At 74.0% G+C, this 54,774-nt stretch carries 56 protein-coding genes, 4 tRNA genes and 3 pseudogenes (2 of these 63 cut by a window edge); 32 read left to right on the top strand and 31 right to left on the bottom strand.

The features are described from left to right. The 3 genes in view from HNR12_RS18130 to HNR12_RS18120 are tightly spaced (at most 2 nt apart) and all read left to right on the top strand, a layout consistent with a single transcriptional unit that may run on beyond the window. Positions 1–459, top strand: the 3' end of a protein-coding gene (locus HNR12_RS18130) for a replication initiator (RefSeq protein ID WP_179768734.1). Its footprint begins 1,236 nt before the window's first position; the window shows 459 of its 1,695 coding nt (coding positions 1,237–1,695); the start codon falls outside the window, past its left edge; it ends in the stop codon at positions 457–459. Positions 460–461: 2 nt separating this feature from the next. Next, positions 462–638: a helix-turn-helix domain-containing protein gene (locus HNR12_RS18125; protein WP_179768733.1), complete on the top strand. Its 177-nt coding sequence runs from the start codon at positions 462–464 to the stop codon at positions 636–638. After that, complete coding sequence (locus HNR12_RS18120) at positions 638–1,894, top strand: tyrosine-type recombinase/integrase (RefSeq protein WP_179768732.1); 1,257 nt, start codon at positions 638–640, stop codon at positions 1,892–1,894. Before HNR12_RS18125 ends, HNR12_RS18120 begins: the two co-directional genes overlap by 1 nt. Positions 1,895–1,983: 89 nt before the next feature. Here the strand turns inward: HNR12_RS18120 and HNR12_RS18115 are convergent. From HNR12_RS18115 to HNR12_RS18100, 4 genes are all read right to left on the bottom strand, one after another. Continuing rightward, a tRNA-Phe gene (locus HNR12_RS18115) sits at positions 1,984–2,057 on the bottom strand. Positions 2,058–2,082: 25 nt separating this feature from the next. After that, a tRNA-Asp gene (locus tag HNR12_RS18110) sits at positions 2,083–2,157 on the bottom strand. Positions 2,158–2,263: 106 nt separating this feature from the next. After that, positions 2,264–2,336, bottom strand: a tRNA-Glu gene (locus tag HNR12_RS18105). A gap of 289 nt (positions 2,337–2,625) precedes the next feature. Then, positions 2,626–4,281: a metallophosphoesterase family protein gene (locus tag HNR12_RS18100; protein WP_179768731.1), complete on the bottom strand. Its 1,656-nt coding sequence runs from the start codon at positions 4,279–4,281 to the stop codon at positions 2,626–2,628. A 134-nt stretch (positions 4,282–4,415) separates the two neighbouring features. On the opposite strand from HNR12_RS18100, the gene HNR12_RS18095 reads away from it, so the two are divergent. The 3 genes from HNR12_RS18095 (at position 4,416) to HNR12_RS18085 (ending at position 7,705) form a co-directional block, all read left to right on the top strand. After that, on the top strand, positions 4,416–4,760 hold the full coding sequence (locus tag HNR12_RS18095) for a metallopeptidase family protein (protein WP_179768730.1): 345 nt from the start codon (positions 4,416–4,418) through the stop codon (positions 4,758–4,760). Positions 4,761–5,358: 598 nt separating this feature from the next. Further along, the gene (locus HNR12_RS18090; RefSeq protein ID WP_179770694.1) at positions 5,359–6,561 is read left to right on the top strand and encodes an MFS transporter; all 1,203 of its coding nucleotides are present in this window, start codon (positions 5,359–5,361) and stop codon (positions 6,559–6,561) included. A 142-nt stretch (positions 6,562–6,703) separates the two neighbouring features. Continuing rightward, positions 6,704–7,705, top strand: a complete 1,002-nt coding sequence (locus HNR12_RS18085; protein ID WP_179768729.1) for a DUF418 domain-containing protein — start codon at positions 6,704–6,706, stop codon at positions 7,703–7,705. 109 nt (positions 7,706–7,814) lie between these two features. Here the strand turns inward: HNR12_RS18085 and HNR12_RS18080 are convergent, their stop codons facing one another. Together HNR12_RS18080 and HNR12_RS18075 are read right to left on the bottom strand one after the other, a co-directional pair. Continuing rightward, a complete protein-coding gene (locus HNR12_RS18080; RefSeq protein ID WP_179768728.1) occupies positions 7,815–8,072 on the bottom strand; it encodes a PspC domain-containing protein in 258 nt (85 codons plus the stop codon). A gap of 133 nt (positions 8,073–8,205) precedes the next feature. Further along, positions 8,206–8,631, bottom strand: a pseudogene (locus HNR12_RS18075) (LysR substrate-binding domain-containing protein); the annotation flags it as partial. Between the two features lie 40 nt (positions 8,632–8,671). Between HNR12_RS18075 and HNR12_RS18070 the strand changes: the two are divergent. Next, positions 8,672–9,454 (top strand): hypothetical protein, encoded by a 783-nt coding sequence (locus HNR12_RS18070; RefSeq protein WP_179768727.1) that lies wholly within the window; start codon positions 8,672–8,674, stop codon positions 9,452–9,454. 93 nt (positions 9,455–9,547) lie between these two features. Here the strand turns inward: HNR12_RS18070 and HNR12_RS18065 are convergent, their stop codons facing one another. Then, the gene (locus HNR12_RS18065) at positions 9,548–10,609 is read right to left on the bottom strand and encodes a glucose 1-dehydrogenase (RefSeq protein WP_179768726.1); all 1,062 of its coding nucleotides are present in this window, start codon (positions 10,607–10,609) and stop codon (positions 9,548–9,550) included. 113 nt (positions 10,610–10,722) lie between these two features. Next, positions 10,723–11,283, bottom strand: coding sequence for a GNAT family N-acetyltransferase (locus HNR12_RS18060; RefSeq protein ID WP_179768725.1), 561 nt, complete (start codon positions 11,281–11,283; stop codon positions 10,723–10,725). Positions 11,284–11,444: 161 nt separating this feature from the next. Here HNR12_RS18060 and HNR12_RS18055 point away from each other — a divergent pair. Continuing rightward, a tRNA-Lys gene (locus HNR12_RS18055) sits at positions 11,445–11,517 on the top strand. Positions 11,518–11,590: 73 nt separating this feature from the next. Here HNR12_RS18055 and HNR12_RS18050 read toward each other — a convergent pair. Continuing rightward, positions 11,591–11,773 (bottom strand): DUF397 domain-containing protein, encoded by a 183-nt coding sequence (locus tag HNR12_RS18050; RefSeq protein WP_179768724.1) that lies wholly within the window; start codon positions 11,771–11,773, stop codon positions 11,591–11,593. Further along, positions 11,770–12,558, bottom strand: coding sequence for a helix-turn-helix domain-containing protein (locus HNR12_RS18045; RefSeq protein WP_179768723.1), 789 nt, complete (start codon positions 12,556–12,558; stop codon positions 11,770–11,772). Before HNR12_RS18045 ends, HNR12_RS18050 begins: the two co-directional genes overlap by 4 nt. A 146-nt stretch (positions 12,559–12,704) precedes the next feature. On the opposite strand from HNR12_RS18045, the gene HNR12_RS18040 reads away from it, so the two are divergent. Continuing rightward, on the top strand, positions 12,705–13,001 hold the full coding sequence (locus HNR12_RS18040) for a hypothetical protein (protein ID WP_179768722.1): 297 nt from the start codon (positions 12,705–12,707) through the stop codon (positions 12,999–13,001). Between the two features lie 138 nt (positions 13,002–13,139). Here the strand turns inward: HNR12_RS18040 and HNR12_RS18035 are convergent, their stop codons facing one another. Further along, positions 13,140–13,730 carry a TetR family transcriptional regulator gene (locus HNR12_RS18035; RefSeq protein WP_179768721.1) on the bottom strand — a complete coding sequence of 197 codons (591 nt, stop codon included), beginning with the start codon at positions 13,728–13,730 and terminating at the stop codon, positions 13,140–13,142. A 200-nt stretch (positions 13,731–13,930) separates the two neighbouring features. On the opposite strand from HNR12_RS18035, the pseudogene HNR12_RS29785 reads away from it, so the two are divergent. From HNR12_RS29785 to HNR12_RS18030, 3 genes and pseudogenes are all read left to right on the top strand, one after another. Beyond that, a pseudogene (locus HNR12_RS29785) lies at positions 13,931–14,764 on the top strand (MBL fold metallo-hydrolase); the annotation flags it as partial. A 100-nt stretch (positions 14,765–14,864) separates the two neighbouring features. Further along, positions 14,865–14,993, top strand: coding sequence for a hypothetical protein (locus HNR12_RS29210; protein WP_276516385.1), 129 nt, complete (start codon positions 14,865–14,867; stop codon positions 14,991–14,993). 109 nt (positions 14,994–15,102) lie between these two features. Then, complete coding sequence (locus HNR12_RS18030) at positions 15,103–16,017, top strand: class D beta-lactamase (protein WP_179768720.1); 915 nt, start codon at positions 15,103–15,105, stop codon at positions 16,015–16,017. An 88-nt stretch (positions 16,018–16,105) separates the two neighbouring features. Here HNR12_RS18030 and HNR12_RS18025 read toward each other — a convergent pair whose 3' ends face one another. Next, entirely contained in the window at positions 16,106–16,966 is an 861-nt protein-coding gene (locus HNR12_RS18025; RefSeq protein WP_179768719.1) for a maleylpyruvate isomerase N-terminal domain-containing protein, read from the bottom strand. 67 nt (positions 16,967–17,033) lie between these two features. Continuing rightward, positions 17,034–17,735 (bottom strand): TetR/AcrR family transcriptional regulator, encoded by a 702-nt coding sequence (locus HNR12_RS18020; protein ID WP_179768718.1) that lies wholly within the window; start codon positions 17,733–17,735, stop codon positions 17,034–17,036. 90 nt (positions 17,736–17,825) lie between these two features. Between HNR12_RS18020 and HNR12_RS18015 the strand changes: the two genes are divergently transcribed. The 8 genes from HNR12_RS18015 to HNR12_RS17980 all read left to right on the top strand — a co-directional run bounded on the left by HNR12_RS18015 (position 17,826) and on the right by HNR12_RS17980 (position 25,366). Further along, positions 17,826–18,428 (top strand): nitroreductase/quinone reductase family protein, encoded by a 603-nt coding sequence (locus HNR12_RS18015; RefSeq protein WP_179768717.1) that lies wholly within the window; start codon positions 17,826–17,828, stop codon positions 18,426–18,428. Next, positions 18,425–19,051 carry a class I SAM-dependent methyltransferase gene (locus tag HNR12_RS18010; RefSeq protein WP_179768716.1) on the top strand — a complete coding sequence of 209 codons (627 nt, stop codon included), beginning with the start codon at positions 18,425–18,427 and terminating at the stop codon, positions 19,049–19,051. Before HNR12_RS18015 ends, HNR12_RS18010 begins: the two co-directional genes overlap by 4 nt. 273 nt (positions 19,052–19,324) lie before the next feature. Continuing rightward, positions 19,325–19,645, top strand: a complete 321-nt coding sequence (locus tag HNR12_RS18005; protein ID WP_179768715.1) for a twin-arginine translocase TatA/TatE family subunit — start codon at positions 19,325–19,327, stop codon at positions 19,643–19,645. A gap of 662 nt (positions 19,646–20,307) precedes the next feature. Beyond that, positions 20,308–21,846 carry an FAD-dependent tricarballylate dehydrogenase TcuA gene (tcuA, locus tag HNR12_RS18000; protein ID WP_179768714.1) on the top strand — a complete coding sequence of 513 codons (1,539 nt, stop codon included), beginning with the start codon at positions 20,308–20,310 and terminating at the stop codon, positions 21,844–21,846. 202 nt (positions 21,847–22,048) lie between these two features. Next, positions 22,049–22,330: a hypothetical protein gene (locus HNR12_RS17995; RefSeq protein WP_179768713.1), complete on the top strand. Its 282-nt coding sequence runs from the start codon at positions 22,049–22,051 to the stop codon at positions 22,328–22,330. A 2-nt stretch (positions 22,331–22,332) separates the two neighbouring features. Beyond that, positions 22,333–23,568, top strand: coding sequence for a zeta toxin family protein (locus HNR12_RS17990; protein WP_179768712.1), 1,236 nt, complete (start codon positions 22,333–22,335; stop codon positions 23,566–23,568). Between the two features lie 276 nt (positions 23,569–23,844). Then, on the top strand, positions 23,845–24,144 hold the full coding sequence (locus HNR12_RS17985; RefSeq protein WP_179768711.1) for a hypothetical protein: 300 nt from the start codon (positions 23,845–23,847) through the stop codon (positions 24,142–24,144). Further along, positions 24,134–25,366 carry a zeta toxin family protein gene (locus HNR12_RS17980; protein ID WP_179768710.1) on the top strand — a complete coding sequence of 411 codons (1,233 nt, stop codon included), beginning with the start codon at positions 24,134–24,136 and terminating at the stop codon, positions 25,364–25,366. The genes HNR12_RS17985 and HNR12_RS17980 overlap by 11 nt, the downstream gene beginning before the upstream one ends. Positions 25,367–25,383: 17 nt before the next feature. On the opposite strand, the pseudogene HNR12_RS17975 reads toward HNR12_RS17980, so the two are convergent. The 10 genes and pseudogenes from HNR12_RS17975 to HNR12_RS17930 form a co-directional block, all read right to left on the bottom strand. Then, positions 25,384–26,261 (bottom strand): annotated as a pseudogene (locus tag HNR12_RS17975) (IS5 family transposase). Between the two features lie 311 nt (positions 26,262–26,572). Beyond that, positions 26,573–27,352 carry a hypothetical protein gene (locus HNR12_RS17970; RefSeq protein WP_179768709.1) on the bottom strand — a complete coding sequence of 260 codons (780 nt, stop codon included), beginning with the start codon at positions 27,350–27,352 and terminating at the stop codon, positions 26,573–26,575. A 14-nt stretch (positions 27,353–27,366) separates the two neighbouring features. Further along, a complete protein-coding gene (locus tag HNR12_RS17965; RefSeq protein ID WP_338119788.1) occupies positions 27,367–27,843 on the bottom strand; it encodes a DUF4913 domain-containing protein in 477 nt (158 codons plus the stop codon). Further along, positions 27,840–29,576, bottom strand: coding sequence for a type IV secretory system conjugative DNA transfer family protein (locus tag HNR12_RS17960; RefSeq protein ID WP_338119787.1), 1,737 nt, complete (start codon positions 29,574–29,576; stop codon positions 27,840–27,842). The genes HNR12_RS17965 and HNR12_RS17960 overlap by 4 nt, the downstream gene beginning before the upstream one ends. Continuing rightward, complete coding sequence (locus HNR12_RS17955; RefSeq protein ID WP_246425118.1) at positions 29,534–31,075, bottom strand: ATP/GTP-binding protein; 1,542 nt, start codon at positions 31,073–31,075, stop codon at positions 29,534–29,536. The genes HNR12_RS17960 and HNR12_RS17955 overlap by 43 nt, the downstream gene beginning before the upstream one ends. Before the next feature lie 11 nt (positions 31,076–31,086). Continuing rightward, entirely contained in the window at positions 31,087–32,592 is a 1,506-nt protein-coding gene (locus tag HNR12_RS17950; RefSeq protein ID WP_179768708.1) for an SCO6880 family protein, read from the bottom strand. Beyond that, positions 32,579–34,135: a hypothetical protein gene (locus tag HNR12_RS17945; RefSeq protein ID WP_179768707.1), complete on the bottom strand. Its 1,557-nt coding sequence runs from the start codon at positions 34,133–34,135 to the stop codon at positions 32,579–32,581. The genes HNR12_RS17950 and HNR12_RS17945 overlap by 14 nt, the downstream gene beginning before the upstream one ends. Before the next feature lie 54 nt (positions 34,136–34,189). Next, positions 34,190–34,996 carry a hypothetical protein gene (locus tag HNR12_RS17940; protein WP_179768706.1) on the bottom strand — a complete coding sequence of 269 codons (807 nt, stop codon included), beginning with the start codon at positions 34,994–34,996 and terminating at the stop codon, positions 34,190–34,192. Positions 34,997–35,131: 135 nt separating this feature from the next. Further along, entirely contained in the window at positions 35,132–35,410 is a 279-nt protein-coding gene (locus tag HNR12_RS17935) for a hypothetical protein (RefSeq protein WP_179768705.1), read from the bottom strand. 20 nt (positions 35,411–35,430) lie between these two features. Further along, positions 35,431–35,853: a DUF6668 family protein gene (locus HNR12_RS17930; RefSeq protein ID WP_218901973.1), complete on the bottom strand. Its 423-nt coding sequence runs from the start codon at positions 35,851–35,853 to the stop codon at positions 35,431–35,433. A gap of 562 nt (positions 35,854–36,415) precedes the next feature. On the opposite strand from HNR12_RS17930, the gene HNR12_RS17925 reads away from it, so the two are divergent. Next, positions 36,416–37,363 (top strand): hypothetical protein, encoded by a 948-nt coding sequence (locus tag HNR12_RS17925; protein WP_179768704.1) that lies wholly within the window; start codon positions 36,416–36,418, stop codon positions 37,361–37,363. Positions 37,364–37,431: 68 nt separating this feature from the next. Here the strand turns inward: HNR12_RS17925 and HNR12_RS17920 are convergent, their stop codons facing one another. Beyond that, on the bottom strand, positions 37,432–38,058 hold the full coding sequence (locus HNR12_RS17920; protein WP_217781283.1) for a GntR family transcriptional regulator: 627 nt from the start codon (positions 38,056–38,058) through the stop codon (positions 37,432–37,434). 177 nt (positions 38,059–38,235) lie between these two features. Between HNR12_RS17920 and HNR12_RS17915 the strand changes: the two genes are divergently transcribed. The 3 genes from HNR12_RS17915 (at position 38,236) to HNR12_RS17905 (ending at position 40,394) form a co-directional block, all read left to right on the top strand. Continuing rightward, positions 38,236–39,378, top strand: a complete 1,143-nt coding sequence (locus tag HNR12_RS17915) for a winged helix DNA-binding domain-containing protein (RefSeq protein ID WP_179768702.1) — start codon at positions 38,236–38,238, stop codon at positions 39,376–39,378. 110 nt (positions 39,379–39,488) lie between these two features. Beyond that, positions 39,489–39,890 carry a DUF6098 family protein gene (locus HNR12_RS17910; RefSeq protein ID WP_179768701.1) on the top strand — a complete coding sequence of 134 codons (402 nt, stop codon included), beginning with the start codon at positions 39,489–39,491 and terminating at the stop codon, positions 39,888–39,890. A gap of 135 nt (positions 39,891–40,025) precedes the next feature. Further along, on the top strand, positions 40,026–40,394 hold the full coding sequence (locus HNR12_RS17905) for a DUF4180 domain-containing protein (protein ID WP_179768700.1): 369 nt from the start codon (positions 40,026–40,028) through the stop codon (positions 40,392–40,394). A 234-nt stretch (positions 40,395–40,628) separates the two neighbouring features. On the opposite strand, the gene HNR12_RS17900 is transcribed toward HNR12_RS17905, so the two are convergent. After that, a complete protein-coding gene (locus HNR12_RS17900) occupies positions 40,629–41,399 on the bottom strand; it encodes a phosphotransferase (protein ID WP_179768699.1) in 771 nt (256 codons plus the stop codon). A 103-nt stretch (positions 41,400–41,502) separates the two neighbouring features. On the opposite strand from HNR12_RS17900, the gene HNR12_RS28595 reads away from it, so the two are divergent. The 3 genes from HNR12_RS28595 (at position 41,503) to HNR12_RS17890 (ending at position 45,126) form a co-directional block, all read left to right on the top strand. Beyond that, on the top strand, positions 41,503–43,068 hold the full coding sequence (locus tag HNR12_RS28595; protein ID WP_338119786.1) for a phosphotransferase: 1,566 nt from the start codon (positions 41,503–41,505) through the stop codon (positions 43,066–43,068). Further along, positions 43,020–43,550, top strand: coding sequence for a TetR/AcrR family transcriptional regulator (locus tag HNR12_RS17895; RefSeq protein ID WP_338119785.1), 531 nt, complete (start codon positions 43,020–43,022; stop codon positions 43,548–43,550). The genes HNR12_RS28595 and HNR12_RS17895 overlap by 49 nt, the downstream gene beginning before the upstream one ends. Positions 43,551–43,701: 151 nt before the next feature. Next, positions 43,702–45,126 carry an MFS transporter gene (locus HNR12_RS17890; protein WP_179768697.1) on the top strand — a complete coding sequence of 475 codons (1,425 nt, stop codon included), beginning with the start codon at positions 43,702–43,704 and terminating at the stop codon, positions 45,124–45,126. Between the two features lie 73 nt (positions 45,127–45,199). On the opposite strand, the gene HNR12_RS17885 is transcribed toward HNR12_RS17890, so the two are convergent. Together HNR12_RS17885 and HNR12_RS17880 are read right to left on the bottom strand one after the other, a co-directional pair. Next, positions 45,200–46,588, bottom strand: a complete 1,389-nt coding sequence (locus HNR12_RS17885) for a sodium/glutamate symporter (protein ID WP_179768696.1) — start codon at positions 46,586–46,588, stop codon at positions 45,200–45,202. Between the two features lie 94 nt (positions 46,589–46,682). Beyond that, positions 46,683–47,828, bottom strand: coding sequence for an NAD(P)/FAD-dependent oxidoreductase (locus HNR12_RS17880; protein ID WP_179768695.1), 1,146 nt, complete (start codon positions 47,826–47,828; stop codon positions 46,683–46,685). A gap of 90 nt (positions 47,829–47,918) precedes the next feature. Here HNR12_RS17880 and HNR12_RS17875 point away from each other — a divergent pair, with 90 nt between their 5' ends. Beyond that, positions 47,919–48,902 carry a MurR/RpiR family transcriptional regulator gene (locus HNR12_RS17875; RefSeq protein WP_218901972.1) on the top strand — a complete coding sequence of 328 codons (984 nt, stop codon included), beginning with the start codon at positions 47,919–47,921 and terminating at the stop codon, positions 48,900–48,902. Positions 48,903–49,032: 130 nt separating this feature from the next. After that, positions 49,033–49,590 (top strand): GntR family transcriptional regulator, encoded by a 558-nt coding sequence (locus tag HNR12_RS17870; RefSeq protein WP_308118652.1) that lies wholly within the window; start codon positions 49,033–49,035, stop codon positions 49,588–49,590. Between the two features lie 175 nt (positions 49,591–49,765). Here HNR12_RS17870 and HNR12_RS17865 read toward each other — a convergent pair whose 3' ends face one another. From HNR12_RS17865 to HNR12_RS17850, 3 genes are all read right to left on the bottom strand, one after another. After that, positions 49,766–50,704, bottom strand: coding sequence for a S1 family peptidase (locus HNR12_RS17865; protein ID WP_218901971.1), 939 nt, complete (start codon positions 50,702–50,704; stop codon positions 49,766–49,768). Positions 50,705–51,260: 556 nt separating this feature from the next. Next, positions 51,261–52,442 carry a peptidoglycan-binding protein gene (locus tag HNR12_RS17855; RefSeq protein ID WP_179768693.1) on the bottom strand — a complete coding sequence of 394 codons (1,182 nt, stop codon included), beginning with the start codon at positions 52,440–52,442 and terminating at the stop codon, positions 51,261–51,263. Continuing rightward, the gene (locus HNR12_RS17850; RefSeq protein ID WP_179768692.1) at positions 52,442–52,711 is read right to left on the bottom strand and encodes a hypothetical protein; all 270 of its coding nucleotides are present in this window, start codon (positions 52,709–52,711) and stop codon (positions 52,442–52,444) included. The genes HNR12_RS17855 and HNR12_RS17850 overlap by 1 nt, the downstream gene beginning before the upstream one ends. A gap of 133 nt (positions 52,712–52,844) precedes the next feature. Between HNR12_RS17850 and HNR12_RS17845 the strand changes: the two genes are divergently transcribed. Both HNR12_RS17845 and HNR12_RS17840 read left to right on the top strand, forming a co-directional pair. Continuing rightward, positions 52,845–53,228 (top strand): hypothetical protein, encoded by a 384-nt coding sequence (locus tag HNR12_RS17845; protein ID WP_179768691.1) that lies wholly within the window; start codon positions 52,845–52,847, stop codon positions 53,226–53,228. Positions 53,229–53,271: 43 nt separating this feature from the next. Next, positions 53,272–54,003: a hypothetical protein gene (locus tag HNR12_RS17840; protein ID WP_179768690.1), complete on the top strand. Its 732-nt coding sequence runs from the start codon at positions 53,272–53,274 to the stop codon at positions 54,001–54,003. 30 nt (positions 54,004–54,033) lie between these two features. Here the strand turns inward: HNR12_RS17840 and HNR12_RS17835 are convergent, their stop codons facing one another. After that, positions 54,034–54,456, bottom strand: a complete 423-nt coding sequence (locus tag HNR12_RS17835) for a VOC family protein (RefSeq protein ID WP_246425116.1) — start codon at positions 54,454–54,456, stop codon at positions 54,034–54,036. Positions 54,457–54,516: 60 nt separating this feature from the next. Here HNR12_RS17835 and HNR12_RS17830 point away from each other — a divergent pair, with 60 nt between their 5' ends. Beyond that, a protein-coding gene (locus HNR12_RS17830) for a MarR family winged helix-turn-helix transcriptional regulator (protein ID WP_179768689.1) crosses the window boundary here: on the top strand, positions 54,517–54,774 show its 5' portion. It continues 204 nt past the right edge of the window; the window shows 258 of its 462 coding nt (coding positions 1–258); it begins with the start codon at positions 54,517–54,519; the stop codon falls past the right edge of the window.

Here is a 54,774-nt window from a genome sequence, read left to right as displayed (position 1 = left end):
CCCTGCTCTCCCCGCTGCGCCAACTGGCTGCGCTACGGCATCCAGCCCGACAGCGCCAAGCCGGGGATGGTGCCGGGCTACTGCCGCTCCAAAGCCCACCGCCGCGAACACCTCGGCTACGCCGGACGCCGCGTCCTGGTCTCGCGCAAATGGTCGGGCAAGACCATGGCCGACCACAAAGCCGACCGCCTCACCTGGGTTCTCAACGCGCTCGGCGTCTCCCCCGGCCAGACCGACAACGAGGGCCAGGACCACGCCGCCCAACAACCCCCGGCGCTCGCCTCGGTGTCCTCGGGCGATCACACCTGGGAGCTGGCACGGCCCACTGACCCCGACGTGCCTCCCCGCGAACACCGTCTCCTGCGCGCGGTCGGCGAAGCCCTCAAACGCCGCGCCCAACTCGACGCCGCGCGGCGAACCGGTCTTTCGGCAACTTCGGCAATGGAACAGGTGGCCTAGACATGAGTGATCTCGTCCTGACCGTCGATGAGGCAGCGGCGCGGCTCCGAGTGAGTCGGTGGACGCTGTACAACCTCATCCGCTCGGGGCAGCTCCGGACGGTCAAGATCGGGCGCCGGCGGCTGGTGCCCGTCGCGGCGCTGGCTGAGTGCATCGACGTCCTGGCAGAGGTGGCCTGATGGTCGGCAGCAGGAACGACGGCGGCAGCCGCCGCCGGAACGACCGCTCCAAGCGCGCCAACGGCGACGGGAGCATCTGGCAGCGCAAGGACGGCCGGTTCGCCTACGCGGCCTACGTGCTGAGCACGGACGGCACGTACAAGCGCGTACAGGGGTACGCCAAGGATCGCGACGACGCGCGCTCCAAGCTGAACAAGCTGCTCGCCGACTCCGACCGGGGGATTCCGGTCGCCTCGGAGAACTGGAGAGTGGACGAATACCTCTCCTACTGGCTGGAACACGTGGTCAAGGCGGAGCGTCGCCCCAAAACCGTGCAGGGCTACGAGGGGGTTGTCCGCCGCCACCTCATCCCCAACCTGGGGAAGAAGCGCCTCGGCAAGCTGACCGCTCGCGACGTCCGAACCTTCATCACGCGCATCCGGCAGGAATGCCAGTGCTGCAAGAACGGCACCGACGCCGGACGTGAGCGGCCTCGCTGCTGCGCCGCACCCGGCAAGGACTGCTGCCGTACCACGCTCTCCCCTCGCATGGTGCAGTCGATTCACGCGGTCCTGCGCAACGCCCTCGAATCGGCAACGCGGGAGGAGATCATCCCGCGCAACGTCGCCAAGCTCGTCAAGGTCTCGCCGCCCCGCTACGCCGTGAATCGCGGGCTCGACGTCCCGCAGGCGAAGCGGCTGCTCAAGCTCTCCCGCGACGACCGGTTCCACGCGCTGTACGTTCTCGCGCTCTGCCTCGGCCTGCGGCGCGGGGAACTGCTGGGGCTGCGCTGGCAGGACATCGACCTCGACGCCGGGCGTTTGGAAGTCGTCCACACGCTTCAGCGCGTCGGCGGGGCGCTGCGCCTGGTGCCGCCGAAGACCGACGACTCCTCTCGCACCGTCCCGCTGCCCGACCTCTGCGTGAAAGCGCTTCGGGAGCACCGCAAGCGCCAGTTCGCCGAGCGGTCCGACGCCGCGCCGGACTGGGAGGAGAAGGGGCTCGTCTTCCCCTCTCGGCGGGGGACGCCGCTGGAGCCGGACAACCTGCGCCGGAGCTGGGAGCCGCTGCGCCGCCGAGCCGGCCTTGACGGGGTGCGCTTCCACGACCTCCGCCACACCTGCGTGACCCTGCTGCTCAACCTCGACGTCCCGCCGCAGGTGGTCCGGGAGATCGTCGGGCACAGCGACATCGGCGTGACGATGACGATCTACGCGCATGCGTCGCTGGACGACAAGCGGCGGGCGCTCGGCCGGTTGGGCGACGCCCTGGGGTGAGTGCGCGGCCGTTGCCGTTGCTGTCACGGTTGCTGTCAAAAAAGCCCGGCGCCTATTCGGCTCCGGGCTTCTTCGCTGGTCAGACTGTGTGGCCAGGGGCGGGGTCGAACCGCCGACCTTCCGCTTTTCAGGCGGACGCTCGTACCAACTGAGCTACCTGGCCCCAGGCACACCGGTCGGTGTGTGAGCGGTCCTGACGGGATTTGAACCCGCGGCCTCCACCTTGACAGGGTGGCGAGCACTCCTAACTGCTCCACAGGACCTTGTTCTGTTGTACGCGTTGAGCTGGGCACCTGGTCCGGCTGGTGACTCGCTCCGCGCTCCGGGTCTTATTCTGCCAGACCTTCGGCAGTGGTTCGACCGGAGCCGTACCCCCAACCGGATTCGAACCGGCGTTACCGCCTTGAAAGGGCGGCGTCCTAGGCCACTAGACGATGGGGGCCTCGACGACGAAGGTCGTCACTTCCCACTTCGTCAGTCGTCGGGAACGGGTCAAGCATAGGGGAGATTTCACCCCAGTGGCAAAGCGGTTTGGCGGGCCCGCCGGGCGGTGGCGGCCGCCGGGGCAAGCGTCGGGGCAGGTCACTCCGCCCCGCCCGTCACGCCGCCCCCGCGCCCGCCCCGCGTGCCCCGGCCGCGGCCCCGCCGACCGCACTTCCCGCACCGCCCCTCCCGCCGCACCTCTCGCGGCCCCGCCGGCACGCCCCCGGCCGCCGCAGGGCGCACCGGTGCTACGACGGGGACGGCGGCGTCGGCGCGGTCGGCGAAGGCTCCGGGCGGCCGCCCGGGAGCGTGGGGGTCTGGCCCTCCTCCGCCGGGGCCGACGGGGTGGGGGTGCGGGTGGGGGCGTCCGTGGGAGGCGGCGGGGAGAGAGCGCGGTCGGGGTCCTCCTCGATGTGGCGTTCGATCTGGGCCGAGGTCAGGCCCAGCCCGCCCAGGGTGATGTCGTCCCACGCCTGCAGGCGGTCGGTGCCCGGGTCGATGTAGAGGACCGACGCCTCGTAGGGGGTGGGGTCGTCGTCGCCGCGGTCGAGGCCGCGCAGGCCCGCGCCGCCCGTCGAGCCCTGCGCGAAGAACCGGGTGCCGGTGGGCTCCACCTCCGTCCACCGGTTGTGCCCGTGGCCCGTCAGCACCAGCGGCACCCGCCCGCTGAACGCCTCCGCCTGCGCCCGGTCGTGCAGCACGGCGATGTCGACCTCGTCCTCGGCGGCGGCCGCCTCCTCGGCCTGCTCGGCGCCGATCGCGGCCAGTTCCTCGTCGCCGGGGTTGTCGCGGGTCTGGTCCGGCGAGAACCGGGGGTCGCCGGCCCCGTAGAAGGTGATCCCGCGGACCTCGGCCGTGTCCCCGTCGAGCACGACCGCGTTCTCCTGCGCTTCCACCGCGCGCTGGGTCCCCATGGAGTCGTGGGCGCCGCGCACCCACACGTAGGGCACGTCCAGCGAGCCGATGTCGTCGACGAACACGTCCTCGGCCGCGCTGCCCCGGTCGGTGATGTCGCCGGTGTCCACGACGACGTCGATCTGGAACTGCTCGGTCAGCGACCGGATGACGTTCCACGACGCCGGGTTGAGGTGGATGTCGGACACGTGCAGCACCCGGACGGTGTCGTCGTCGTTCTCGTAGACCGGCAGCGCCGAGGTGGCCTCGTAGAGCTGCGACACGTTGCCCACCAGGCCCGCCAGCTGCTCGCGGTACTGGGAGAACCGGTTGACGACGTTCTCCGCGCTGCCCACCACCTGGGGCGCGCCCGCCAGCAGGCCGGTGTAGCGGGGTTCGGCGATGGCGGCCGGGTTGAAGGTGGCGTAGGTCAGCCCGCCCGCGCCCGCGAGCACGGCCAGCGCCGTCAGCGCGCTGAACCCGGCCCGCCGCCAGTCGCGGAACACCGCCAGGGCCGTCAGCGCGGCGCCCAGCACCGCCGCCACCACGGCCTGGACGAACAGCCGGATGACACCGGTGCGCAGCTCGGAGCCGATGCTGGCCGCCATGCGGTCGATGGCCTCGGGGTCCTGGAACATCTCCTCGGCCGCCGAGAACCGGATCTCGGAGATGCCGGCCTCGAACCGCAGCGGGGCGGCGTGGGTGTCGAACTCCAGCTTGCCCAGCGGCGACACGTCCAGCACGGTCTCGCCGTTCCAGTCGGGGCTGACGCTCAGCTCGATGTCGGCGGGCCCGATGGGCGTGACGACCTGCCCGCCCAGCAGCAGGCCCAGCCAGCCGCCCAGCAGTCCGGCGGCGACCACGGCGGCGACGCGCCACGCCCGGCCCCGGCGGAGCCGGGCGAACCGGCCGGGCAGGGCACGCCCGGCCGCGGCCAGGCGGGGGCTGAGGCGCGACAACACCACTCCATCATGCCCATGCCCCCGCCGGACCAACGTGTCCCTCGCCATGGCGGGGCGCGGCGCCGGTCCGCGGCCGGCCGTGGCCCCTGCGCGCGCGGGCGCCCACGGGCCGTCCTGTCCCCGCGGAGCCCTGTGGCCCACCCCACTCGTGCGCCCGGCCGGGGTGGGGGAGACTGCTTGTCGTGGTCGAACTCACCCGTGGCCGGTTCGAGGAACTGGTGGCCGAGGCCCTGGACACCATTCCCGGCGAACTCACCCAATTGATGGACAACGTGGTAATAACCGTCAGCGAGTCCCCGCCCGAACCCGGCCTCCTCGGTCTCTACGAGGGCGTTCCGTTAACGGAACGGGGCGAGGGCTATTTCGGGTTCCTACCCGACCGCATCTCGATCTACTGGCGGGAGATCTGCGCCGTCTGCGCCACGCCCGAGGACGTCGTGGAGCAGGTCCGGATAACCGTCGTCCACGAGATCGCCCATCATTTCGGCATCGACGACGACCGCCTTCACGAACTCGGCTGGGGCTGAGGCCGCGCGCCGGCCCGTCGCCGCTCGTGGGAGCCCTGCCCCGCGGGGGCCGTCCGACCCCCGCCCGGGGCCGCCGTCGATTCGGCTACGGGCACGCCGCCGGCCATTGATACAACACCCAATGCAGAGGAATCGTGACATAGGGGCCTGTTTAGTGATTGGCACACATGGCGGCACACGACGGCATATGCAAAACGCCTACAACAAAACAGACACGAATTCCGGCAAACCGCTTGCGAACGCACCGCCCAATCAGGAACGGTAGGTGATCAGACAACAACTAAGTGTTATCCCGTTGAGCAAGGGAGTCCGGGTGGGTAATCCGCGCACGGGCAGCCACAAGGCCGATGTCCCCCCGCAGCCGGGCGGCGACACCCCTTCGCCGCGCCCGGAACCGGAGACCGGTCCCGCCGCCGAGGCCGCCGCACGCGCCGAGGCCGCCGGCACGCCCGACTCCCCCGACCCCGCCGGGTCCGGCGAGCCGCCCGACCCTCCCGGCACCGGCACCGGCGCCGCCCCCGCCGACCCCGCCGCCTCGCCCCCGCCCCAGCAGGAGCCCGCGCCCGCCCCCGACTGGCGGCGCAGCTACCGCCAGGTCATGGGCGTGCGCGAGTTCCAGGCCCTGTGGGTGGCCCAGGCGCTCTCCATGACCGGCAACTTCCTGCTCAGTGTCGCCGTCACGATCCTCGTCTACCAGCAGACCGCCTCGGCGCTGGCGGCCGGGGTCACCCTGGCCCTGACCTTCGTGCCGCAGATCATCGCCGGCCCGCTGCTGTCGGGCCTGGCCGACCTCTTCCCGCGCCGGCGGGTCATCGTCGTCTGCGACATCATCCGCGCCGCGCTGGTGGCCTCCATCGGCATCCCCGGCATGCCCATCTGGGGCATCTGGGTGCTGCTGTTCTGCTCGATCCTGCCGATGGTGCCCTTCGCCGCCGCGCGCGCCGCGCTCATGGCCGAGATCGTCCACGGCGACCGCTACGTCGCCGCCTCCGCCATCATCCAGCTCACCACCCAGGTCGGCACGCTGGTGGGTCTGGCCGCCGGCGGGTGGGTGGTCGCGCTCATCGGCCCCAACTCCGCGGTCATGTACAACGGCCTGACCTTCCTGGCCTCGGCCGCCATCATCCAGTTCGGGGTGCGGTTCCGCCCGGCCGCGCACGAGGACGCCGAGGAGCGCCCGTCGCTGTGGCGCGTCACCCGCGACGGCACCCGCCTGGTCTTCGGCGACTCCCGGCTGCGCACCCTGGGCCTGTTCGCCTGGCTCGCGGGGATCTACATGATGCCCTACGGCCTGGCCAACCCCATCGCCGACGAGGTCGGCGCGGGCCCCACCGCCGCCGGGTTCATCATGGCCGGCCACTCCATGGGCGCGGTCGTCGGCGGGTTCGTGCTGACCCGGCTGATCAACCCGGCCACCCGCATGCGGCTGATGGGCCCCATGGCGGTGGCGGCTTCGGCGCCGCTGCTCGCCTGGTTCCTGCACCCGCCGCTGTGGCTGATGGTGGTGCTGCTGGCGGTCTCGGGCATGGCCGCCTCCTACCAGTTCGTCGCCAACGCCGCGTTCGTGCTGTGCGTGCCGCCCGAGGGCCGCGGCCTGGCGTTCGGCCTGGTGGCGGCCGGTCTCCAGGCGGTCCAGGGCATCGGTATCGCGCTGGCCAGCCTGCTGGTCGAGGTCGCCAGCACGCATGTGGTCATCACCGGCGCCGGGATCGCCGGGGTGCTCGCCGCCGCCGCGCTGGCCCTGCCGTGGGCGCGGATCGCCCAGAGCGCCATCGACCGCATGAACACCGGGGCGGCCTGAGACCTCGGACGCCCCGCGCGGCCCGGGCGGGGCGCCACTCGGGGTGGAGCCGCCCCAGGTCAGCCGAAAGTACGGCCGCGCGGGCGCCGATCCGCCTTTCGGCTGATGTCCGCGCCGGAGCGGGGCCGCAGGATCGGGTCCCATGTCCACCGAAACGACTGCCGCGCGCGGTCACCCGCGTATCGCGGCCCTCGACGTGCTGCGCGGGTTCGCGCTGTGCGGGATTCTGCTCGTCAACGTCCGGATCATCACCTCCTCCGGCCCGCCGCCGGCCGCCGACCTCGACGACCCCCTGGTCTGGCTCGGCCTGGCGACCTCCCAGCGCTTCCTCCCGGTCTTCGCCCTGCTCTTCGGCATGGGGTTCGCGCTGCTGGCGGAGTCGGCCGCCCGGCGATCGCGGCGTCCGCGCCTGGTCCTCCTGCGGCGCCTCCTGGCGCTGCTCGCCATCGGCCTGCCGCACCTGCTGCTGTGGCCGGGCGAGATCCTGACCGCCTACGCCGTGCTCGGCCTGGCGGTGCTCCTCCCGTCGACCTGGCTGCCCCGGTGGGCCGTGGCCGTGCTCTCCGCGGCCTGCCTGGCCGTGGGGCTCGCGTTCGGGGGAGGCGGCCCCCTGCTGGTGGCCGGGCTCTTCCTGCTGGGTGCCGCGCTGGTGCGGTACGGCGCGGCCCGGCGGTTGGACGGACCGGCGCGCACCCCCGCCCTGCTGGGGCTGGCGTTCGCGGCGGGTGCGCTTCCCGCGCTGTGGTGGCAGGTCCGGGCGGCCGCCTCGGACTCCCCGGCGTTCGGCACCGCCCTGGGGCTGGCCGGACTGCTGATGGCCGGGGCGTATGTGTGCGCGGTGCTGGTCCTGCTCAGGACACCGCTGCGCCCCGTGCTGCGGGCCGCCTTCGAACCGCTGGGCCGGATGGCGCTGACCAACGACCTGACGGCCACGGTCCTGGTGCTGGCGGCGGGCCGGCTCCTCGGCCTGGAGTTCGACACCCTGGCGCAGGTGCTGCTCACCGCCGGCGCGGTCCTCGGCGCCCAGTGGATGTTCTCGGTCCTGTGGCTGCGCCGCTACCGCCAGGGTCCCGTCGAGTGGGTGTGGCGCTGGGCCACCTGGGCCGGGCTCCCCTCGCCGCGCGCCTCACCGTCAGCCGGCTGAGTGGCCCGCGGCCCCCGGCCCGGCCGCGCGCCCCCGGCGGCCCCCGGCCGCGCGTCGAAGGCGTGGGGGAGCCGGGAGACGAACCCTGACCTGGCGCGCAGCGACCACATCACAGCTCCGACTTCTTGCCCTGGAAGTTGCGGACGATGTGCTCCAGCACCGAGGACCGGCCGCCCTCCTCGGGCATGACCAGCCAGGCGATGATGTAGACGAAGATCCCGCCGCCCATCAGGGTGAGGACGGCGAAGACGAGGCGGACGATGTTGGGGTCGACGCCGAGGAACTCGCCGATGCCCCCGCACACGCCGGTGAGGAGCCGCTGGTCGCGGCTGCGCCGAAGGGTCTTCTTGCCGAAGTTCTCGTTCATGTCTCCAGCCTGCCCGTCCCGCGCCGGTTTTCCCATGGGGAAGCTCCCTGGCGGTCCCCTGATGCGACCCTGACCGCCCCGGGGCCGCCGGGGGACGCCCGGGCGCCGCCCTCGTGCGCCGGGGCGCGCGCCGCTACCCCTCGGGCGGGTGGGTCCGGGCGCAGGCGTCCAGGAGGGCGCGCAGCGCCGGGGACGGCGGGCCGGGCGGCACGGCGAGGTGCAGGTCGTGGAAGGCGGGGTTGCGCTCGCGCTCGGCCAGCCGCAGCGGCAGCCCGCCCAGGTGGGCGAGGGTGAGGTCGGGGTGCGCGGCGGCCGGGTGGTCGGCGGGCAGGGCCACGACGAGCCGCTCGTGCCACACCGGCAGCAGTTCGAGCCCCGGCGCGGAGCCGAGGACGCGGACCAGGGCGGTGTCCAGCTCACCCGAGCGGACCCCGGCGAGCCGGTCGGCCCGGCCCGCCTTCGACAGGCGCACGCGCAGTCCCGGCGCGTCGGCGGCCAGCCGGTCGAGCACGGGGGGCAGGTGCTCGCCCGGCGCGGGGCCGGTGGCCAGGCGCAGGACGCCGGCGCGGTCCCGGGCGAGGCCGGGGGCCTTCGGCGTGGTGACGGCGCTGGAGGTGGACCCGGTGCCGCGGGCGGAGGTCTACGGCGGCGGGCTGTTCTTCGCGGCCGAGCGCGCGGCCGAGGTGCTGCACGCCTGGCGGGCGTGGACGGCGGGCGGCCTGCCCGTGGAGATGAACTCCTCGGTGGCGCTGCTGCGCGCGCCCGACGCGCCGTGGGTGCCCGCGCCGCTGCGCGGCCGGCTGACCGCCCACGTGCGCGTGGCGTTCACCGGCGGCGCGGAGCGCGGGGCGGAGCTCGTGCGGCCGCTGCGGGGGCTGGGCCCGGCGCTGATCGACACGGTGCGCACGCGGCCCTACACCGCCATCGCGGGGGTGCACGACGACCCCACCGAGCCGATGCCCTACGACGAGCGGTCGGCGATGCTCGCCGCGCTCGACGGCGCGGCCGTGGACGCGCTCGTGGGGGCGGCGGGGCCGGGGCGGCGGGTGCCGTTCGCGATGGTCGAGGTGCGCCACCTGGGCGGCGCGCTGGCGCGCGAGCCGGAGGTGCCCAACGCGGTGGGCCACCGGGGCGCGGCCTACAGCCTGTCGGTCCTGACCCCGGCGGCGCCCGCCGACGGGGGCGCGGGCGCGGCGGCGGCCGAGGAGCTGCTGGCGCGCATGGCGCCGTGGGCCACCGGGCTGGCGTTCCTCGACTTCCTCGGCGGCCCCGAGGCGGGCCGGTCGGCGCGCCCGGCGTACACGCCGGAAAACCTGGCCCGGCTGCGCCGGATCAGGGCGGTGCACGACCCCGGCCGGCTGTTCCAGGGCGACCACGGCTGAGCACCGGGGCCGCCGGGGCCTCGGCGACGAGGGAGGCGGCGGCGCGCCCGTGAGGGGGCGGGACGGCGGGGTGCCGACCTTCCGGCCCCCGCCTTACTCCGCCGAGGGGTCCAGGGCGATGACCGCCTTGATGTCGTCGGGCTCGGGCGAGAACGCGCGCAGCGCGTCGGCCACCGGGACGCGGCGGGTGATCATGCGCTCCAGCCAGGAGGTGTCGGCCTTGGCCAGCACGTCGGCGGCCAACTCGTAGTGCCGCAGGTTGGCGTTGACCGACCCCACCACGGCGTCGTTCTCCAGCACGATCTCGCGGTTGATCGTGCCCGCGTCCACGGTGAGCGTGCGGCCGCGCGGTGAGACCCCGGTCAGGACCACGATCCCGTAGGCGGCGGTGCCCGACATCGCGTCGAACACCACCTGGCCCGCGCCGGTGGCCTCGATGACGACGTCCGGCCGCAGCGCGCTGACCACGCGCGCGCTGTCGCCGGTGTGGTAGTTGGCGCCCAGGTGGCGGACCAGTTCGGGCTTGGGGCCGTCGGCGACCCGGTCGAGCACGTGCACCTCCAGGCCGCGCTGCACCCCGATCAGCGCGGCGAGCAGCCCGATGGGCCCGGCACCGGTGACCAGCACGCGGCGCGGCTCGTACCAGGCGCGCGCGCCCACGCGGTCGGCCTGCTCCCACGCCTTGGCCACGACCGTGGTGGGCTCCATGAGCACGCCCACGCGCTCCAGGCCGGGGTCGAGGCGGACCGCGTAGCCGGGCTCCACGCACCACGCCTGGGCGCCGTAGCCGTCGATCCCCTTGATGCCGCGCTCGGTGTAGCGGCCGTTGCGGCACATGTCGAACTCGCCGTGGGCGCAGGCGGGGCAGGGGATGGGGTCGGGGCGGCGGACCACGCCGACGACGAGGTCGCCCTCGGTGAACCCGCTGCCCGGGGGCGCGCTGCGGACGCGGCCCAGCGACTCGTGGCCGAGCACCATCCAGTCGCGCCCGGCCGGAGGGTCGCCGTACTGGGCGTCGGCGATCTCGCGGTCGGTGCCGCACACGCCCAGGGCCAGGCCCTGGACGAGCATCTCACCGTCGGCGGGTTCGGGGTCGGGCAGCTCCCGGACCTCGACCGATCCCCGCCGGCCCGGGCGGACTGTCACTGCGCGCATTCGGGTGCCTCCTGAGCGGCCTTGTCACGTCCTCTGGACGGCCTTGCCGCCAGGTGCGCGGTGAAACCTGCGGGTGGGGGTGAAGGTGCAGGCGGGGGCCGGGGCGCCGGGGGTCAGGAGTCCTCGCGCGCCGCCCGCCACTCCGGCGCCAGCACCGACCAGACCTCCATGTCCAGGCGCCGGCCGCGGTAGGGGAAGCTCTCGCGCAGCACGCCGTCGCGGACCATGCCCAGGCGCTTGGCCACCGCGATGCTCGGCTGGTTCTCCGCGGCCACCAGCCACTCCACGCGGTGGATGCCGCGCTCCTCGACCGCCCAGTCGATGAGCACCCGCGCGGCGCGGGTCACCAGGCCCCGGCCCACCGCGGCCGGCTCCAGCCAGCACCCGGCCTCGGCGGTGCCCATGCGCACGTCCATCGTGCGGAACAGCACGCCGCCCACGAGGGTGCCGTCGACCCAGATGCCGTGGATGCGCCCGGTGTCGGCGGCGGCCCGCTCGGCGTAGGACTGGAGGAAGGACCGGGCCGAGGGGAGGTCGGTGACGGCGTCGGCGAGCGCGATGTGCCGGCCGATGAACTCGCGGCCACGGTTCATGTGGTCCAGGAACTCCTGCGCCCGCCACGGCTCCAGCGGCCGCAGCTCGGCGCCGTCGTCGCCCAGCGAAACCCGGTACATCGGCTCCTCCGCTCCCCGCAGGCCCGCCCGAGCGGCGGACCGGCAGCCACCTTAGCCGTCGGGCCGCGGCTGCGCCGAGCGGAGTCCCCCGGCTGTGGACAACCCGGCAGGCCGGTAATCCAGGGGCATCCGCCGATGCCGACGCCGCTATACTGCAAGGTGGGCCGTTAGCTCAATTGGCAGAGCTGCTGACTTTTAATCAGTAGGTTCCGGGTTCGAGCCCCGGGCGGCCTACCGCCAGGAGCACGTCACACGGCCCCGGAGTCTGACTCCGGGGCCGCGCTCGTTTCGGCTGCTCAGCAGGGGTTCAGAGGGTGTCGACCTCGGCCAGGAAGGCGGCCCACTCGGTCACGGGGAAGGCCAGCGCCCCCTTGTCCCGGTTCTGCGTGTCCCGCACCAGCGCCGACGCCGCGTCGTCGGCAAGTCTCGTCTCAACGCAGTTGGTTCCGCCGGAGGAGTAGGAACTCTTGGTCCAGTGCCCGTTGATCATGAATCCAGTTTGCCTTTCATCAGTTCCAAGGACTGCGCCGGGGGCAGTGCTGCCGTTGTGAGGTCCCCAAAGGTATTGAGGTAGACGGCGACTGTTTCGGGGTCGTCGGAGGGGTGGCCGCTTACCTTGGTCTCGGTGAACGCGACAGTGCCCTTATTGGGGACTGTAAAGAGCATGAACCCTCCATCCTGGCCAGGGCAGATCGGGGCGCTTGTCGGTACCACGGTGATCACCACGTGGGGGCGCTGAGCCATCTCCACCAGACGGCGAAGCTGAGTCTTCATCGCCTCCCGGCCGCCGATCGGTCGATCAAGAACGTGCTCCTCAAGAACGACCCGAAGCATGGGCGGTCGCTCGTTCTCAAGGAGGGCCTGCCGCTCCATCCTGGCTCTGACACGGTCCTCCGTTTCCCTTTCGGTCTGATTGGGCCACCCCTCCCGGAAGACCGCACGCGCATAGTCCCCTGTCTGGAGGAGCCCCGCCACGATCAGCGGGCAGTACTCCCGGATCTCGGTCGCCTCGCGTTCCGTGACAGCTACCCCTGCGAACCATTCGGCATAGCCCGTCACCGTCCGCTGGGAATCCTCCCATCTCCGAAGCAACTGCCCACCGGCACTAAGGACTGAATCCAAGCGAAGAACTTGGGCCTCTGTCGTCCGTTTTGCCCCCCGCTCGATAGCGCTGAGGTGGGATTGCGACATCGGGACTGCATCGGCCAGTTCTTGCTGGCTGAGCCGAGCCTGCTGCCGCCATTTCCGCAACTCGATTCCAAACCGCATGGACATGTAAGAACTATCCAGCGGTAAGCCAGTGCTGCGCAATGCCTGGCAACAGGAATCTATCGAGGTCGGCGGCGTGCTCTGGCCTGGCACTGAGCACTGTCCGATCCTGGGTACCGATGGGCTCCTTCACACGGAGAGGACCACCGCCCATGAGACTTCCGCCCGACTACGTCATCGCCGCACTTCCCGCAGACGTGGCGATCAGAATCATCGACCTGAACGCCATCAACCCGGCCTATTACGTCTGGCCGAGCATGGACAACGGGAAATGGGGCGGCACCTATTTCGCCACCCTTGACCCGAAGAAGATGCCCAAGGGCAAGGACTGGTGCCCGACGCTCGCCAGTACGAACCACGCCCAAATGGCGCGAATGCTGGAATATCCACCGGATCGAGTAGAGGTGTCCCAGTGGAGGGAAACGACCAAGGTGACCCGGCGGCCGTAGCGGCCGACGAGTGGACGTGCCGCCTGTGCGAACGCCCCGGCAACACCGAAGACTGCTGCTCCTGGTGCGGGAATCCCCGGTCGGAGAACGACACGCTGTGAAGCAGGCAGGCCCCCGGCCCCCAGGCCGGGGGCGCTCTCATGTCCCCGGGCGGAGCAGTCGCTGGGCCACCGCCACCAGGAACGCGCGGTGCTCGGCGCGGTTGTGCGGGGTGTCGGGGTCGGCGCCCAGGATCATGTCGCCCAACTGCGGTGCGTAGAGGGTCCACTCGGCCATGCCGATGAGCAGCAGCAGGACCCGCCGGGGGTCCAGGGCGGAGTCCAGGTGGCCGTCGCGCTGGGCCTGGGCGAGCGCGGCGATCTTGGCCTGGTAGCTGGCCGAGCGCTCGGCGTGCCGCGGGGCCTCGCGGGGCTTGAGGGACAGGGCCTCCCACTGCACCAGGCGGACGAGTTCGGGATGGTCCGCGCAGTAGTCGAACAGCTCGCCGACGAACTCGCCGATGGCGTCGGGCCGCAGCTCCACCGCCGCCGCCAGCCGGTCGAGCTGGTCGGCCAGCACGATCCCGAACAGGGCCGCCTTGTCGCCGAAGTACTCGTAGATGGCGCGCTTGTTGGCCTGGGCGGTGTCGGCGATGCGGTCGATGCGCGCGCCGTCGATGCCGTGGCGGGAGAACTCCGCGACGGCGGCGGCGAGGATGCGCTTCTTGGTTTCGGCGGCACTTCGTGGCATGACCTCCCAGTCTGCCAGCCCCCTACCGAACGAACTGGTTCGTTTGTTGCTGTTCGGGGCACTCGCGCTGCCGGGCACGCGCCCCCGGCACGCCGGACGTGCGCGGCCGCCCTCCGCCCCGCCCGGCTCCGGCGGCTCCCCCGGTATCCGGCCGCCGTGCGCGCCACCAGCCAACCGACACGGTGAGGACGGAATCGACCATGTGCCATGCGTGCGCGACACCACACGACGGGGACGCGGCCCAGCGGCCGGGCATCAGCCGCCGCGGCCTGCTCCGCGGCACCGTAGCGGCGGGCGCGGCCGGGCTGGCCGCCCACGCGATGGGGGCCGCGGCCGCCGCCCCGGCGCGGGCCGACACCTCCGGCGGCGACCACGGGGTGCGGCTGCGGTGGCTGGGCATCGCCGGATGGGAGATGGCGTTCGACGGCCACCGCATCCTCGTCGACCCCTACCTGTCGCGGCAGGAGTACCGCAGCGGCGGGTCGCGGATGGACCCCGGCAAACCCATCGCGACCGATTCCCGGATCATCGACTGGGTGCTGGAGGAGCACCTGCCCGAGGCACCGGAGTTCATCCTGGTCACCCACGGGCACTGGGACCACATCGGCGACGTCGCCGCGCTGCTGAACCACCCCCGGTGGCGGGACCAGCGGATCCGGGTGTTCGGCAACGAGACCCACCTCAACCTGATCCGGGCCATGGGCGTGCCCGCCGAGCGCGAGGGCGACCTGGTGCTCGTGACCGGCGGCGAGCACCTGCGCTACCCCCTGCGGAGCGCGGACCACCCGCGTCCCGCCTACACCGTCGAGGTGTTCCGCAGCCTGCACAGCCAACTGGGCGGCTACGGGTTCTCCCCAGCGGGCACCCTCACCTCGGTCCCGCCCAAGCCCGCCACGCTGGGCGAACTGGTGGAGGGCGGCTCGCTCGCCTACCAGGTGACCGTGACGGGGCGGCTGAGCGTCATGTTCCTCAGCGGCACCGCCAACTTCGACGCGCGGGAGGTCGCGCACACCGCGCCCGACGTGCTGGTGCTCGGCGCCAGCGGCAACGCCGCCGTCCACGACTACTTCGAGCGGGCCCTGAAGACGCTGGACTGGGCCCGCGACCGTCATCCCCACCCACAACGACGACCTGGTGACGCCGCTGGACGACCCCGGCGTCCACGACACCGCCAACCGCGCCGTCGTGTCGGAGCTGCGCACCCTGGTGGGCGACCGGGGCCGGGTGCTCGACCCCCGCCACCTGGAGCCCTTCACGGTCTGAGGCCGGGGGGAGGTGCGGTGGCCCCGCCGCCCGCGCGCCGCCTCCCCGCACGGCCCTCTCCCGGGCCGCGGCGCCGCCGCGGCCCGCCAACGGATGGAACAGGAGTCCCATGCCCCACACCACCTTCGACCCCGCCGGCCACCGGAGGCGGCGCGCCGCGGCGGCGGGCGCGGCGCTGGCCCTGGCCGCCGCGCTCGCGGGCTGCGCCGCGGACGGCGGCGGCGCCGAGCGGCCGGCGGCGTCGGGTTCGCCCTCGGCCTCCGGCACGCCCGGGCCCCGGGTGCGCTCCGATCTCGAATCGGTGTTCACCGATGCCGGGGTCAACGGCACCTTCGTGGCCTATGACAGCGGCACCGGCGAGATGACCGTGGTCAACCCCGAGGAGATGGACGAGCGGGTGCGGCCCGCCTCCACCTTCAAGATCCCCAACTCCCTCATCAGCCTGCAGGCCGGTGCGGTGGAGGACGCCGACGAGGTCGTGCCCTACGGCGGCGAGCCGCAGCGCGTGGACAAGTGGGAGCACGACATGAGCATGCGCGAGGCGATCCGGATCTCCGCGCTGCCGATCTTCCAGGAGCTGGCGCGCCGCGTCGGGCACGAGGACATGGCCTCCTGGGTGGAGCGGTTCGACTACGGCAACGCCGACATCGGCGGGCCCGAGCGGATCGACCGGTTCTGGCTGCACGGCCCGCTGGAGATCTCCGCCGCCGAGCAGGCGCTTTTCCTGGACCGGATGGTGGCCGGGGACCTCCCGGTGGACGAAGCGCACGTCGAGACCCTGCACAGCATGATGCGCCAGGACATCGGCGACGCCGAGGGCCGCGAGCTGTACTGGAAGTCGGGGTGGGCCGATGGGCCGGAGTTGATGCCCGGCTGGATGGTGGGCTGGGTGGCCGACGGCGAGGACGTCACCACGTTCGCCCTGCGCCTGGAGACGGAGAGCGACAGCCACGCCGACCTGCGCGAGCCCATGACCCGGGAGCTGCTGGACGAGCTGGGGGTGCTGCCCGCGGAGTCGGCCTGATCCGCGGGGCGCTCCGTCCCCGGCCCGCCGCGCGCGGGCCGGGGACGGGCCCGCCGGCGCGGTCGCCGGCTCCGCCGCGCGGGCGGGCTCAGCGGATGATGGACACGATCCGGCAGACGGCCTCGGCCAGCCGGGGGTCGCCGGACGTGCGCGCGCGGGCCAGCGCCGTGCCGGAGTCGATCGCCCGCACGCACAGCCGCCAGGCGGTGGGGGCGTCGAACTCCACCTCGGCCGCCGGGGCGCCTGCGGTGTCGGCGGGGTCGGCGGCCAGGGTCCAGGGGCCTTCGGCGGTGGCGGTCGCCGTCCACACGCCGCCCGCCGGGCCGCTGACCGCCACGCGCACCCGGGTCCCGGCGGCGGCAGTGGCGGTGCGCAGGGTGTGCGGCAGCGCCCGCATGAAGGTGTCCAGGACCTCGGCGAGCGGGTGCGGCCCGGCCTCGGGCCCGTCCTCGGCGGCGCGGCCGGTGGCCAGCCGGATCTGCTGGCGGTGGGTCCAGTACTCGGTGAAGTCGCGGGCGCGGTCGAGCCACAGCGGCGCGGGGTCGGCGCCCGCCCACCACACCGGCAGCACCGGGGAGCCGGGGCCGGCGGCGGCCCACGCGTCGGCGACGCGGCGCCCGGTCAGCTCCAGGGTGTCTACCAGCATGGCGGGGCTGAGGCGGCGGGCCGCCTCGACCCACTCGCGGTTGGCGCGGTGGATGAACGCCTCGAACGCCTCGCCGGGCCGGGGGCGCGGGCCCCCGGGGTGGGAGTCGCGCAGGTGGGACAGGCGGGCGTAGTCGTCGCCGAGGAGGTGAAGGGCGAGGTCGTGGACGCTCCAGCCGGGCACCGCCTCGGCGCGCCACTCGGCGGGGGTGAGGCCGCGCAGCAGGTCCAGCAGCCGGGCGCGTTCGGGGCCGAAGAGGGCGCGGGTGTCGATCGGCGGTCCGAGCCAGGAGAAGTCCGACATGGCCACACCGTAGTGCAGGCGCCGCGCTCCGGCACGGGGTTTCCCGGTGCGGCGGGCGGCCGCCGCGTCAGCGCTCGCGGGCGGCGGTGGTCTCGATGCCCGCGAGGAGCAGGTCCAGGCCGAAAGCGTAGTGCGCGTCGGGGTCGTCGCACGCGCTGAGGGGGCCCGCCGCCTCGATGACGTGCGGGTAGCGGTCGGGCGGCAGCGCCTCCAGGGCGGCGCGGGCGCGGCGGCGGGCGGCGGCGGCCTCGTCGGTCTCCTCGGCGGGCGCGGTGGTGCGCCGGACCCGGGTGACGAGGTCGGTGACGGTGCTGAGGGCGTGCCGGGCGACCTGGGTGGCCTCCGAGGGGGAGAACCCGGCGCGCCGCAGGACGCCGAGGACGGCCTCGGTGGCGCGCAGGCCGCTTTCGGACATGGTGCCGCGGGTGGCCAGGAGCGGGGCGGTGGCGGGGTGGGCGCGCAGGACGTCGACCATGGCCTCCAGCAGGGCCCGCAACTGGTCCGGCCAGGGGGCGGTGTGGTCGATCCGGGGGGCGATCCGCTCGTGGACGCGGTCGTAGATCCGGTCGACCATGCCGTCCAGCAGTTCGTCCTTGCTGCGGAAGTGCCAGTAGAGCGCCATGGGGGTGACACCCAGTTCGGTGGCCAGGCGGCGGATGGTCACCGACTCCAGGCCGTGGGTGTCGGCGAGCGCGAGCGCGCCCTCGACCACCGTGCGGGGGTTGAGGGTCGTCCGGTCGGCCGCGCCGCGGCGGGTCTGCTGAGGCATCGCTTGACGATCGTACAGCGTACAGGTTAGCGTGCGACTTGTACGCCGTACATGTACGTCGTACAACACTGATGACGTGGAGGAACGGCCATGGGGCTGAAGAGGTGGTTCTACCGGGGCGGGCGGCCCAACGGCGCGGCGCGCGCGATCGACCGGTGGACGGCCGCGCTGTACGCGCGGGGCGTCGCGCCCGACCACCTGGTGGCGCTGGAGGTCGCGGGCCGGCGGACCGGGCGCGCCGTCACCGTGCCGCTGGTCATGGCGGCCGTGGACGGCGGCCGCTACCTGGTCTCCATGCTCGGCGAGGACGTGAACTGGGTGCGCAACGTGCGCGCGGCGGGCGGCGCCGCCGCGATCTTGCACGGGCGGCGCGAACGGGTGCGCCTGGAGGAGGTGCCGGTGGGCGAGCGCGCCCCGGTGCTGCGGGCCTACCTGCGGCGGGCGCGCAACGCCCGGGCCCACCTGCCCGTCCGCGCCGACGCCCCGCTCGCGGAGTTCGCGCGCGCGGCGCGGGCGGTGCCGGTGTTCCGGGTGCTGCGGGCGGCCGAGGGGGAGGCGGAGCCGGGCGGCACCCGCACCGTTGCCCCGGCCGAGGGACCCGGCGGGGCGGGGCGGGCCGACCTGGCGGACCTGGCGGGTCGCGCGGATCGGGCGGATCGGGCGGATCGCGCGGACCGGGCGAGGCGGCCGTGAGCGGGCGGGCCGGCGGGCTCGGCCTGCGGCTCGCCGCGCGCATGACCCCCGACGGATGGGAGCCGCCCCAGTACGCGCGGGTCAAGCCGGCGCTGCTGGGCCCGCTGGCGGGCGAGGTGGTCGAGATCGGCCCCGGCGCGGGCGTCAATCTGCGGTACTACGGGCGCGAGGTGCGCTGGACGGGTGTCGAGCCCAACACCGTCCTGCACGAGCGGATCCGGCGCGCCGCCGCCGGCGCCGGGTTCACCGCACGGGTGGCCGCGGGCGGCGCCGAGCGCATCGACGCGCCCGACGGCAGCGTCGACGCGGTGGTGGGCACGCTCGTGCTGTGCTCGGTGGCGGACCCGGACCGGGTGCTGGCCGAGGTGCGCCGCGTCCTGCGGCCGGGCGGGCGCTACGTGTTCGTCGAGCACGTCGCAGCTCCGGCGGCCACGCGGACGCGCCGCGCGCAGGACGCCCTCACCCCGATTCTGCGCCGCCTGCCGGGCGGCTGCCGCTACAACCGCGACACGGGGGCGGCGATCGCGCGGGCCGGGTTCGCGAGCGTGGCGCGCGACGGGTTCGACCTTCCGCTGTCGTTCGGGCTGGCACTGCCGCACATCGCCGGGACCGCCGTACGGTGATCCCGGTCGCATCCGCCGAGGGGCGCGGGGACGCTCCGCGCCGGCACCTCCCGGCGGGCCGGTCCCCGGTCGACGCGGCGCGGGACCGCCGGTGAATTCACGGCGGCGCCCCGGTGACACCGGGATGCGGGCGGCGCCCGGGCCGCCCCCGCCCGGGCCGATGCGCGGCGCCGAGCGCGGCCGGCGGGAGGACAGGGCTGGAGGGCGGCCCAGATGGGAGGGGTGGGGGCGGGCGTACCATGGGTGTCGCACCTGCACCGAATGGAGGTTGTCGTGGGATTTGGCGGTCGCGAACTTCTGATTCTGCTTCTGATCGCACTGCTGCTCTTCGGAGCCAGCCGGCTGCCGCAGCTCGCGCGGTCGCTGGGCCGCAGTGCGCGGATCCTCAAGGCCGAGACCCAGGGCCTCACCGACGACTCGACCGGCGACGATGACGACGACCGCGGCCGCCAGGCGCCGCGCGCCGACACCGCCGCGCCGGCGCCGCACGAGCCCGGCGACCACCAGCCGCGGCGCGCGGAACTGCCGCCCGGGCGGCCGGTCGACGGCACCACCCAGGCGGGGGACGGCAGCCAGGTCTACCGCAACCAGTGACGCGCCGCCGGCGCGCCGCCGCCCCGATGCCGTGACCCACGGCGGCGTCGCGGCCCGCGCTCCGCGCCGGCCGAGCCCGCGGCGCGCTTTGACGCCGGTGTCGGCACCCGCCCACCGGCCCCTTCGCCGTTGGCCGCCGCACCCCTCAGCCTGACCGCCCGCGGCCAACCCCCGCTTGCGCACCAGCACACCCCCGCGCCCGCCTCCCACCGCCCCGCCACCGCCCGACCACGGCTTCGTGGCGGGGCGCGACCGCGTCCAAGGCCGCCGCCCTCCCTCGGCTCCCCACGCCGCCCGGCCTGACGCCCGCCGTCGGCACCACGGCCCGACCAAGGACTCTGCACGGACGCGTCTGGGCCCCGGCGTCCCGGCCGCTCCGTGCCGGACACCGCGCCGCATGTGCCCGGGTCGGCTATCCCGTGGTCCGCCCGCTGCGCCGGTACTGCCCGCGCTCTCCGCGCTGGGTGTGCCTGGTGTGCGGGCGGTGCGCGCCGCTCCCTCCGTCTGCCCCCGCGCACCTTGACAGGGTTTCGGCGGCCTGCCGTATTCTTCTGTATGCAGTTGTGTACGGACTCATGCGGGTGTGTGCCGTCAACCGTGCGCGTCCGGCGGGGCGGCTCCCCGCCGGCGGCCCCGGGCCCGGCGCGCCGAGAAGGAGAGCGATGAGCAGCGAGCAGGCGGGCGACGCGTCCGAACGGGACGGCGCCGAGTACGTCGACGTAGTGGTGGTCGGAGGCGGCAACGCGGGCTTCTGCGCCGCGCACGCGGCCGCGGAGGGGGGCGCGCGCGTCCTCGTGCTGGAGAAGGGCCCGCGCGGGCAGGAGGGCGGAAACTCCTTCTACACGGCCGGCGCCTTCCGTGTCGTCCACCCCGGCGCCGAGGGCGTGGCCCCCATCGTCGACGAGGCCACCCGCGAGCGGCTGGCCGACACGTCTCTGGCCCCCTACACCGAGCGCGACTTCACCGACGACATGGTGCGCGTGACCGAGGGCCGGTGCGACCCCGAGATGACCCGCACCCTGGTCGGGCGCAGCTGGGACACCGTCCAGTGGCTGCACGCCAAGGGCGTGCGCTGGCGGCTGATGTACGAGCGCCAGTCCTACCTGTCGCAGGGCAGGTGGACGTTCTTCGGCGGCCTGGCGCTGGGCGTGGTCGACGGCGGCAAGGGCCTGGTCGCCCAGCACACCGAGGCCGCGCTGGCCGAGGGCGTCGAGATCCGCTACGGCGCGGCAGTGGCCGACCTGGTGCGGAGGCCCTCCGGCGGCTTCGAGGGCGTCGTCTACACCGACGAGGACGGAGCGCGGCGGACGGTGCGCTGCGCGGCGGTGGTGCTGGCGGCGGGCGGGTTCGAGTCCAACCCCACGCTGCGGCGCCGCCACCTCGGCGACGGCTGGGAGCGCGCGGTGGTGCGCGGCAACCCGCTCAACACCGGCGAGGTGCTGGAGCTGGCGATCGCGCGGGGCGCCGCCGCGCACGGCGACTGGTCCTCCTGCCACAGCGTCGCCTGGGACGCGGGCGCGCCGCCCCAGGGCGGCGACCGCGAGCTGACCAACCAGCGCACCCGGCAGAGCTATCCGATCGGGATCGTGGTCGACCGCGACGGCCTGCGCTTCCTGGACGAGGGCGCCGACTACCGCAACTACACCTACGCCAAGTACGGGCGGGAGTTCCTGAAGCGGCCGGGCGGCGTGGCCTTCCAGCTCTTCGACGCCAAGACGCGGCCGCTGCTGCGCACGGAGGAGTACGACTCCACGCCGATCACCGGCGCCCAGGCCGACTCCCTGGAGGAACTGGCCGCCGAACTGGGCATCGACGCCAAAGGGCTGGCCGCCACGGTCGAGGAGTTCAACACGAGCATCGTGGACGTGCCGTTCGACCCGGCGGTCAAGGACGGCCGCGCCGCGCGGGTGGACCCGCCCAAGTCCAACTGGGCGCAGCCGCTGGACACCCCGCCCTACTACGGGTTCGCGGTGACCTGCGGTATCACGTTCACCTTCGGCGGCCTGCACGTGGACGGCCGGGCCCGGGTGCTGGGCGAGGACGGCGCCCCACTGGAGGGCCTGTACGCGGCGGGCGAGATCGTCGGCGGCCTGTTCTCGGGCAACTACCCGGGCGGCTCGGGCCTGACGGCGGGCGCGGTCTACGGCCGCCTAGCGGGCGAGGCCGCGGCCGAGGCCGCCGTCCACCGGCGCCCGAACTAGCCCCTACCGACCTCGTCCCGGCCACCCCACCGACCGCGCCCCCGCCGCCGATCCGGTCCCCGGCAGCGGGGGCGCGCTTGCTTTCGGCCCGTTGACACCCGCGTGCCTCCCGGCCACGCTGGGACCGTGCCCGCCCCACTTCCCTGCGGGGAACACACCGGCTAAGCCCTCCGGCCCGCCACCTCACTGTCCAGGAGGCCGCATGACCGATCCCCGCCTCACCCCCGACGACGAGCGCTTCTACACCACGGCCCCGATCACGGTCGTCTACGACGTCTTCGCCGAGACCGCCAACCGCCTCACCGGGCGCTACGTCCACCTGGCCGAGCACGCCGCGACGGAGGCCGAGCACGAGGACTGGAAGGCCAAGATCTTCGACCTGCGAGACGAGCGGCGCGCTGTCGACCCCGACGACAAGGACGCGCTGATCGCCCACATCCGGCGCTGGCGGGCCGAGACCGACGCGCTCGAAAGCCGGCGCTGACCGTGGCCGCGGACCCCGAGCGGTACCGCCTGGCCGAGAAGGACCTCGCCCGCCTCTTTACCGAGTACGTCCAGCCCCACGTCTTCGGGCCGCACAAACCCAGCACAGAGCCGGTACTGGTGCTGCTGGGCGCTCAGCCGGCTGCCGGGAAGTCGCGCGCGCAGCAGCTGATCGCCCGCGCCCACCCCGACATCGTCTCCCTGACCGGTGACGACCTGAGGCCCATCCACCCCGCCTACGACGACCTGATGGCCACCGACCCCCTGGCCATGCCCAACGCCACCAGCCAGGCATCGGGGAGGTGGGTGGCCATGAGCATCGACCACGCCCGAGAGCACGGCTACAGCCTCCTGCTGGAGGGAATCTTCCGCGATCCCGACATGACCGTGGGCACCGCCGCCGCGTTCGCCCCCACGCACCGCGTCGAAGTGGTCTCGCTGGCCGTGCCCGAGGAGATCAGCCGGCTTGACTCGGTCGGGCGCTACCTCGCCCCCAGCGGCGCCCCCGCCCGCTGGACCCCCGCCGGCGCCCACGACCTCGGATACCGGATGAGCCCGCAGACCGTGCAGGCGTGCGAGGACAGCGAGCACGTCCAGCGCATCACCATCACCGATCGCTCCGGCGCCGAACTGTTCACCAACGAGCGCGGACCCAACAGCGCGTGGACGGGCCCCACCGGGGCACGGGACACCCTGCTCCACGCGCGCCAACTCCGCCTGGAGCCGGGAGCCGCTCGCGACTGGCTGGCGCGGCGCGAGGACTACACCGCGGCCATGGTCCAACGGGGAGAACTCAACGAGACCACCCTGCCGACGTTCGAGCGGCTGCACACCGACGCCGACCGCGTCGCCGCCCACGCCTACCCCGACTCCGAGGATGCTCCCCTGAAGCGTCGGCACGACGCCTCCCAGCACGTCCACCGCTACATCCTCGACTCCGCTGCCAGCGGAATACCCCCCGAACTCGTCCCCGCCCCGCAGACGTTCCTGGCCAGCGACCGCCAACTCGCCGAGCACGGCGGCCAGAACGCCGAGGTGGAGCGCGAAAGGCAGCGGCGGGCGCTCCTCGCCCCCGAACATGCCAGGCTTGAAGACCGACTACGCCGCCGCGCCCGCCGCGCCCTGGCCGCCCCGCAGCACGAGAGTCCGCAACGACACAATTCAGCCCGGGACAACGAGGTCCGCCGGCCGCGCGATCATCTCCACCGCAGCCGCAATGAGCCCGAGCCTGGACCATGACTTGCCGGAAAAGGCCGCCAGCAGCGGCTCCTTCTGCCGTCGGAAACAAACGAGGGCGAGGGACCCCCGAAGAGGCGTCCCGGCCTGCGGATATTTAGCGCGGCACTGGAGACCTGCTTTTATGAACCGTGTGAACCGCGCAGCGCCGAGTTCCTCATAGAGCCGGATCTGCCATTGCCCCGGAGTGGGATCGAAGAAGCCCGCAAGGTCTTGGGTGAGCTCGCTCAGGAATCCCGGTTCACAGGCCATTTTACCGCGCTGACCTACAAGAGGCGTATGATCACCCGCATCGTCCCTTTGGAAGGAGATGATGCCATGAAGCCGGTCACCCCCGAGACACCGGATGAGGTAATCGCCGACAGCATCGCGGATACAGCGGCGATTCTGGCTGCGCGCTACGTGCGCAGAGCTGAGGCCGCCGCTTCCTCCGAAGAGGCTGCGGCCGCAAAGGAGCAGGCCCGTCAAGCCTGGGCTGTCAAGAGGCGGCTTCCTATGGCCAGGGCCGAGATGATCCGCGAACTTGAGCGCTTGCACCGACTCCTGGATGAAATGGGGTCGCAAGGCGATGACCGCTGACCCCAGCGGTTACGAGGTCCACGAGGCAACGCTACGAGAACTGTTCGACGACCATATCCGCGACTTCGTGTTCGATGCGGCCGCGCCCACCCACGGGAACGCACCGACGGTGGTGATGTTGGGGGGACAACTTGGCGCGGGGAAGTCCCACGCTTTGGCGTCGGTTCTAGAGCGCCACGGCGGAAGCCTGACTCCCTTTTCACCCGATGACCTCCGAGCCTTCCATCCGTTGTTTGATGACATCATGCGAGAGCACCCCCATGAATTGGTGCCGCTTACCGCCCAGGCGGTGCGCTCCTGGTCGCAGATGGTGCATGAGCACGCCCACGAACGCGGTTACGGCTTGGTCATCGAAGGGTCCTTCGGCCGCCCGCCTGCACGGCTAAAGGTGGTCGACCAACTGGCCAGACGGCCCGCCTCCGGTGTGCACCCCGGTTTTCGCGCCGAGGTCGTGGCGATAGCTGTCAACGAGTACCGATCACGGCTGGACATGGTCGGGCGCTACCTCACCATGCCGACCGGACTGGGCCGCTGGTCCGAGGCCCCCGGGCACGACCGCACCTACCGAATGGTGCCCCAGACGGTGGAGGCGCTGGAGGCAAACCCACACGTGGAGCGGGTCATCGTCACCGACCGCGTCGGCACCGTCCACTACGACAACGCGCGCGGTGCCGACGGCGCCTGGCGCAGTCCACCCCGAGCCGCCCACGTTCTGCGCGAGGCGCGCAGCGAGGGACGAGTGCCCTTCGACCAAGCCGAGGCCACCCGGTGGCTGAGCGCCTACTGGGCCTACAACCGCCAACTGCTGGAGCGCGGTGAACTGAACGCGGTGACCGCCGAGACGATGCTGGTGCTGCACGCCGATGCCGACAAGGTCGCGCCGATCGCCTACGTTGGCCAAACTGCGGCCTTGGCCCGGCACGAGCGCTGGCAGGGAGTGCAGAAGGCGGTGCTACTGGCGGGCTCGCATGGCGTGGACAATGCTCTGCTGCCGCCCACACCAGAGGCGTTCCTAACGGCCGAAGCCACGAAGCAGCAGCAGTTCGCCGAGGCCATGGCTCAAGCCGACCCGCATACCCCCAGTGAGGAGGAGGAAGCGGCACGGGAGGCGGTGCGGCGGGCGCGGCAGGGGTTGGTTCCACCCAGCGCGGGCACGGACAGCGCTCCGCCTCGGGCTAGGACAGATAGCGGTCCCGGCACGGAGCCGTCTCTGGAGCGTTGAGAGGAAGCAGTGCGTGGCTAGGCAGTGTTTGTTGAACGGGTAAGGTCGCGCAGCCAGATTCTGATCGAGGCCACCTGGACGGTGCCCTCGAAGATCACGGCCCGCTTGTCATAGCGGGTGGCCACCGCGCGGTTCTGCTTGAGCAGGTTGATCGCGCGCTCGACGGTGTTGCGCAAGCGGTAGGCCTCCCGGTCGAAAGACGGGGGCCTGCCGCCCGCCGAACCGCGCCGCAGCCGGTTGGCCCGCTGGTCGGCGGGCTCGGCGATGGTCGCCTTGGTCTTGCGCCGGCGCAGGTAGGACCGGTTGGCGCGGCTGGAGTAGGCCTTATCGCCCAGCAACCGGTCCAGGCGGGTGCGCGCCCGCCCTTGGGAGCGCGCCAGGCGCAGCCGCTCCAGCAGAGGCCGCAGCATCACCGTGTCGGCGTGCTGGCCGGGGGTGAGGGCCAGGACCAGCGGCCGCCGGCGGGTGTCGGCGATCAGGTGGAGCTTGGTGGACCAGCCGCCCCGCGAGCGCCCGAGTGCTTGGGCCCTGTCCCCTTCGTCCCGGGCCGCCTCCCCTTTTTTGGGGCTCCGGCGGCGTGGTGGTGGGCGCGGATCACGGTGGAGTCGATACCGGCGGTGAGTTCGGCGCCGGTGAGGGCGTCGATGCGCAGCCGGTCGGCGATGCGCTGCCAGGTGCCGTCCAGGCACCAGCGGCGGTGGCGTCCGGCGGCGGTTTCCCAGGGGCCGTAGCGTTCGGGCAGGTCGCGCCAGGGGATGCCTGTCCTGGTGCGGTAGAGGATGGCGTTGATGACGCGGCGGTGGTCGGCCCACCGCTTGCCTTTGCGGGGGTGGGCGGGCATGAGCGGGGCGAGCAGGTCCCACTCGGCGTCGGTGAGTTCATGGCGTCGGACCATGGATCCCAAGGATTACCGAAGACCAGCCCGCCCCGCAGACCTTTCAAAAAACAGGACCTAGGGGCGTCTTAAGTCGAGGAACAACTGATGGCGCTGTGGCCCCTCCCCATCAAGGCCACTCCTGGGCCACCCACTCGGTCAGTGAGTGCGCCGGCTGGTTAACCGCCTCCATGCGTCGAGCCGCTTCAGTGGGCTCCGGCCGCGGCCCCCGGCTCCCCGGCGCCGTCCAGAGACCGCTCAGTAGGCGGGGTCGAGCGGTAGCCCTGAGGGCCGGGGCCGCCCGCGCGCGGCCCCGGCCCTGTAACGCACCTTCAGCGTTCCATGGCGGGCTGGGCCTGGTGGCCGTGGCCGCGCGGTGGGGTGGTGCCGTTGCCCGGCCGCACGGCGGCGGTGGGAGGGTGGGCGTTCATCCGGTCGACGCGGTTGTGGGCGTCGACGAGGTCCGGCTCGATCCCGGCCTCCTCCATGGCGGCGGCCCGCCGGTCCCGGTGCTCCGGGGAGTCGTGGTCGGCGGGCTCCGGCCGCTCGGAGGCCTGGGACGGCTGGGGTGTCTCGGAGGGCTCCGGCCCCTCGGAAACCTCGGGCGGCTCCTCCGGTCCGGCATCGCCGTCGCGCTCCCCGTCCGCGTCGGCCTCCTTCCCGGCCTCCGCCACGTCGGCCTCTCGGCGGGCGTCGGGCCGGCCCTCCGGGCCGGTGAGCGTGCCCGCGGCGTCGCCGGGCGCAGCGGTGTCCAGGTCCAGGCCGTAGCGCCGCAGCACCTCCTCCCGGATGTCCCGGACGGCGCGGGCCGCCTCCGGTTCGCTGTGGCGCCAGGACACCGCCGTCTCGTAGGCGTCGGCGATCCGGGCCGGGGAGGCTTCCCTCCACCAGTCGGGGTCGCTGACCACGGCCAGGCGTTCCTGTGCCTGCTCCCACGCCTGCCGGTAGCGGTCCCGGGCCTCGCGCCGCCAGGCGGCGTCGATGCGCCTCTCCCACAGTTCGGCGACGCGCACCAGCGCCCGGGAGATCCCCCGGCCCACCATTTCGGCGCGCGGCAGCGCCCGGCTCAGCTCCGCGGTGACCGCCTCGTCGATGCCGTCGGACTCGGTCATGGGCGGTCCTCCGATCAGGCGCTGCGGACATCGGTGAACAGGCCGGGCGGCGGGGACGCGTAGGGCAGCGGCTCACCGGCCTTGTTCTCGTCGGTGCTGGCGGCGAACGGGCCGTCCGGGTCGAACAGCGCGTTCATGTGGTAGTCGGCGTGGTCGCGCCACCAGGTGCTCATGCCGGTGGCGCCGTCCAGGCGCAGGTGCTCCCACGCGCGCCACAGGCTGTCCAGCCGCGACACGGCCTCCGCGTTGCGCCACCACTGCGCCGACCACCGCCGGCCGCCGCGCGGTCCGACCTTGCGGCGGTACATGGGGACGATGACCTCGCGCACGAACTCGTCCACGGATCCGAAGTAGAGTTCGGCCTCGTCGTCGGCGGGCTCGCCGGGGCGCGTCCCCTCCGCCCCCGCGGTCGGCGCCTCGGCGGGTGCCTCGGTCAGCGCCGCAAGAGCGGCGAGCGCGTCCGCGTAGTCGGTGCCACCGGGTCGGTTCACTGGCTTCCCTTGGGCTCGTGTGCGGCGATGGACGCGCGGACGGCCTCGGCGTGGGGCCCGCGCATCCACGGCACGGTCTCGATGAGGGTGGGCGGCACGCCGGAGGCGATGCACACGGCACGGCCGCGCGGCATGGCGCCCAGGTCGGCGACGTCCAGGGTGTTCTGGTTGGTGAGCTGGCGGGTGGTGGAGCGGCCGTCGCGGCTGGTGCTGGCCGAGACGGAGGTGCGGTCGTAGTCGCCGATCAGCTGCGACAGCTCCTGGAGGAACCCCGTCTCCGACACGCCGCCGCCGTAGACCTTGATGTTGGCGGCCGACCACAGCTTGCGCATGCCCTCCTGTCCCCACACCTCCACGCCCTGGGACCACGACTGCAGGATCGCCATGAGCACGATGCCGCGGGAGCCGTAGTGGGAGTACTGGTTGGGCAGTTCGGACCACTTGCAGACGTTGGCGACCTCGTCGAGGACGCCCAGCAGCGGTACGGGCAGGCGGCCGCCCGGCGCGGCGGAGGCGATCTCCTCGGCGGCCTCCACCACGGCCACGGTCAGGGCGGTCACGAGCGGACCGGCGGTGCCGGCGCCCTCCTTGGAGAGGCTGTAGAGGGTGTGGCCGCCGCGGGCGAAGGCGTAGGGGTCGAAGTGCGGCCGGTCGTCGTCGGGGCCCTGCCGGGTGATCCAGGGGTGGATGCGGCGGTTGGTCAGGCAGTGGGCCATCTGGCTCGCCGTGCCGAACACCCCGGCGCGCTGCTTGTCGGGGGCGTTGACGACGCCGGCGACCCCGTCGGCCTGCAGCGGGTAGCCGGCGTCGGCGAGGATGCCCACGGCTGTGTCGTCGGTGGGGCGGGTCAGCCAGGTGTAGACGTCGGTGATGGGCCGCTGGTCGAGCGCGGCGGCCAGCAGCAGTCCGGCGAGCAGGTTGCGCCCCTCCCCGTCGAAGTAGGCGTCGGCGCGGGCGCCGGCCTCTCGCGAGCCCGCGGCGAAGTGGCCGGCCAACTGGGCGGCCTTGACCTCGTCGGTGACGTAGCTGAGCGGGTCCCACCACCAGGTGGGCTCCTCGGTTGCGATGGACTGGGGGTCGAAGACCCAGGGCCGGTTGCCGGTGGTGTGGGCGCGCACCTCGCGGGTGGCGTCGGCGGCGTCGCGCTTGTTGGAGGTGACCAGGACGCTGGAGGCGGCCGGGGCGGCCAGCACGGCGGGGATGGCGCGGGAGGTCGTCTTGCCGGTTCGCGGCCCCCAGATGTCGACGTGCATGTCCTCCCAGGACCCGTAGAGCATCCGGCCGCTGCCCAGGGCCCGGCCGATGGGCACCCCGGGCGCGTCGCGCACGCCCAGGCGGCGCGCGGTGGCGCCGGCGCCTTCGGCGGTGAGCGCCGCCAGGTCGGCGGGGGTGGCCAGGTAGGTGGCGGCGCCGTCGACGCGGGTGCGCATCCGGCGACGCCGGCGCAGCCCCAGCACGGTCCCGGCGACGGCGCCGACGGCCGAGGCGGCCAGCCCCAGGGCCGCGACGGTGGCGCCGGGGGTCCACACCACGGTTCCGGTGGCCAGGGCGAAGAAGACGCTGAAGGGGTTGAGGGGCACGTCCTGCGGGCTGTCGGCGGCGAGGTTGGCCAGGTGCAGACTGGCCCACCCGCCGCCCAGGAGGGCCACGGCGGCCACCAGCCCGATCCAGACGAGGATGGCCTCGGTGCTCATGGTGCCCGGCTGGCGGCCGCGGCGGTTGGAGTTGGCCACGTCATTCCTCCGCGGGGGTGGTGGGGGCGCCGATGCGGCTGGCCTGGTGCCAGAGCTTGTTGGTGTCGTGCACGCGCCTCTCCACGCTGGTGAGGTCCACGTGGACGGGGATGCCCGGGCGGCCGCCGACCTTGACCAGGAACTTGCCGCGCCCCGGGGGTGCGGCTTCGGGCCCCTCCCCCGCGTCCCAGGCCGGGGGGGTCCTGCCAGCTGGTCAGCAGGTTCTGCTCGGCGTGGGAGAGCGCCACGGCGCTGGTGAGCATGCCCATCTCGGCGGCGGGCAGCCCGGCGCAGACCACCATCCCCGACCGCTCGACGAACCCGCGGGCCTTGGCCCGGTCCTCGGGCGCGGACAGCGCCGTGAGGTCGCTCATGGTGTGGGAGACCATCGCCATGCCCACACCGCGCTGGCGGTTGAGGCGGGTCAGCGCGTCGACGCGGTCGACCAAGCCGCGGCCGGCGCGCAGCGCCCGCCACAGTTCGTCCAGCACCACGAAGTAGTGGCGGCGCGGCTCCAGGCCCGCGTCGGCCAGGGCGTGGGCCACGGTGACCGCGCCGAACCCCGCCGACCAGCACGCCAGCAGCACCGCCGCCTGCAGGTCCATCTCGGAGTCGTCGATGGAGGACACGTCGAAGACGACCGGGCGGTCCAGCCGCATGGGCTGGGAGGTGGGCCGGGCGAAGATCTCGCCGAGCCGGCCGGAGGCGCCCAGGCCGATGAGGGTGGCCTCCAGCCCTTCGGTGAGTTCGCGGTAGCGCTTCAGCGAGCCGCGGTCCACGGCGACCTGGCGGACCTCCTCGGGCGCGTCCTGGATGACCTTGAGCAGGTCGCCCAACACCGGGACGCCGTCGTGGCGCTCGTCGAGCACCCGCAGCGCCCGGTCCAGGATGGTCTCCTCCCGGTCGCTGGGCGGGATGGAGCGCAGGATCGTCATGAGGGCCGAGACCATGGTGAGCCGGCGTCCGTGGGCGTCGGCCAGGACGTGGGCGCGGGCGTTGCCGGTGAGGCGGCCGGCGGCCTGGCGGGCCTCGCCCGGGTCGAGGATGTTGAGGTGGCCCCGCCCCCGGCCCAGGCTGATGACCTGCCCGCCCAGGGCCTCGATGAGGTCGACGTAGTCGGGTTTGAGGTCGCCCAGCACCAGCGGCTGGACGCCGTAGCCGGCCAGCCCCAGCGCCATGCGCCGCACGATGGTGGACTTGCCCAGGCCGGGCAGTCCGAGCACGAAAGCGCTGGGGTTGGAGATCAGCTTGGCGCGCTGGAACCAGCTGATCGGGTCGCAGCACAGCGTCGAGCCGGTCAGCAGGTTGCGCCCGATGGGCACCCCGATCATGGGGGTGCCCGAGCCGACGGCGAACGGCCACAGCCCGCACACCTGCACGGAGGTCCCGCGCCACTCGGTGGGGGCCTGGACCAGCAGGGAGGCGCCCCCGCCGCGTCCGGGCCAGCCGCGGGGTCCCGGCCGGAGCGGGCGCGGGGCGGGCGGTGTCTTCCTGGCCATGGCGCCTCCGTTCACAGGTGCTGGTTGATGTCGGCGGGGACGCGCAGGTGGCGGGGCAGCACCAGGCCCAGGGGCAGCGCGGCGGCGAAGGCCGCGTCCTGGGCGCCGTAGACCCTGCGCAGGCGCAGCCGGGCGCTGGCCGCGAGGTTGTCCACCGCGGCGGTGGCCTCGGGCAGCCGCGCGGGGTCGGTGACGGTGGCGGTGACCACCATGCCGAAGTTGACCAGGGCGGCGCCGGTGGCCTCCTCGCTGGCGGTGGCCTTGGCCTGGCGCATCGACACCACGTCGCGCGCCGAGGGTTTGGCCGTGGAGCTGGTGCGGAACTCGGCGTTGCGCAGGTCGGCCTCCACGATGGCGGCCGCCCGCGCCGGATCCAGCGGCCGGTAGAGCAGGGCGACCCGCTTGCGGGCGATATCGCGGTGGGGGGCGAGCAGGCGGGTCAGCACACTGGAGTGGACGGTGCCGCGCGGGGCCACGGTCATCTCCCAGCTGACCGACAGACCGCTGTCGTGGCGGTAGGTGTCCCAGGTTGCCTCGGCGGCGGCCGGGCCGATGTCGGACCAGTCCATCTCCACCGGCTCGTCCGTGGCGTGGGCCTGGTCGATGAGCTGGGCGGCCGCCGGGTCGTAGGCGGTTCGCACCACCTCGCACAGCTGCTGCGCCGGCATCGGGCGCGCGGCGCCTGCGCCGGTGCCGGCCAGGCCGGCGGTGAGCGCGGGCAGGCGCGCCGCGAGGTCGCGGCCGACCTCCTCGGGCGTGCGGCGCTTGCCGTCGGGACCGGCGGCGCGGAAGGTCAGCGCGATGTAGGCCCGCACCGCCGAGGAGCCCCGCGGGTAGGTGGCCGCCGCCTCCTCCAGCATGGCGCGCGCCAGTTCGGGGGCGTCGGGGTCGGTGTTGGCCGCGATCTCGCGGCGCAGCCGGCTTCCGGAGTCGGGCGCGGTCTCCACGGTGACCTGCGCGGCCTCCAGCCCGGGTTCCTCGCTGAGGTTGGCCAGCCACTGGCCCCACCCGGCCACCCACTGGTCGATCTGGGCTGAGTCGACCAGGGCGGAGCCGTCGGGGTCGGAGCCCAGCACGATCGTGTAGTGGCCGGTGAAGGGCACGTAGATCAGCGCGAAGCGCCGCCCGTAGGAGTCGGTGTGCTCGGAGAGCCGGGAGGGCGCGGCCAGGCCCGGCAGCTGGTGGGTGCCCCACGGCGTGCGGCCCAGCGGACCGGAGCGGTAAAGGTGCGCGCCGGCGCTGCGGGTGTTGGCCCACCCCAGGCGGGTGCCCAGCCGCGTGAGCAGGCTGCGGTCGTGGCGGTCCTTGACTAAAAGCACCAGCAGGACGCCGCCCAGCAGCAGGCCGCTGATGATCCCGGCGACCAGGCCGGAGACCATCACCAGGAGGACCGTGAAGATGAGCCCGCCCATGAGGATGGCGGTGCCCAGTGACCCCAGGCCCATGAGCCCGGCGGTGGTGGGGCGCCGCCAGTTGCCGTAGGTGCGGGGCGCCGTGCGGGTGTCAGCGGCTGCCATCGGGGTCCTCCACCGCGTCGTGGGCCATGTTCTCCATAGCGTGGACGCCCTTCCAGGCGTCCTCCTTGGCTTCCTCGGCTCCTGCCGCGGCGAACCCCGCCGGGCCGGCGGCCGCCTCGGCGGCTCCCTCGGCCGCGCCCTCTCCGGCGCCCTGGGCCGCGGGGCCGCCTCCCCCTCCGCCCAGCGCGGTGTCGGCACCCTGCGGTTCGTCCTTGGCCGTGGTCTTGGGCAGGGTGCGGTCATCCCCGTCCCCGGCGCCGCCGCCGGCGTCGGCCCCGCCGGCGTCCGCGGCGCCGGGGCTCCGCCCGGGCGCGGGCGCCGAACCCTGGGCGGCGCCGCCGCCGGCGCCCTCGCCCGAGGAGGCCCAGCGCACCGCGCCCTGACCGATCTCGCCGCCGACGGTGCTTGCGGCGCCGGCCATGGCACCGGCGCCGGGTGTGCCACCGGCGATGGCGGCCGCGGGCTGGACCATCCGCATCAGGGCGGGCAGCGCCACCAGCGCCACCAGCATCAGTGCGATCCCGGTGACCACGGAGCTGACGGTGGCCTCTCCGCCGTCGGTGGCCACCAGTTCGAACGCGGTGGCGTAGACGATGGCGGCGGCGGGCTTGTAGAGGATGAAGGCCAGGAGCCAGCCGCAGCACTTGCGGAACCAGCTCATGCCCATCTCGGTGTTGGTGAACGCCGCGGCCAGCGGCAGCACCGCCACCAGGATCACCAGCATGCCGTCGCGCACGATCAGCAGCAGGATCTGCACCAGGGACACCAGCATCGCCAGCGTGCCCAGCACGATGAGGGTGATGACGCCCAGCCCGGTGGAGCCGGCCTGGTTGCTGAGGTGGAGGAACTGCATCACCCGCTTGCCGAAGTCGCCGTCGGCGGCGTCCTCGATCACCCACTGGGCGAAGGAGTCGGCCGCGGCCACCATGAGCCCGACCGCGGTCACCCCGGCGCCGGAGACCACGGCGAAGGTGATGAGCGACTGGATGAGCGCCTTTCCGGGTTCGGCGCGCTGCTGCCAGGCCATCTTGGCCGCGCCGATGATGACCGAGAGGATGAGCGCCCCGGCGACGTACCACCACAGGTTCTGCTGGACCTCCACGACCGGCCCCGAGCCCTGGATGGAGGGTCCGCGGCCCACCAGCGCGGTGGCGATGCCGGTGGCCCCGCTGACCAGGACGGTGGCCGTCAGGACCAGGCCCAGGCGGCGCAGGTGGTCGGAACCCTCACCACGGCGGGTGTTGACCGCCATCAGCGCACCCGTGGCCACCAGGGCCAGCAGGCACACGGCCAGAGCCACCCAACTGGCCCATTCCAGGATCTGCACCAGGGCCAGCGTGTCACCGCGGCCCTCACCCGCGGGGGGCAGGTTGGACTGGGGGGCGCCCGTGCGCGGCTCGGTGTTGGTGATCAGGTCGGGGGTGTCCAGCATCGCCCAGGAGGCGCCCATGGCGGCGGTGATCTCGCCCAGGCCCTCAAGGATGGAGCGCGCCAGGGCGGCGAAGGCGTTCTGGATCGCGCCTTGCGCCAACTCCCGTCCCACACAGACGGGATTGCCCAGAACACAGCCCTCCTGTTGATCTTGGGCGGGGAGCATCTATCGACTTCCCGCGTCGGTGGGAACGAAGCCCACAAGGTCATTCAGCAAGGAGGCGGGGATCATCATCCCCCCGTTCTCACGGGTAACGACCTTCCAGTCCCCGTCCTCCCAGCGCAGGTCCACCACGAAGGACACCAACTGGTCCTCTTCCTCCATGAGCAGGGCCAGGTCAACGCGGGCGCGGTCGGTCCCGTAGGCCAGCAGCCGCACCCCGGCGATATCGCCCTGGGCGGTTCCGGCCCCGTCCGGGCCGACCCGCTCCAGGTCCCGCGCCATGGCTTGACGGCCAGGCCCTTCGGCCAGCAGGTGCGGCAGGACGTCGGGGTAGGCCAGAGCGGGGTCGGTGGCCTGAGCCGAGTAGTTGACGGCCGCGAACACCGCGCCGGTCGGGGAGTGGGCGTAGCAGTGGCGCAGCCCGCTCTCCTCCACCACACCAGGCCCCTGGTCCTCAACCGAGGGAGCCTCCATCACCCCGACCGGATCCCAGGTGGTGCCGTCGGGCCACTCGGTGAACGTGGTGCCTCCGCCGTCGGGCAGCCCGCAGGCGCTGTCGGAGCCGTCGGAGCGGGGAACGGCGGACTCCTCGGCGCCGGGCGCCTCGCCCTCGGGCGGCACTCCCTCTCCCTCGGCCGCTGTTTCCGGGGAGTCCTCGTCCTCGCCCAGGACCAGGCTCAGCGTGGTGGTGACCCCAGCCGCCACGATCGCCAGGACCACGATCACCGAGATGACGAAACTGCGGGATGCCAGCAGGCTTGCGGGACGCGGTTCGTCGGCGCCGTCGCTGCCGTACTCGCTGTCACTCACCGGAAACTCGCTTTCTGTGGGAGAAGAGGCTCACTCGCCACCGCCGCACTATTACTCTGCGTGATGGGTGAAGGCTGCGGAGGGGCGCCGGGCCCGCGCGCCGGCGGGGCCCAACGGCGCGCCGCGATGCGGCCGCTACGCGGTCGCGAGAAAGCTCACCAGCGAGGTCGCGCCGGCGATGACCACCACACCGCCCAGCACCATGCCGAGCCGACCCATGTGCTCTCCGCCCTCGCCCCGGCGCGCGCCGATGGCCATGGCCGCGCCGGCGGCCATGAGGCCCGCCAGGCACACGCCCAGTGCCACCCACTGCACCCACCGCAGGATGGCGAGGAGTCCTTCGGAGCCGGGGGGAGCCTCGGCACCGCCCGGGTCGGGCACAGCCATCGCCACGGCAACGAGAAGGTCGGTCATCGTCGGAAGCCTTTCCAGGATCAGGGGGTCGGGGGCGCGGCCGAGGGGACGGTCTCGGCGAAGAGGCGGTGTATGGCTCGCGGGGCGGTGGCCAAGGTGGGCGTCTGCAGCCGCCACTGCGGCACCCACGGGATGCGCCAGGTGCGGGGAACACCTCCCGAGACAAGGCGGGCCAGGTCGCGCAGCGGTCGCGGCAGGGCTCCCGGCGCGTCGGCGATGAGAACGAGGCCGAGCAGGTCCGCGGCGATGTCTCCACGCGCCCACTCGGTGGCGGCGTGCCGGGCACGCATCAGGCCGTAGTAGTGGGTGCGGGCGACGAGCACGACCGTGGGCGGGGTCGGTGTCACCGGCCACGCGTGTCCCGCGCCGTAGCCGTAGCGGCTCAGTTCGGCCAGCGTGCTCTCGCCGGCGCCCCCGTGGACCCCCATCCACCAGAGGGGCACCGTCCAGTTGACGGTGCGCCGGTGGATGCGCGGTCCCGCCGGAACAGGGACGTGCGGCTGGGGCCGGTCGGGCCCCTGGGGGGCGGAGAGCGGGGTGGGGGCCGTGGGGGGCCGAGGCGCGCGGGGGGCGCCCTCTAGCAGGGGGTTCGTTTCTGACATCGGCCTTTCCGCAATTCACCGACCGTTCTTCCGGGGAAGTCGACAGCAAAAACCCCGCAGCCGCAAGCCGCAGGCATTTCAGGCATGTCCTAATATAACAACGCCGTGTTGCGGCACCACTTACCCCAGAAGCCTCCCCACGTGCCGACTTTCCAACTAAGTACCGATTTGTCACTGATTTGCGGTAAAAGCCGAGCACAAAGGAACCCCGCAAACCGGTCAGTTCCCGACAATCCAGCGGGTTGACCAGGGACTCCGCCCAGAAGGAGGAGGGACGTTGCCGGACGATGCCGCCAAGGGCACCGTCACCGCCCTGGCTGTAGGCTGCCTCCCCCTGCTGCTGGTAGCCGGCCTCCTGGGCGTTGCCGTGATGTCGGGGGACTCGTGTTCCCCCACTTCGGGAGTGACCATTGATCCGGACGAATTGCCTGGTAACCCCATTGGGCAGGGCCAGTGGCAGGGCGAGCAGTTGACCAACGCCGCACTCATAATGAACGCCGGTGCCGAACTCGGCCTCAACATCCGCGACCAGACCATCGGCGTGATGACGGCAATGGGAGAGTCTTCACTCATCGTGATCGACCACGGTGACGCCGCCGGACCGGATTCCCGCGGCCTGTTCCAGCAGCGGGACAACGGCGCGTGGGGCGATTACGAGGACCGCATGGACCCGACCACGTCAGCCACCATGTTCTTCGAAAAGCTGAGGGAGGTCGACGGGCGGGAGCAGATGGAGCCGACGCTGGTCGCCCACGAGGTCCAGCGCAACGCGGACGCCTACCACTACGCTCCGTACTGGGAGGATGCCCAGGCTGTCGTCAGCGCGCTGGTCGGCCTCGACTCCGTGCCCCTCGCCGCCCGGTCGTGCTCGGAGTCGGGGGGCGGCGCCCCGCGGATCAGTGAGGACTGCGAGCCCGTCGCCAGCGGCATCCATCCCTCGGCCTGCCGGGCCTACGCGGCCATCGTGGCCGAATTCGGCCAATGGTGGGATCCCCGAGCCGGGGTCGGCTGCTACGACCCGCGCGAGTGGGACAACGGGCAGGGCGACCACCCGGTCGGGCAGGCCTGCGACTACATGGTGGCCCCCGGCGGGCAGCCGCCCACCCCTGAGATGCACGCCCGGGCCGTGCAGGTCGTCCAGTGGCTGATGGAGCACCACGAGGCTCTGGAGATCAAGTACATCATCTACGACGAGGCCATCTGGAACCCCGACCTCGACCCGCCCGGGCGGTGGGAGGACGTGCGGCGCTTCGAGCCCCAGTACGACGCCAACCACGTCGGGATCACGGCGGCCCACGTCGACCACGTGCACGTCTCGACAGGGCCCTGGCACAACGCCAACGGAAGGTAGGACGGTTGCGCCCCCGGACGCCGGGGGCGCGCGTCGTGCGTCCAGCGGTGCCGGGGCGGTCCGTCCGGTCAGGGGAGTTCGCGGGTGTACATCTCCAGGCGGATGTCGCGGGCGGCGGCCATGTGGGCCTCGGCCCGGGTGGCGGCCGTGTCGGCGTCGCGGGCGTCGATGGCCTCCACGATTGCGGCGTGCTCGGCCAACGCGTTCTCCCAGCGGCCCGGGGCGGTCAGGGTGGTGGCGGGGTAGCGGGCCAGGTGGTCGTTGAGGCGCATGAGCAGGTCGGTGAGCGTCTGGTTGTGGCCGGCTGCCCAGACGGTCTCGTGGAAGGCGCGGTTGGCGGCGGCCATCGCCATGCCGTCCGCGGCGTCGGTGGCGGCCATGGCCTCGGCGGCGGCGCGCAGGCGGGCCAGGTCGATGCGCGTGCGGCGCTCGGCCGCCGCCCGCGCCGCCGCTCCTTCGAGGACGATGCGGACCTCGTAGATCTCCAGGATCTCCTCGGGACTGCGCACCCGCACGCGCATGCCGCGGTCGCCGCGCTCGACCAGCCCGTCCTGCTGGAGGCGGCGCAGCGCCTCGCGGACCGGGGTGCGGCTGACCCCGTAGCGCTCCGCCAGGGCGACCTCGCCGAGCGGGGCCCCGGCGTCGAACTCGCCCGCGACGATCGCCGCCCTCAGCTCCTTGTACACATCCGCCACGGATGCCGCCTCCCAGGTCGCCCTGCCGCCGGGTGGTGCGCAGGGTCTCGCGCAACTCAGGTATACGAGTGTATGCACCATGTGCGTAGCGCGCACACGCGCCGCGGGCCGGCGCCGCGCGTGCCGGGCGGTGTCGGCCCCGCGCACTACTGTGGGGGCCATGCTGGAGCAGAGCCGATGATCTCGGTCACCCGCGCCCAGGTCGTGGCCTACCGGTTCGCCGCCCACGGGCTGGCCCCCGGCGGCGGGGCCGACCCCGGCACCGTCCTGGCCACCGGCCTGCAGGACTACCCGCCGGGCCGCAGCGCCGGCCTGGCGCTGCGGCTGCGCACCGGCGCCCCGCCGGACTCCTCGGCCGCGTCCACCGTGCTCGTGCACAGCGTCCGCGGCGCCCTGCACCTGCACCGCGCCGCCGACCTCCCCCGCCTGGCGGCGGCACTGCGCGTCGAGGACGGCCACGACCTCCTCCGCCAGTCCATCGGGGAGTTCGCCGCCGAGCTCGCCGACGACGGCCTGTCCTTCGGCACCGCGCTGGACGAGGTCGCCGCCGCCATGCGGGCCGAGATCGCCGAGCAGCCCGCCCCGACCAAGGGTGAGCTGAGCGCGGCGGTGAGCCCGCGGGTGGACCCCCGCACCACCCCGTGGTGCTCGGGGTGCGGTGCCGCGCACGTCCAGGACCAGCTCTTCCGCATGGCCACACTCCAGGCCGGCCTGGTCGTGCGCCTCGACCCCGGCGCCCCGGGCCGCTTCCGCTACCACGCCGCCGGTCCCGCCTCCGCGCCCGCCCCTGACCCCGACCCCGACCCCGGCTCCGCCCGCGCCGACCTGGTCCGCGCGTTCCTCGCGGCCTTCGGCCCCGCCAAGCCCGCCCACCTCGCCGCCTGGCTGGGCCTGGTGCCCGCGGCCGGCCGCCGCTGGTGGGACCGCGCCGCCGGCGGCCTCGAACGGGTCGAGGTCGACGGCGGGCGGTTCTGGTTTCACCCCGACCGCCTCGCGGCGCTCCAGGACTCCCCCGCGCCCGCGGGCGTGCGCCTGCTCCCGCCCCACGACCCCGTCACCGAACTCGCCGACCGCCCGCTGCTGCTGCCCGACCCCGCCCGCCGCCGTGCCGTGTGGCGGCCCGCTGCCAACCCCGGCGTGGTGCTGGTCGACGGCGAGATCGCCGGGGTGTGGCGGCAGCGCCGCGAACGCGCGGAGGCCGTCGTGCAGGTCGAGCCGTTCGCACCGCTGCCGGTCCCCCGGCGCGAGGCCGCCGCGGCCGACGCCGCCGTCATCGCCGAGCACACCGGGGCGTCCGGGTCGCGCCTCGTCTTCGCCTGACCGGCCGCGCCCCGCGCACGGCACACCCCCGCACCCCACACCGCGCCCCCGCGCCCCCGCGCGGAGCGCCGGCGAATGCCCGCGCGGCGCCGGGGCAGTGGTCGCCCACTATGGACGCGACTGCTCGAAGCGGAGAGCTGCACCGCATCACCGACTTCAGCGCCCTGGTGGACCTGGTCCGCGCGCGCGACGGGCTCTACCTGCGCTACTCCCACGGGCCTGAAGCCGACGCCCACACCCAGAGCCGGGACTACGAGAGCGGCCTGGACCTGCCGGGCCTGTCGTGCACGGTGCTCGACCCCGAGCCGTGGTGGACCCGCCCGCTGGAGGACTGGCTGGCGCGCCAGGTCCGCAAGTACGCCGATCTCGGCGAGGCCGAGGAGGACCGCTACGCCTGGATCCTGACCGGCCGCGTCACCGCGCGCGGCCCCGACCACGAGCCCCTGCTGGCCGATGTCGAGCCCGTGGCCCGCCTGGACGACGCCGTGGTCTGCCGCGCCCGCGACCTCTAACACGAGCGCTTCGACCCCGGCCGCGACTCCACGACCGCCTGAACGCGCGGCCCGGGGCCGCGCGGGCGCGCCCGCGCGCCCTGCGGGTGCGGTGCCGGCGGGCGGGCGCGCGGGCGGGGGCGGTAGGGTCGCCGGATGGCAGCTGAGCAGGACGTGGACGGCGGACCGGTGGTCTTCGAGTGCTCCGCCGAGGGTCCCGAGGTGCGCGGGGTGTCCTCCGCGCTCGACCTCATCGGCGAGGCGTGGGGCACCGGCGCGGAGGTGGTCGTGGTGCCCGTGGAGCGGGTGGCCGACGACTTCTTCTCGCTGCGCTCGGGCGTGGCCGGTGATCTGACGCAGAAGTTCGCGCAGTACGGGGTCCGGCTGGTGGTGCTGGGCGACATCTCCGACCGGGTGGCGCGCGGCACCGCGCTGCGGGACTTCGTGCGGGAGGCCAACCGGGGCCGCCACGTGTGGTTCGCGGCCACCCGCGAGGAACTGGCCGCCCGGCTGGCGGCCGGCTAGCCGTCCGGCGGAGCGGGCTCCCCTCTCGGACTCCCCGGACTCCCCCCGGACTCCCGCAGAGCATTCGTGCGCGCCGTCGTGAGGCCGCTCAGGCGGGAGCGCTCGCGCGGAAGTGCGCGTGCGCCCGCCGGTACCCCCGGCCGCGGCGGGCGGGCGGGCGGTGCCGCCGAGCCGCGAGCGGTCGGCGCGCGGCCGGCCGGTCCGCTGGGCGGCGGCGCCGCTCCGGCCGCCGCCTCAGTCCTCGGCGAACGCGCGCAGCAGGGCCGCGCGGTGGGTGCCGATGTAGGTGATGTCCGCCCGGTAGAGGTCGAGGTGCCCGCCGTCGATGTGGGCCTGGAACGCCGCGCTGCCCTGGGCCGCGCGCTCGCGCATGTGGGCGGTCAGCGCCTCCAGCCGCGCCACCGCGGTGTCGAGCAGCCGGGCGTCGGCCGGGCACCCGTAGGCGCGGCAGAACAGGGCGGCCCGCCGCCCCTGATCGCGGGGGCCGCCGAAGCTGTCGGGGTTGGCCGGCGCGTGCAGCGGCGCGAAGCGGTAGACGGCGTAGGCGACGTCCCACAGGCGCGGCCCCGGGTGCGCGGTGTCGAAGTCGATGAACCCGACGACGCGGCCGTCGCGCACCACGGAGTTGTAGGGCGCCACGTCGCCGTGGCACACCACCTCGGCCGGCGCGCGGGGCGGCAGCGCCCAGGTGTCGCCGGGGGCGGCGGCGAAGGCGGCGGTGGCGTCGTGCAGGCGGCGCAGCAGCGCGGCGGCCGAGGCCAGGAGCCCGGGGGTGCGCAGGCCGGGCGGCAGCGCCTCGTGGACGTCGCCGTGCAGGTAGGTGAGCACCTCGCGGCCCTCGGGGTCGAAGCCCAGCGGTTCGGGGGCGCCGTCGAACCCGTGTGCGCGCAGGTGCCGCAGCAGCCGGTGGACGGTGGGCGCGGCCGCGCCGGCGGGGCGGTGCACGGTGTCGCCGACCCGGAGCACCTCGTTGACGCCGCCGCGCATCCGGCCGGACTCGGGCATGGCCTGCCCCTTCGTCGTGCCGCACGGGGGCGGCGGTGGCGGGCGGGGTACTGTTCTGCCGAAAAGGCAGGATATCCGGCAGGCGGGGGCTCGCATGGAGGCAGTGCCGTGGAATCCTCCGGCCGTCCGCGAGATTCGCGGCCAGGGGTACGCCAACACCGTCGAGGTGGTGCCGCGCAACGCCGAGGACCGCCACCCCGACAACTACCAGGTGATCCGCACCCAGCGGGTGCAGGACCCCTACGACCTCCGCGTGCTCGACGAGGTGGAGGTGCTGCGCCTGCTCGACCACGTCCCGTTCGTGCCCCGGGTGTTCTCGGTCGCCTACCGGGGGTGGGGCGAACGCGTCCTGACGCACGACTACCTGGGCCTGGTCTTCGACGAGCCCCCGCCGCCGCCGGAGTTCCGGGCGAACCTGCACCACTACGTGTTCGAGAACCTGGACGCGATCGCGCGCACGGACTGGACCTCGCCGAAGCTGCGCGACGCCTACGAGGCCGCGCTGCTGCACCAGGCGGAGAACATCGCCTACCTGTGCGAGTCCGTGCCGGGCAGCGACCACATCCCGCTCCCGGTGTGGTCGGACTCCCCGAGCATGGAGGAGGCGCTGACCGCGAACGTCATCCGGTGCGCCCGGTTCGCCGAGCGCCGCTTCGGCGAGGACGGCCTGCGCCGGATGGGCCTGCTGACGGCGGGCGAACTGGAGCGGCGGCGCGAGCAGTTCCACACCCCGCCCGCCCCGGAGGGCCGCCCCACCCGCCTTGTCCACGGCGACCTCCACCTGGGCAACCTGACGGCGCGCTCGCGCAAGGTCGTGGACCCGACCGATCCGCCCTCCTACGCGGTGGGGATCGTGGACTGGGAGCTGGCCGGCTTCATGGGGCAGCGGAGCGGTCTCCGGCACGAGCGCGCCGTGGTCGAGCTGCGGTGGCGGCGTCAACCCGGCAAGCTGCGCGGGGAAATCCCGCCCCAGAGCGACATCCGGGCCGAACTGCTGCGGCTGACCGCTCAGTCGGCCTACACGGACGTGCTGCGGGCCACCGAGAAAGTCGCCGAAGGGGCCTCGGAGCGGCGGCTGTCGGTGGAGGCGGCGGTCAGGTCCGTCGTCGCCTTCCGCCAGTTGTTCCTCGGCCACGGCGACCCGGTCGAGACCCAGAACGCGGTGCGCGCCGTCGCCTTCGACGAACGAGCCAGCGGCCCCCGGTTCTCCCCGTACCCGCCGCAGCGCCTCAAGTGGCTGGTGCCCGCGACGGCGCCCGAGGCGCACGCCGCGGTCGCCGCCGACGTCCCCGGGGGTGTCTCTGTACTCGCGGGCGTGTCGCCCACCGCCGCCAAGAGCCGAGACCCGGGGTTCAAGGCCGCGCCCCGCGCCGGGGGGGGCCAACCGGGCCGGCGCCCCGCTGCGGCCGGGCGTCGTGGCGTCGCGCCCCGACGGCAGCCGGTACATTCCCCGCGGCAGGAGATGACACGTCCGGGCGGCGGATGCCGCCCGGGAGGGAGGGAAGGAACCGCGCGATGGTGCGCAGGGCGCAGGACCGTACCGACACCGGCGGCGCCGGGGCATGGCGGTGGAGCCGGACGGCGCAGACGCGGCGCACGTTCCTGGCGGCCGCGCGCGAGGTGTTCACCGAGAAGGGCTTCGCCGACGCGTCGGTGGCCGAGGTGGTGAAGCGGTCCGGGCAGAGCGTGGGCAGCCTCTACCACCACTTCGGCGGCAAGACCGAGCTGTACCTGGCGCTGTGGGAGCAGCACCAGGCCGAGCACGAGGAGAGCGCGGCCGCGGCGGTGGCGCGGGTGCGGGCGCGGGCCGGGGACGACCGGCTGGAGCAGTTCATCGCCGGCACGCGGGCCTACCTGCGCGGGTCCTGGGAGCGGCGGGACCTGGCGCGGCTGTTCGTGAGCGGCGACGGCCCCCCGGGGTTCGAGACGGTGCGGCGGGCGCGCGGGGGCGAGTGGGTGCGGCAGAACGCGGTGCTGCTGGACGCCCGGCAGGAGCCGGTGGACCGGTTCATGGTCTCCGTGCTGACCGTGGTGATCGGCGAGGCGGCGCGCGAGGTCGCCGAGTGCGCGAGCGAGGCGGAGGCCGAGGCGGTCGCCGAGGCCACGGCGGCGCTGATCCGGCGGATGGACCCGTTGACGCCGCTGGAGTAGCCGAACCGGGCCGGCCGGGGCGGCCGCTTCGCGCGGGCCGGGCCGGGGCGCGGATCACCGCTGAAAGAACCGGTTGCGGGTCTGGTCAGGAAATGTGACCCATGGCACTCTTGGGCCCATTACTAGAACACTCTTCTAGGAATGGAGTGTCATGGCGGCCGTCTCCCCGAGGACTCGTTGGAAACTGGGCGCACCGCGGGCGGGCGGCATCAGCGCCACGGACACCGCGCCCTACGGCTGGGCCCCGCTGGTGGTGCTCTTCCTCGTCGGGCTGGTCGACCGGATCGAGGCGTCCCTGCTGACCGGAACCCTGCCGCTGATCCAGGCGGAGTGGGGGTTCAGCGACACGGCGGCCGGCAGCATCCCCACCGCCGCCGCGATCGCCTCGGCGGCCATCGCCATCCCGGCCGGCTACCTCAGCGACCGCCACAACCGGACCCGCGTCATCGCGATCGTCGTGTTCTGCTGGGCGCTGGCCACGGTGGGCTCGGGCCTGGCCGTGGGGTTCGCGATGTTCTACGCCATGCGGGTGCTGCTGGCCACCGCCGAGCAGGTCGACAACCCCGCCTCCAGCAGCCTGCTGGCCGACTACTACCCCCCGACCAACCGGCCCAAGGCCTACGGCTGGGTGCGCATGACCACCTACCTCGGGGGGATCGGCACCATCCTCGCCGGCGTGCTGGGGGAGTTCCTGGGCTGGCGGGCGGCGTTCGTCATCATGGCGCTGCCCGGGGTGGTCGTCGCCCTCGTCTGCTGGCGGCTGGCCGAGCCCCGGCGCGGCCACCTCGACGCCCTCATCGCCCGCTCCGGCACCGCCGCGCCGGCCGACGCGGCGGCGGCCGCCGCCCGCACCGACCCGCCCGCCGCCCGCGCCTACGGCGGCGTGCCGGAGGCCGGGCCCGCGCCCGGCCCCGCCGACCCCGCAGCGGCTCCGCCGTTCGGCCGCCAGGTCCGCGAGGTCGCGGCCATCCCCACGCTGGGGCTGCTGTCGGTGGGCCTGATGTTCCTCACGGCCGGGCTGCTGGGGATCGCCTACTGGATGCCGAGCTACCTCACCCGCGCCCACGACGTCGGCACCGCGGCCGCCGGGTCGATCTCGGGGGCGATGTCGGTGCTCGGCGTCGTCACCGGCACCCTCGTCGGGGCGTGGCTGGGCCGCCGCGTGCACGGCGCCGTGCGCGGCGGGCGGGTCAGCCTCGCGGGCGTCGGAACGCTGCTGGGTGCCGCGGCGCTGGTCGCGGGCCTGCTGTCCGACTCGCTGCCGCTGTTCACGGCCATGCTGTTCCTGTCGTCGTTCTTCGGCGCCCTGGCGATCCCCTGCGTGATGGCGTCGGTGGCCGACGTGGTCGGCGCCCACTCGCGCGGCCTGGGGTTCGCCGCGCTGAACCTGCTGGTCACCGTGGGAACGGCGGTGGGACCGCTGGCGGTGGGCGTGGCCTCCGACGCCACCGGTTCGCTGGCCACGGCGTTCATCATCCTGTCGGTGCCCAAGGTGGTGGGCGGGCTGTGCATGCTCGCCGCCCGCTGGACCTTCGAGCGCGACGCCGAGAAGGTCCTGGTCGCCGCGCGGGCCTGACCGCCCGAAAAGGGGCGGGCGCCCACCGGCCGGTGGGCGCCCGCCTCGCGGATGCGGCGCGAAAGCGGTCCGCTCAGGCGGCGGCGTCCGCCGCCGGCGCCGGGGCGCCCGGCCGCCGCCAGATGCGCAGAATCCGGGCCAGCGCGATGAGCAGCAGCGCCGCGACCACCCCGCCGATCCCCAGCGCCCAGGGCCCGTAGTTGAGGGCGATGGCCGGCAGCAGCGCCGTGACCAGGCCGCCGCCCACGAACGGGCTGAAGAAGGGCGCCCGCAGCGCGTAGGCGCGCGCCGCGTCGGTCTTGAGGCCGGGGTCGGCGGTGCGCAGCAGCATCAGGCCCACCGAGGCCACCGCCGTGAGCGAGCCGAAGTTGACGATGGAGTGCTCGAACCAGGAGTCGCGGAACATGCGCGGCCCGGCCCAGTAGAAGAACCCCACCGCCACCGCGGCCGCCACCACCATGAGCAGGCTCAGCGGCACGATGTTGGCCAGCACGACCGGCACCGAGATCGAGGCCACCGCCGAGACGACGAGCAGGTCCAGGGCGGCGCCCTGGATGGCGCGCAGGCTGCCGGTGTCCACGGCCTCGCCCAGCCGGGTGCGGCCGATGACGGCCTGCACGACCGCGCCGCCGATCATGGCCAGCGGGAACAGCGGCACGCCCGGCACGACCAGGCCCAGCAGGTACTGCAGCACCCAGCCGATGAAGACGGCCACCGCGATCAGCGCGCCGTGGAAGGCCAGCCCGTCGACCAGGTCGCGGTTGAGGGTGACGCTGCCCAGGCCGGAGCGCTCCTCGCGGGGCAGGATCTCCGGCGCGGTCTCGCTGCCGGTGCCGCCGCTGCCGGCGGCGTGGCGCAGGTGGCCGCGCCGGGCGCCGATGTTGATCAGCACCATGCCCATGACGATGCCGAAGATCAGGCCGCCGGTGGCCGAGGCGAGTCCGAGCGGGCCGCCGTCGGCCCAGCCCAGGTCGGCGTAGACGGGCGCCATGCCGCCGGCGGTGCCGTGGCCGCCGGGCCAGCCCACCTCGATGAGCGTGCCGAACATGGGCCCGACGTCCCACACCGGCATCAGCAGCGCGCCGCACACCAGCATCGGGACGCCGATCATCAGGAAGTCGCCGATGTAGCCGAACAGCAGCTGCGGCGCGATGAGGTGGTAGCTCTGCCGCACGTTGGGGATGCGCACGCCGATCAGCATCGGCGCGAACACCACGGTGATGAGGATGCCCGGCAGCCCGGCCCACGTGGTGATCATGCTCTCGGGGAACAGGCCGGCGCCGTAGGGGCCGAGCGCGGCGCCCAGCACGCCGCCGATCAGCGCGGCCGGGATGAACAGCCGGCGCAGCGGCGCGAGGAGCAGCCGCAGGACCACGCCCGCGAGGATCAGCAGCCCGAGGGCGGTGAGGGCGAAGAAGAGGGTGTTGACGGTGTCGCCGCCGACTTCGGCTGTGGGGAACATGGCGCTCCTTGCGGGCAGATGGCCGGTTGGGGGGATTCAGGGAAGGGCTCCCGCGCACCCGCGGCGCCGCGCGGGCGCGGTGGGCGCGCGGGGGTCAGGGGCGGCGGGCGAACCGCGCCGCCGTGAAGGGCGCCAGGCTGTCGGGGCGCGCGCCCGTGCGCGCCCAGAAGGCCAGCGCCTCGGCCACCGCCGGGGCGATGGCGAACCCGTGCCCGGTCCAGCCGGTGCCCACGAAGGCGTTGGCGGTGCCGGGGACGCGGTCGATGACGGGGATCTCGTCGGCGCTGCACGACTCCGGGCGGGAGGCGTCGGCGAGGTCGAGTTCGGCGTCGGCGAGCGCGGCGTAGACCTCGGCGGCGGTGGCCAGGTTGCCGCGCACGTTGGCCTCGACGGGCTCACCCCGGCCGAGGTCGGGGTTCCACCGGCCGCGCCAGCCGCCGCTGACCATGACGCTGCCGTCGGGCAGCGGCTTGAGGGAGAGCGAGCGGTGGTCGTGGCCGATGAGGTGGGTCATGGGCGGGTCGGCCTTGGGCCGCACGCGCAGCGCCTGGGGCAGGACGCGCCACACGGGCAGGTCGACCCCGAAGGCGTCGCGCAGCAGGTCGGGGGCGCCGGTGTTGTTGAGCACCAGCAGGGCGCGGCCGACCTCGATCCGCTCGCCGCCGGCGGTGGTGACGGCGGTGACGCGCCCGCCGGAGCGCTCGACGCCGGTGACGGGGGTGTGCTCCCGCACGGCCGCGCCGCGCTCGCGGGCGGCGGCGGCGAAGGCGGTCGTGGTGGCGGTGTGGTCGGCGGTGCCGTCGAGGGGGCAGTAGAGGGCGCCGCGCACGGCCGGGCCGAGGTGGGGTTCGAGGTCGAGGACGCGGTCGCGGTCGAGCACCTCGGTGGGCACCCCCTGGGCGGTCTGCGCGGCGGCGTGGGCGTGCGCCGCGACCAGGCCGCCCCGGGTGCCGGTGGTCTCCTGCTCGATGAGGTTGAGGCCGCCGGTGCGCCGGTAGCCGGTGTCGTGGCCCAGGCGGTCCGCCAGGGTGGGCCACAGCCGGTAGGCGGCCCGCATCAGCGGAAGCTCGCGCAGGTCGCGGCGGTTTCCGCGGACGCCGCGCCGCCCGAAGCCGCCCGAGGCGCCGGAGGCCAGGCCGGCGGCTTCGAGGAGGAGGACGTCCTCTCCGGCGTCGGCGAGCATCCAGGCGGCGGCGCAGCCGTGGACGCCGCCGCCGATAATCACGAACTGGTGTTTCATCGGGTTCGGTTCCTTGCGACGAGATCTGCTTCACAGTGAGCGTAGTATTCACTTCATGTTCGATTCAAGGATGAAATGAAAACTTCACAGATGTCCGGCGGTCCGGACGGTCCCGGTGACGAGGGCAAAGACGGCGGCGGTGGCGGCGCGGCGGCCGGGCACGGCGCCGAGGACGGCGGGTTCCGCGCCCGGGTGACCGCGCGGCTGGCGCGGCTGTCGCCCCGCGAGCGCGCGGTCACCGACTTCCTGCTGAACCGCCCGGCCGAGGCCGTGACGGCGTCGGCCGCCCAGCTCGCGGCCATGACCGGCACCAGCGACGCGACCGTGGTGCGCACCGCCCGCTCGCTGGGCTACAGCGGGCTGCGTGAGCTGAAGCGGTCGGTCCTGGACATGCTGACCGCGCGGCGCGACCCCGCCCTCGTGCTCGACCAGCGCCTGGAGGGCCTGGGCGGCGCCCCGGTGCTGGAGCGCGTGATCGCCGACAGCGCCGACCTGCTGCGCCGGCTGCCCGACGTGCTGGACGCGTCGGCGTTCGCGGCGGCGGTGGAGGCGATGGCCGGCGCCGAGCGGGTGGTGGCCTACGGGATCGGCCCGGCGTCGGCGACCGCCCGCTACCTGGCGATCGAGGTCGGCCGGCTGGGCCGGCGCAGCCGGGCGGTGGAGGCGTCGGGGTTCCGGCTGGCCGACGACCTGCTGGACATCGGTGCGGGCGACGTGGTGGTCGTGGTGGCGCCGCTGCGGCTGTTCCGGGAGATCGAGGCCCTGCTGGACCACTGCGCGGAGGCGGGCGCGGAGGTCGTGGTGATCACCGAGGCCCTGGGCCCGGCCGTGCGCGGCCGCGTGCGCACGGTCCTGGTGACCCCGCCCTCCACAGCGGGCGCGGCCGACGAGAACTTCGCCCCGTGGCTGGTGGCCCACGCCCTCACCATGGACCTGGCCGCCCGCGACCGCTCGGGCTCGGTGGCCGCCCGCCAGCGCCTCAACCGCCTGCGCGCCGCGATCGCGGGCACCGAGATCGACGTCGACGTGGTGTCACCGGCCCCGAGCGGGCAACCGCCCCGGGGGGGCGCCTGAGCGGCCCCGCCCCGGCAGCGGGCCGGGGGCCGGCCGGAACGGCGGGGCGCGGAGGGCTCAGGGCCGCCGGGGCGGCCGTCGCGGTGGCATGCTGGAGAGGTCCCCAGCCTCTCCACCCGAAAGGCGCCAGGTGCCCGAGGTTCCCCAGCGTGTGATCGTCGAGCGGGCGCTGCCCACGCCCCCGTCCGTACGCGGCTCCACAAGCCTGTACCTCACCGAGGCGGGCCGCCAGGGGATCGCGGCCGAACGGAAGATGCTGTTCGTCGGCACCGAACCGGCCGCCGAGCACGTCGCCGCCGCCCTGGAGGTGCCGCCCGGATCCCCGGTGGTCGCCCGCCGCAAGATGTTCTGGGCCGAGGGTGTCCCCGTGCGGATCGCGACCAGCTTCTTCCGCCCCGACGTCGCGGAGGGCACCCGCCTCGCCGACGAAGGCTTCGTCCTGCCCACCCTCCAGGCCGCGATCGAGGAACTGGGCCACACCTTCGCCCGCGCCGATGAGACCCTGACGGCCCGCCCGCCCACGCCGTACGAGGCGGACCTGCTCGGCGTCGCCGGCGAATGGGTGGTGCAGATCCTGCGCGTCAGCACCAGCACGGCCCGGATCCCCGTCCACGCCCTGGAGACGGTCTGCGCCGCCTCCCGCCACGTCTTCCGGATCGGCCAGGCCGCCGGCAACGACCGGTTCTGACCCCGGCCTCCCGCCGGGAGGCCGGGGCGGCCGGGGCGGTCAGACCCGTCCGCTGCCTCGGCAGCCCGGCCAGGGGCGCCTCCGTTGGCCCAACCCCGCCACACCGCCCGGGCGGCGCCGGGCGGCCCCCGGCGGGGTCTCCCGCGCCGGGGGCCGCGCGCGCATCGGGGCCGGGTCAGCCGATGAAGCGGTCCATCCAGTCGTCGTGGGCGGCGACGCTGGTGTAGATGTCGGGCGTGGTGCCGCAGACGCTGCCGACTCCTCGGGAGTCGACGCCCGCGACGCGCCACTCGCCGCGGACCCGGGTCAGCAGGGGCGAGCCCGAGTCGCCGCCGCAGGGGCCGCGCACGCCCTCCGGGTTGTCGGTGCAGATGTCGCCGGCGCGGATGCCCCAGGCGCCGTCGCCCTCCTCGTCCACCTGGCACTCCCGGGCCGAGGCGGGCAGGGTGACGGTGTCCAGTTGCTGGAGCTGCTCGGGCAGCTGGCTGGGGTCGTTGGCGTCGGTGCTGGTGTAGCCCCAGCCGATCTGGCGGACCTCCGTGCCCGGCCGGGGCATGCGGCGGTCCAGGCGGATCGGCTCGACCGGGGCCTCCTCGGCCAGGCGCAGCAGGGCGATGTCGGCGCCGGAGCCCTCGTCGGCCAGGTACCGGTAGTCGGGGTGCACCTCGATGCCGGCGACCTGGACCACGTGCCCGCCCTGGGTCCGGTCGTTGGAGCCCAGCCGCAGGTGGAACATCCCGGGGTCCAGCACCTCGAAGGGCTCGCCGCTGTCGCTGAGGGCGGTGACGCAGTGGGCGGCGGTGACCACCCACTCCTCGTCGACCAGGGCGCCGGTGCAGCGGTGGGAATCGGGCACGCCGTTGCGCTCGTACTGCAGTGACGCCGCGAAGGGGTAGGGCTGGTCGGCGGGCTCGCCGCCGATGATCATGGGGGTGGGGCCGGTGGAGGGCTCGGGCTCGTCGGCGTGGGCGGTGCCCGCCCCCGTCACGGCGCCCAGCGCCACCGCCGCCAGCGCGGCGCCGCCCAGCATCCGCAGGCCGCGCCGCGGCCGGGCGGAGGCGGTGCGCGCGGTGCGCGCGGGCCCGTCGTCCGCGCCGTGGTCCCGCGACCGCACGTCGTTGACCGTTGACCCAGGCAGCTCCGATCCGTGTGGTGCCGGTGGCCCACGGGGGCGGGGCACCGGTACGGCTCAGGGGCGCCCCCGCGCGGCGGCGGACGCGGGCCGGGAGGCGGGCGCGCGCCGATGGGTTGTATGCGATTTGCATACACAAGCGCGGCTCGCCGCCGTCCGCGCGGCGCCGTCGGCGGTTGCCGAAACGTGGGTCCGGCAGGCGCCCGCGGCGCCCGCATGTCGCTTTGCCGCGCGGAACAGTACCGCTTTCGACGTGTTTGGTAAATGTTCGTCACGTCTGCGGTGGTAGCGGCATCGGATGCCGAAAAGCCGTGCCCCGCAGGCGATGCGCGCACGCGTCGGCGCGGCGGGCGGGGCGCTCCGGGAGCGCCCCGCCCGCCGCATCGGCACCGCCGGCCGCGGTGCCGGACCGGAGCCCTCCCACGCGCCTAGGAGGGCTCCGGTGTCCTTGGGGGCCGGTTCTACGGCGCGGCCAGCGCCTCGGTGGGCGACAGGCGCGAGGCGCGGATCGCCGGGTACAGGCCGGCCAGGCCGCCGATCACCAGCGTCGCGGCCACGCCGCCGAGCACCGCCCAGGCCGGCACGACGACCGGCCCACGTCGTGGCCGTCCACGACCACCTGCCCGGTGGTGGGCAGCGGGTAGTCGGCCGCGGCCTCCTGCGCGTCGTCGCCCTCCAGCGCCACGACCACCTCGATGACGGTCTGGGCGTCCTGCTGCTCGGTGGCGGGCTCGATGACGGTGGTGACCTCCTCCACGGCGCCCGCGACGGTCTGGCCGTCGGGCAGGGTCACCTCGACCTCGCCGCCGTCCTCGACCAGGCGCTGGTCGGCGGGCTCCAGCTCGGTGGTGACCAGCTTCTCGGTGCCGGTGTAGTCCAGCACGGGCGCGCCGGGCTGGACCTGGCCCCCCTCCTCGGCCTGGAGGCTGTCGACGCGCACGGCGCCCGGGGCGAACAGCACGCTGCCCAGCTCGACGGTGCCCGTGACCTCCAGGCCGCGGTCGTCCTGCCACTCCATGACGGCCGCCGCCGTGCCCTCGGTGAACGCCGAGTCGACGGTGAACCCGCCGTAGCCCAGCTTGCTGAGGTTGCGCTCCAGCTGCTCGACGTCGGCGCCCTCGGTCCCCACCGCCATCGGGCGGTAGGCGGGCTCGTCGCCGTACATGACGGTGACGGGGCGGTTGTCGACCTCGAACAGGGTCTCGCCGCGGCCGACCTCCGCGCCGGTGCCGGGCACCCGCGTCAGCGTGCCGCCGGCGCGGGCCGCGGCGGTGGCGGCCGGGCCGAACCCGAGTTCTCCCGAGGCGGTCTCGACGTCGCTGATGGTCTCGCGGGCGACCTCGGTGGTGGCCGGCGGCAGCCCGCTGGACGCCTCGCTCTCGGGGGTGCCCCCGCCCAGGCCGTAGGCGAGCGCCCCGCCGGCGGCGGCCAGCAGGACCGCGCCGGCGGCGGCGGTGAGGGCGCGGCGGCGGCCCCAGCGGCGCCGGGACCGCGCGGGGCGCGGCCCGCCGTCCGGGGCGTCCGCCGGTGCGGGAGCGGCCCCGGCGCCGCCTTCCGCGCCGTCCTCGGCCCCGCTCCGCGCGGCGCCAGCCCGCGCGGCGCCCGAGGGCGCCGCGGGCGCCCCCGAGGCCGCCTCCGGGTCCGCGCGGGACTCGTGCCGCCCCGGCGGGGCCACGGGGTCCCCGGCGCCGCCGCGCCCCTCCACGACCGGTTCGCCCATCACTGGCCTCCCCCGCTGGGACCGCCGTTGGGCAGGTGCTCCCGGCACGTCTCCATGGCCTCCTCAAGCTGGGGGTCGGCCTTCAGCTCGGGCGTGATCATGATCCCGACCCGGCCGGGCTCGGGGTCGGGGTAGTCCTCCACACCCTCCTCGCGCATGCACTCGGCGAACTCCTGGGCGGCCTCCTGCATCTCCGGGTCGGGTTCGCCGCCGGCGGTACCGCCCATGCGGTACTCCTCGCACTCGCGCATGGCGCTGTCCATGGTCAATCGTGCTGTGTGATGGCATGGCGCCCGGCTGGAGAAGCTGAACGCCGAAGCGGCCATCCGCTACCTGAACACCGAGTACAGCAGCTGCGCGTGGACGGCTTCCCCCGACGGTCTCCAGGCGGGAGACCTGTGGGTGACCACCTACCTGCCGCTGTCGGAGGAGACGGCGGACCTCGCCCTAGAGCGGCACGCCGAGGGGCAGCGGCTCGCAACCGGGCCCGACGAGCTTTTCCGCCTCCAGCGCGACCAGCTCAGCGATCCGGCGTGGCTCGGTGACGATACGCCCAAGATTGAGGACCACCGAGAAGAACCCCGCCGCTTCGGCGACCGCAGTGTGCTCGTCCATGTGCATTCGGTGGCACGGCAGAACGAATACACCGCCACCACCAGCCTCCTGGTGCTGGACGGCGAACGCCTCACGGCCGTCGAGTACTCCGTGACCGACCACGCGCCGATACGCGAATCCGGCGGCGTCGTCTCCCTGCTGGAAACCATCGCCGAGGACATGGGCTGGTAGCTCGCGGGCCGCCCCGTCCATTGCCACACCAGATCGGAAAGCCATGCATGAGAGCACCATGCCCTCCCCCGTGCCGCCGCCCAGGGGCCCCGGTCCGAGGCCGCGCCGCCTGCGCGGCGCCGGCCGACCGCCCGTCATCCTCGTGGCCTTGCTCGTCTCGGCCGTCTCCCTCATCGGGACCATGGTGCGCATCGAGACCGCCGGCCCGCTGCTGCCGATGAGCAAGGCGATGGACGCGTCGGCACGGCCGCCCACGCACCAGTACTCCCTGCCGCGTGATCCGTGCGCGGGCGCCACCGTGGACCAACTGCGCCGCGTCTCCGCGGTCCTCCCCTCGACCGGGGTCTATGTCGGCACTTCGGCGACGTGCGACTGGTCGGCGGTCTTCTCTGACGGAACCACGGGCGGGCTGGAGATCAGTTACCGCTCCGCCGCGCCCGAGAACAGCGAGGACCCGCTGGAGGCGGAGGCGGCGGCCATACGCCGATATCGGCAGGACACCGTGCAGTTCACCTCCGACAACAGCCACACCGAAGTGGAGGAACTGCGCTACCTGCCGGACCTGGGCGAGCAGAGCATGCTCGTCTACGCGGACCTGAACCCGGACCCCCGGACCCCGTCGCCCATGGCCCTGGTGTTCGTCCGCCAGGACAACATGAACCTCACGGTTACGGCCTACGACTCTTTTGAGGGCACCGAGGGAGTTCCCGACTACCGAGGCGACGAGGATGTCCTACTGGATATCGCCGCACAGGCTCTGCGCAACGTGGACTGAGCGTCCATCATCGGCGGCCGGTGGCCGCGTTCAGCCGTCGTGCACGGTGATGGCGTAGCCCTCGGGGCCGGTGAAGGTGAAGGCGCGGCCGAAGGGAGTCTCCCGGAGCGGACCGGTGATCGTGACTCCGGCAGCGGCGAGGCGGTCGTGCACCTCCTGGGAGTCGGTGGCACGGAGCCACAGGGCCACTCCCAGACCCGGCCGGCCGGTGCTGTCGAGATCCACCCCCGGAAGCGGTTCCCGGACGGCGAAGGGAATGGGTTCGGTGGTGAACACGACAGCGCCGGGCGGAGAGGCGGGGGCCCTGCGCAGGCCCAGGTGCCGCTCGAAGAACGCGGCCGCGGCCGCGACGTCGCGCACCTGCAGGGCGACGAAGTCGGGCCCGGTGACGGCCGCGGGCGCGGAGGCCGCGTCGGATCTGCTGCTGACGGTCATGGACAACCCCGTTCTCATGTCAGGACATTGACATAACAGACGCTACACACCCATCGCCGTCTATGTCAAAATCCTGACATGCAAGATCGAGCCCCCGTCGAACCGCCCCATCCCGCCCGGGACGTCACCGAGCACGTGGGCTACCGCCTCAAGCGGACCGCCGCGGCCCTGCGCGGCGCCATGGACCACACCCTGCGCGAGCACAGCCTGACCGTTCCGCAGTACGCCTGCCTGGAGCTTCTGGACGAGCGCCCCGGCATGTCCAACGCCGAACTGGCCCGCGCCGCCTTCGTCACCCGGCAGTCCATGAACGTCGTCCTGCGCGGCCTTCAGGAG

Source organism: Streptomonospora nanhaiensis (genome assembly GCF_013410565.1).
Taxonomy (GTDB): Bacteria; Actinomycetota; Actinomycetes; order Streptosporangiales; family Streptosporangiaceae; genus Streptomonospora; species Streptomonospora nanhaiensis.
This window is presented reverse-complemented; position numbering and strand designations above follow the sequence as displayed.

Coding starts and splice junctions, on each gene's coding strand:
- HNR12_RS17970 (WP_179768709.1), bottom strand. CDS start 27,352: ATGACCGAGTCCGACGGCATCGACGAGGCGGTCACCGCGGAGCTGAGC.
- HNR12_RS18085 (WP_179768729.1), top strand. CDS start 6,704: ATGTCCACCGAAACGACTGCCGCGCGCGGTCACCCGCGTATCGCGGCC.
- HNR12_RS17890 (WP_179768697.1), top strand. CDS start 43,702: ATGGCGGCCGTCTCCCCGAGGACTCGTTGGAAACTGGGCGCACCGCGG.
- HNR12_RS18030 (WP_179768720.1), top strand. CDS start 15,103: ATGCCCCACACCACCTTCGACCCCGCCGGCCACCGGAGGCGGCGCGCC.
- HNR12_RS18125 (WP_179768733.1), top strand. CDS start 462: ATGAGTGATCTCGTCCTGACCGTCGATGAGGCAGCGGCGCGGCTCCGA.
- HNR12_RS17985 (WP_179768711.1), top strand. CDS start 23,845: ATGATCACCCGCATCGTCCCTTTGGAAGGAGATGATGCCATGAAGCCG.
- HNR12_RS18120 (WP_179768732.1), top strand. CDS start 638: ATGGTCGGCAGCAGGAACGACGGCGGCAGCCGCCGCCGGAACGACCGC.
- HNR12_RS18020 (WP_179768718.1), bottom strand. CDS start 17,735: ATGCCTCAGCAGACCCGCCGCGGCGCGGCCGACCGGACGACCCTCAAC.
- HNR12_RS18035 (WP_179768721.1), bottom strand. CDS start 13,730: ATGCCACGAAGTGCCGCCGAAACCAAGAAGCGCATCCTCGCCGCCGCC.
- HNR12_RS17875 (WP_218901972.1), top strand. CDS start 47,919: ATGTCCGGCGGTCCGGACGGTCCCGGTGACGAGGGCAAAGACGGCGGC.
- HNR12_RS18045 (WP_179768723.1), bottom strand. CDS start 12,558: ATGTCCATGCGGTTTGGAATCGAGTTGCGGAAATGGCGGCAGCAGGCT.
- HNR12_RS17910 (WP_179768701.1), top strand. CDS start 39,489: ATGGACGCGACTGCTCGAAGCGGAGAGCTGCACCGCATCACCGACTTC.
- HNR12_RS17835 (WP_246425116.1), bottom strand. CDS start 54,456: ATGAGAACGGGGTTGTCCATGACCGTCAGCAGCAGATCCGACGCGGCC.
- HNR12_RS17900 (WP_179768699.1), bottom strand. CDS start 41,399: ATGCCCGAGTCCGGCCGGATGCGCGGCGGCGTCAACGAGGTGCTCCGG.
- HNR12_RS17950 (WP_179768708.1), bottom strand. CDS start 32,592: ATGGCAGCCGCTGACACCCGCACGGCGCCCCGCACCTACGGCAACTGG.
- HNR12_RS17955 (WP_246425118.1), bottom strand. CDS start 31,075: ATGGCCAGGAAGACACCGCCCGCCCCGCGCCCGCTCCGGCCGGGACCC.
- HNR12_RS17980 (WP_179768710.1), top strand. CDS start 24,134: ATGACCGCTGACCCCAGCGGTTACGAGGTCCACGAGGCAACGCTACGA.
- HNR12_RS18050 (WP_179768724.1), bottom strand. CDS start 11,773: ATGATCAACGGGCACTGGACCAAGAGTTCCTACTCCTCCGGCGGAACC.
- HNR12_RS17880 (WP_179768695.1), bottom strand. CDS start 47,828: ATGAAACACCAGTTCGTGATTATCGGCGGCGGCGTCCACGGCTGCGCC.
- HNR12_RS18065 (WP_179768726.1), bottom strand. CDS start 10,609: ATGCGCGCAGTGACAGTCCGCCCGGGCCGGCGGGGATCGGTCGAGGTC.
- HNR12_RS17915 (WP_179768702.1), top strand. CDS start 38,236: ATGATCTCGGTCACCCGCGCCCAGGTCGTGGCCTACCGGTTCGCCGCC.
- HNR12_RS18090 (WP_179770694.1), top strand. CDS start 5,359: ATGGGCGTGCGCGAGTTCCAGGCCCTGTGGGTGGCCCAGGCGCTCTCC.
- HNR12_RS18040 (WP_179768722.1), top strand. CDS start 12,705: ATGAGACTTCCGCCCGACTACGTCATCGCCGCACTTCCCGCAGACGTG.
- HNR12_RS17905 (WP_179768700.1), top strand. CDS start 40,026: ATGGCAGCTGAGCAGGACGTGGACGGCGGACCGGTGGTCTTCGAGTGC.
- HNR12_RS18025 (WP_179768719.1), bottom strand. CDS start 16,966: ATGTCGGACTTCTCCTGGCTCGGACCGCCGATCGACACCCGCGCCCTC.
- HNR12_RS17935 (WP_179768705.1), bottom strand. CDS start 35,410: ATGACCGACCTTCTCGTTGCCGTGGCGATGGCTGTGCCCGACCCGGGC.
- HNR12_RS17995 (WP_179768713.1), top strand. CDS start 22,049: ATGACCGATCCCCGCCTCACCCCCGACGACGAGCGCTTCTACACCACG.
- HNR12_RS17855 (WP_179768693.1), bottom strand. CDS start 52,442: ATGGGCGAACCGGTCGTGGAGGGGCGCGGCGGCGCCGGGGACCCCGTG.
- HNR12_RS18080 (WP_179768728.1), bottom strand. CDS start 8,072: ATGAACGAGAACTTCGGCAAGAAGACCCTTCGGCGCAGCCGCGACCAG.
- HNR12_RS17885 (WP_179768696.1), bottom strand. CDS start 46,588: ATGTTCCCCACAGCCGAAGTCGGCGGCGACACCGTCAACACCCTCTTC.
- tcuA (WP_179768714.1), top strand. CDS start 20,308: ATGAGCAGCGAGCAGGCGGGCGACGCGTCCGAACGGGACGGCGCCGAG.
- HNR12_RS18060 (WP_179768725.1), bottom strand. CDS start 11,283: ATGTACCGGGTTTCGCTGGGCGACGACGGCGCCGAGCTGCGGCCGCTG.
- HNR12_RS18100 (WP_179768731.1), bottom strand. CDS start 4,281: ATGGCGAGGGACACGTTGGTCCGGCGGGGGCATGGGCATGATGGAGTG.
- HNR12_RS18015 (WP_179768717.1), top strand. CDS start 17,826: ATGGGGCTGAAGAGGTGGTTCTACCGGGGCGGGCGGCCCAACGGCGCG.
- HNR12_RS17840 (WP_179768690.1), top strand. CDS start 53,272: ATGCATGAGAGCACCATGCCCTCCCCCGTGCCGCCGCCCAGGGGCCCC.